Source organism: Pseudomonas sp. UBA4617, assembly GCF_002386445.1.
Lineage (GTDB): Bacteria > Pseudomonadota > Gammaproteobacteria > Pseudomonadales > Pseudomonadaceae > Aquipseudomonas.
In genome coordinates, this window is record NZ_DGIR01000010.1 from 406 (window position 1) to 55321 (window position 54916).

The 54916-nt window shown below is 64.0% G+C and carries 57 protein-coding genes (1 of these 57 cut by a window edge); 30 read left to right on the forward strand and 27 right to left on the reverse strand.

Annotated elements, in window-relative coordinates; translation table 11 throughout:
• A partial coding sequence (locus tag B4L76_RS03345) for an acetyl-CoA C-acyltransferase (RefSeq protein WP_296230504.1) occupies window positions 1-721 on the reverse strand: 721 nt, incomplete at its 3' end.
• Between the two features lie 171 nt (window positions 722-892).
• Here B4L76_RS03345 and B4L76_RS03350 point away from each other — a divergent pair.
• From B4L76_RS03350 to B4L76_RS03365, 4 genes are all read left to right on the forward strand, one after another.
• Window positions 893-1162, forward strand: a complete 270-nt coding sequence (locus tag B4L76_RS03350; RefSeq protein WP_296230506.1) for a PepSY domain-containing protein — start codon at window positions 893-895, stop codon at window positions 1160-1162.
• A complete protein-coding gene (locus B4L76_RS03355; RefSeq protein WP_296230507.1) occupies window positions 1162-1695 on the forward strand; it encodes a cytochrome b/b6 domain-containing protein in 534 nt (177 codons plus the stop codon). The genes B4L76_RS03350 and B4L76_RS03355 overlap by 1 nt, the downstream gene beginning before the upstream one ends.
• Window positions 1696-1940: 245 nt before the next feature.
• Window positions 1941-3152 carry an enoyl-ACP reductase FabV gene (fabV, locus tag B4L76_RS03360; protein ID WP_296230509.1) on the forward strand — a complete coding sequence of 404 codons (1212 nt, stop codon included), beginning with the start codon at window positions 1941-1943 and terminating at the stop codon, window positions 3150-3152.
• A 129-nt stretch (window positions 3153-3281) separates the two neighbouring features.
• Entirely contained in the window at window positions 3282-4190 is a 909-nt protein-coding gene (locus B4L76_RS03365) for an alpha/beta fold hydrolase (protein ID WP_296230511.1), read from the forward strand.
• A gap of 41 nt (window positions 4191-4231) precedes the next feature.
• Here the strand turns inward: B4L76_RS03365 and B4L76_RS03370 are convergent, their stop codons facing one another.
• The 4 genes from B4L76_RS03370 to B4L76_RS03385 form a co-directional block, all read right to left on the reverse strand.
• On the reverse strand, window positions 4232-4573 hold the full coding sequence (locus B4L76_RS03370; protein WP_296230512.1) for a HopJ type III effector protein: 342 nt from the start codon (window positions 4571-4573) through the stop codon (window positions 4232-4234).
• Window positions 4566-4862, reverse strand: coding sequence for a DUF1244 domain-containing protein (locus tag B4L76_RS03375; RefSeq protein WP_225779241.1), 297 nt, complete (start codon window positions 4860-4862; stop codon window positions 4566-4568). The genes B4L76_RS03370 and B4L76_RS03375 overlap by 8 nt, the downstream gene beginning before the upstream one ends.
• Window positions 4863-4871: 9 nt before the next feature.
• Window positions 4872-5564 carry a dihydromonapterin reductase gene (folM, locus tag B4L76_RS03380; RefSeq protein ID WP_296230513.1) on the reverse strand — a complete coding sequence of 231 codons (693 nt, stop codon included), beginning with the start codon at window positions 5562-5564 and terminating at the stop codon, window positions 4872-4874.
• A 76-nt stretch (window positions 5565-5640) separates the two neighbouring features.
• Window positions 5641-6201, reverse strand: a complete 561-nt coding sequence (locus B4L76_RS03385) for an antibiotic biosynthesis monooxygenase (protein WP_296230514.1) — start codon at window positions 6199-6201, stop codon at window positions 5641-5643.
• A 214-nt stretch (window positions 6202-6415) separates the two neighbouring features.
• On the opposite strand from B4L76_RS03385, the gene B4L76_RS03390 reads away from it, so the two are divergent.
• Window positions 6416-7351 (forward strand): MerR family transcriptional regulator, encoded by a 936-nt coding sequence (locus B4L76_RS03390; protein ID WP_296230594.1) that lies wholly within the window; start codon window positions 6416-6418, stop codon window positions 7349-7351.
• On the opposite strand, the gene B4L76_RS03395 is transcribed toward B4L76_RS03390, so the two are convergent.
• On the reverse strand, window positions 7336-7953 hold the full coding sequence (locus B4L76_RS03395; RefSeq protein WP_296230515.1) for a hypothetical protein: 618 nt from the start codon (window positions 7951-7953) through the stop codon (window positions 7336-7338). The genes B4L76_RS03390 and B4L76_RS03395 overlap by 16 nt on opposite strands.
• A gap of 59 nt (window positions 7954-8012) precedes the next feature.
• On the reverse strand, window positions 8013-8441 hold the full coding sequence (locus B4L76_RS03400; protein ID WP_296230516.1) for a PAS domain S-box protein: 429 nt from the start codon (window positions 8439-8441) through the stop codon (window positions 8013-8015).
• 116 nt (window positions 8442-8557) lie between these two features.
• On the opposite strand from B4L76_RS03400, the gene B4L76_RS03405 reads away from it, so the two are divergent.
• A complete protein-coding gene (locus B4L76_RS03405) occupies window positions 8558-9013 on the forward strand; it encodes a flavodoxin (RefSeq protein WP_296230517.1) in 456 nt (151 codons plus the stop codon).
• A gap of 64 nt (window positions 9014-9077) precedes the next feature.
• Here the strand turns inward: B4L76_RS03405 and B4L76_RS03410 are convergent, their stop codons facing one another.
• Window positions 9078-9974: a LysR family transcriptional regulator gene (locus tag B4L76_RS03410; RefSeq protein ID WP_296230518.1), complete on the reverse strand. Its 897-nt coding sequence runs from the start codon at window positions 9972-9974 to the stop codon at window positions 9078-9080.
• A 96-nt stretch (window positions 9975-10070) separates the two neighbouring features.
• Here B4L76_RS03410 and B4L76_RS03415 point away from each other — a divergent pair, with 96 nt between their 5' ends.
• The 4 genes from B4L76_RS03415 (at window position 10071) to B4L76_RS03430 (ending at window position 13250) form a co-directional block, all read left to right on the forward strand.
• Window positions 10071-10457, forward strand: a complete 387-nt coding sequence (locus B4L76_RS03415) for a CidA/LrgA family protein (RefSeq protein ID WP_296230519.1) — start codon at window positions 10071-10073, stop codon at window positions 10455-10457.
• Window positions 10447-11133, forward strand: a complete 687-nt coding sequence (locus tag B4L76_RS03420) for an LrgB family protein (protein ID WP_296230520.1) — start codon at window positions 10447-10449, stop codon at window positions 11131-11133. Before B4L76_RS03415 ends, B4L76_RS03420 begins: the two co-directional genes overlap by 11 nt.
• A gap of 176 nt (window positions 11134-11309) precedes the next feature.
• Window positions 11310-12215, forward strand: coding sequence for an alpha/beta fold hydrolase (locus B4L76_RS03425; RefSeq protein WP_296230521.1), 906 nt, complete (start codon window positions 11310-11312; stop codon window positions 12213-12215).
• Between the two features lie 120 nt (window positions 12216-12335).
• Window positions 12336-13250, forward strand: coding sequence for an SDR family oxidoreductase (locus B4L76_RS03430; protein ID WP_296230522.1), 915 nt, complete (start codon window positions 12336-12338; stop codon window positions 13248-13250).
• A 217-nt stretch (window positions 13251-13467) separates the two neighbouring features.
• Here the strand turns inward: B4L76_RS03430 and B4L76_RS03435 are convergent, their stop codons facing one another.
• Window positions 13468-14265: an IclR family transcriptional regulator gene (locus tag B4L76_RS03435; protein ID WP_296230523.1), complete on the reverse strand. Its 798-nt coding sequence runs from the start codon at window positions 14263-14265 to the stop codon at window positions 13468-13470.
• Window positions 14266-14439: 174 nt separating this feature from the next.
• Between B4L76_RS03435 and hmgA the strand changes: the two genes are divergently transcribed.
• From hmgA to maiA, 3 genes are read left to right on the forward strand one after another with little or no spacing between them, the layout of a single operon-like run.
• A complete protein-coding gene (gene hmgA / locus B4L76_RS03440) occupies window positions 14440-15741 on the forward strand; it encodes a homogentisate 1,2-dioxygenase (RefSeq protein ID WP_296230525.1) in 1302 nt (433 codons plus the stop codon).
• 2 nt (window positions 15742-15743) lie between these two features.
• A complete protein-coding gene (gene fahA / locus B4L76_RS03445; RefSeq protein WP_296230526.1) occupies window positions 15744-17036 on the forward strand; it encodes a fumarylacetoacetase in 1293 nt (430 codons plus the stop codon).
• Window positions 17037-17048: 12 nt separating this feature from the next.
• The gene (maiA, locus tag B4L76_RS03450) at window positions 17049-17681 is read left to right on the forward strand and encodes a maleylacetoacetate isomerase (RefSeq protein ID WP_296230528.1); all 633 of its coding nucleotides are present in this window, start codon (window positions 17049-17051) and stop codon (window positions 17679-17681) included.
• On the opposite strand, the gene B4L76_RS03455 is transcribed toward maiA, so the two are convergent.
• Window positions 17675-18481 carry a SirB1 family protein gene (locus B4L76_RS03455; RefSeq protein WP_296230529.1) on the reverse strand — a complete coding sequence of 269 codons (807 nt, stop codon included), beginning with the start codon at window positions 18479-18481 and terminating at the stop codon, window positions 17675-17677. The genes maiA and B4L76_RS03455 overlap by 7 nt on opposite strands.
• A 124-nt stretch (window positions 18482-18605) precedes the next feature.
• On the opposite strand from B4L76_RS03455, the gene B4L76_RS03460 reads away from it, so the two are divergent.
• Window positions 18606-19625: a Leu/Phe/Val dehydrogenase gene (locus B4L76_RS03460; RefSeq protein ID WP_296230531.1), complete on the forward strand. Its 1020-nt coding sequence runs from the start codon at window positions 18606-18608 to the stop codon at window positions 19623-19625.
• 30 nt (window positions 19626-19655) lie between these two features.
• On the opposite strand, the gene B4L76_RS03465 is transcribed toward B4L76_RS03460, so the two are convergent.
• Window positions 19656-19919: a YebG family protein gene (locus tag B4L76_RS03465; protein WP_063913370.1), complete on the reverse strand. Its 264-nt coding sequence runs from the start codon at window positions 19917-19919 to the stop codon at window positions 19656-19658.
• A gap of 222 nt (window positions 19920-20141) precedes the next feature.
• On the opposite strand from B4L76_RS03465, the gene B4L76_RS03470 reads away from it, so the two are divergent.
• Entirely contained in the window at window positions 20142-20612 is a 471-nt protein-coding gene (locus B4L76_RS03470; protein ID WP_225779224.1) for a phosphate-starvation-inducible protein PsiE, read from the forward strand.
• Window positions 20613-20615: 3 nt separating this feature from the next.
• Here the strand turns inward: B4L76_RS03470 and B4L76_RS03475 are convergent, their stop codons facing one another.
• Complete coding sequence (locus tag B4L76_RS03475; RefSeq protein WP_225779223.1) at window positions 20616-20906, reverse strand: DUF3509 domain-containing protein; 291 nt, start codon at window positions 20904-20906, stop codon at window positions 20616-20618.
• A 123-nt stretch (window positions 20907-21029) separates the two neighbouring features.
• Entirely contained in the window at window positions 21030-21377 is a 348-nt protein-coding gene (locus tag B4L76_RS03480) for an HPF/RaiA family ribosome-associated protein (protein WP_170032556.1), read from the reverse strand.
• Window positions 21378-21612: 235 nt separating this feature from the next.
• On the opposite strand from B4L76_RS03480, the gene B4L76_RS03485 reads away from it, so the two are divergent.
• From B4L76_RS03485 to B4L76_RS03510, 6 genes are all read left to right on the forward strand, one after another.
• Complete coding sequence (locus B4L76_RS03485) at window positions 21613-21918, forward strand: DUF3649 domain-containing protein (protein ID WP_296230536.1); 306 nt, start codon at window positions 21613-21615, stop codon at window positions 21916-21918.
• Complete coding sequence (locus B4L76_RS03490) at window positions 21915-23492, forward strand: PepSY-associated TM helix domain-containing protein (protein WP_296230537.1); 1578 nt, start codon at window positions 21915-21917, stop codon at window positions 23490-23492. The genes B4L76_RS03485 and B4L76_RS03490 overlap by 4 nt, the downstream gene beginning before the upstream one ends.
• Window positions 23492-23818, forward strand: a complete 327-nt coding sequence (locus tag B4L76_RS03495; RefSeq protein ID WP_296230538.1) for a DUF3325 domain-containing protein — start codon at window positions 23492-23494, stop codon at window positions 23816-23818. The genes B4L76_RS03490 and B4L76_RS03495 overlap by 1 nt, the downstream gene beginning before the upstream one ends.
• 4 nt (window positions 23819-23822) lie before the next feature.
• Window positions 23823-24389 (forward strand): RNA polymerase sigma factor, encoded by a 567-nt coding sequence (locus B4L76_RS03500; RefSeq protein ID WP_296230539.1) that lies wholly within the window; start codon window positions 23823-23825, stop codon window positions 24387-24389.
• Window positions 24386-25363, forward strand: coding sequence for a FecR family protein (locus tag B4L76_RS03505; RefSeq protein ID WP_296230540.1), 978 nt, complete (start codon window positions 24386-24388; stop codon window positions 25361-25363). Before B4L76_RS03500 ends, B4L76_RS03505 begins: the two co-directional genes overlap by 4 nt.
• 136 nt (window positions 25364-25499) lie before the next feature.
• On the forward strand, window positions 25500-27890 hold the full coding sequence (locus B4L76_RS03510) for a TonB-dependent siderophore receptor (protein WP_296230541.1): 2391 nt from the start codon (window positions 25500-25502) through the stop codon (window positions 27888-27890).
• Window positions 27891-27918: 28 nt separating this feature from the next.
• Here B4L76_RS03510 and B4L76_RS03515 read toward each other — a convergent pair whose 3' ends face one another.
• Window positions 27919-28794, reverse strand: a complete 876-nt coding sequence (locus B4L76_RS03515) for a helix-turn-helix domain-containing protein (RefSeq protein WP_296230542.1) — start codon at window positions 28792-28794, stop codon at window positions 27919-27921.
• Between the two features lie 263 nt (window positions 28795-29057).
• Here B4L76_RS03515 and B4L76_RS03520 point away from each other — a divergent pair, with 263 nt between their 5' ends.
• Complete coding sequence (locus B4L76_RS03520) at window positions 29058-29960, forward strand: DMT family transporter (RefSeq protein WP_296230543.1); 903 nt, start codon at window positions 29058-29060, stop codon at window positions 29958-29960.
• A 24-nt stretch (window positions 29961-29984) separates the two neighbouring features.
• Here B4L76_RS03520 and B4L76_RS03525 read toward each other — a convergent pair whose 3' ends face one another.
• Both B4L76_RS03525 and B4L76_RS03530 read right to left on the reverse strand, forming a co-directional pair.
• The gene (locus B4L76_RS03525) at window positions 29985-30959 is read right to left on the reverse strand and encodes a 2-hydroxyacid dehydrogenase (protein ID WP_296230544.1); all 975 of its coding nucleotides are present in this window, start codon (window positions 30957-30959) and stop codon (window positions 29985-29987) included.
• Window positions 30960-31137: 178 nt separating this feature from the next.
• Entirely contained in the window at window positions 31138-32085 is a 948-nt protein-coding gene (locus B4L76_RS03530; protein WP_296230545.1) for a LysR family transcriptional regulator, read from the reverse strand.
• A 191-nt stretch (window positions 32086-32276) separates the two neighbouring features.
• On the opposite strand from B4L76_RS03530, the gene B4L76_RS03535 reads away from it, so the two are divergent.
• The 4 genes from B4L76_RS03535 to B4L76_RS03550 are packed head-to-tail and all read left to right on the forward strand — an operon-like array spanning window position 32277 to window position 37056.
• A complete protein-coding gene (locus B4L76_RS03535) occupies window positions 32277-33806 on the forward strand; it encodes an efflux transporter outer membrane subunit (RefSeq protein ID WP_296230546.1) in 1530 nt (509 codons plus the stop codon).
• Complete coding sequence (locus B4L76_RS03540) at window positions 33803-35980, forward strand: FUSC family protein (protein ID WP_296230547.1); 2178 nt, start codon at window positions 33803-33805, stop codon at window positions 35978-35980. Before B4L76_RS03535 ends, B4L76_RS03540 begins: the two co-directional genes overlap by 4 nt.
• Before the next feature lie 4 nt (window positions 35981-35984).
• A complete protein-coding gene (locus B4L76_RS03545; protein WP_008097766.1) occupies window positions 35985-36185 on the forward strand; it encodes a DUF1656 domain-containing protein in 201 nt (66 codons plus the stop codon).
• Window positions 36186-36195: 10 nt separating this feature from the next.
• Entirely contained in the window at window positions 36196-37056 is an 861-nt protein-coding gene (locus tag B4L76_RS03550; RefSeq protein WP_296230548.1) for an HlyD family secretion protein, read from the forward strand.
• Window positions 37057-37127: 71 nt separating this feature from the next.
• On the opposite strand, the gene B4L76_RS03555 is transcribed toward B4L76_RS03550, so the two are convergent.
• Window positions 37128-37580, reverse strand: a complete 453-nt coding sequence (locus B4L76_RS03555; RefSeq protein ID WP_296230549.1) for a universal stress protein — start codon at window positions 37578-37580, stop codon at window positions 37128-37130.
• 274 nt (window positions 37581-37854) lie between these two features.
• On the opposite strand from B4L76_RS03555, the gene B4L76_RS03560 reads away from it, so the two are divergent.
• The 4 genes from B4L76_RS03560 (at window position 37855) to B4L76_RS03575 (ending at window position 43002) form a co-directional block, all read left to right on the forward strand.
• A complete protein-coding gene (locus B4L76_RS03560) occupies window positions 37855-38763 on the forward strand; it encodes a LysR family transcriptional regulator (protein WP_296230550.1) in 909 nt (302 codons plus the stop codon).
• A 163-nt stretch (window positions 38764-38926) separates the two neighbouring features.
• Window positions 38927-40465, forward strand: coding sequence for an MFS transporter (locus B4L76_RS03565; protein ID WP_296230552.1), 1539 nt, complete (start codon window positions 38927-38929; stop codon window positions 40463-40465).
• 27 nt (window positions 40466-40492) lie between these two features.
• Complete coding sequence (locus B4L76_RS03570; RefSeq protein ID WP_296230553.1) at window positions 40493-41554, forward strand: HlyD family secretion protein; 1062 nt, start codon at window positions 40493-40495, stop codon at window positions 41552-41554.
• The gene (locus tag B4L76_RS03575; RefSeq protein ID WP_296230554.1) at window positions 41551-43002 is read left to right on the forward strand and encodes an efflux transporter outer membrane subunit; all 1452 of its coding nucleotides are present in this window, start codon (window positions 41551-41553) and stop codon (window positions 43000-43002) included. The genes B4L76_RS03570 and B4L76_RS03575 overlap by 4 nt, the downstream gene beginning before the upstream one ends.
• A 47-nt stretch (window positions 43003-43049) precedes the next feature.
• Here B4L76_RS03575 and B4L76_RS03580 read toward each other — a convergent pair whose 3' ends face one another.
• The 10 genes from B4L76_RS03580 to B4L76_RS03625 form a co-directional block, all read right to left on the reverse strand.
• Window positions 43050-43862: an SDR family oxidoreductase gene (locus B4L76_RS03580; protein WP_296230555.1), complete on the reverse strand. Its 813-nt coding sequence runs from the start codon at window positions 43860-43862 to the stop codon at window positions 43050-43052.
• A 26-nt stretch (window positions 43863-43888) separates the two neighbouring features.
• On the reverse strand, window positions 43889-44353 hold the full coding sequence (locus B4L76_RS03585; RefSeq protein WP_296230557.1) for a multidrug transporter: 465 nt from the start codon (window positions 44351-44353) through the stop codon (window positions 43889-43891).
• Window positions 44354-44494: 141 nt separating this feature from the next.
• Entirely contained in the window at window positions 44495-45949 is a 1455-nt protein-coding gene (locus B4L76_RS03590; RefSeq protein ID WP_296230599.1) for a mannose-1-phosphate guanylyltransferase/mannose-6-phosphate isomerase, read from the reverse strand.
• A gap of 35 nt (window positions 45950-45984) precedes the next feature.
• Window positions 45985-46632 carry an alginate O-acetyltransferase AlgF gene (locus B4L76_RS03595; RefSeq protein WP_296230558.1) on the reverse strand — a complete coding sequence of 216 codons (648 nt, stop codon included), beginning with the start codon at window positions 46630-46632 and terminating at the stop codon, window positions 45985-45987.
• A 17-nt stretch (window positions 46633-46649) separates the two neighbouring features.
• Window positions 46650-47807: an alginate O-acetyltransferase gene (locus B4L76_RS03600; protein WP_296230559.1), complete on the reverse strand. Its 1158-nt coding sequence runs from the start codon at window positions 47805-47807 to the stop codon at window positions 46650-46652.
• Between the two features lie 10 nt (window positions 47808-47817).
• Window positions 47818-49275, reverse strand: coding sequence for an MBOAT family O-acyltransferase (locus tag B4L76_RS03605; RefSeq protein WP_225779196.1), 1458 nt, complete (start codon window positions 49273-49275; stop codon window positions 47818-47820).
• A gap of 121 nt (window positions 49276-49396) precedes the next feature.
• On the reverse strand, window positions 49397-50500 hold the full coding sequence (locus B4L76_RS03610; protein WP_296230562.1) for a mannuronate-specific alginate lyase: 1104 nt from the start codon (window positions 50498-50500) through the stop codon (window positions 49397-49399).
• Window positions 50501-50507: 7 nt separating this feature from the next.
• Window positions 50508-51950, reverse strand: coding sequence for an alginate O-acetyltransferase (locus B4L76_RS03615; protein ID WP_225779194.1), 1443 nt, complete (start codon window positions 51948-51950; stop codon window positions 50508-50510).
• Between the two features lie 13 nt (window positions 51951-51963).
• Window positions 51964-53523: a mannuronan 5-epimerase AlgG gene (gene algG / locus B4L76_RS03620; RefSeq protein WP_296230564.1), complete on the reverse strand. Its 1560-nt coding sequence runs from the start codon at window positions 53521-53523 to the stop codon at window positions 51964-51966.
• Between the two features lie 22 nt (window positions 53524-53545).
• A protein-coding gene (locus tag B4L76_RS03625; RefSeq protein ID WP_296230566.1) for an alginate export family protein crosses the window boundary here: on the reverse strand, window positions 53546-54916 show its 3' portion. Its footprint extends 108 nt past the window's final position; the window shows 1371 of its 1479 coding nt (coding positions 109-1479); its start codon lies beyond the right edge, outside the window — the gene reads right to left on this strand; its stop codon occupies window positions 53546-53548.

The window sequence follows — 54916 nt, forward strand, 5'->3', positions numbered from 1 at the left end:
TGCCGTCCTTCTTGAACGCCGGGCGCAGTTTGCCCAGGGACTCGACGGTAGTGTCCTGGCGTGGTTGTTCGTCCCGCGCGAACACTTTGGGCTCACCCTTTTTCTGTGGCATCACGATCGGCGTGATCTCGTCAGCGAAGCGCCCGGCCTCGATTGCCGCCACTGCCTTGCGCTGAGACTCGGCGGCAAAGGCGTCCTGCTGTTCACGGCTGAGGCCGTATTTGTCCACCAGGTTTTCTGCGGTGATACCCATGTGATAGTCGTTGAACGCATCCCACAGGCCGTCGCTGATCATGCTGTCGATCAGTTGGCCATGGCCCATGCGCTGGCCGGTACGGGCCGAGGGCATCACGTAGGGGGCGAGGCTCATGTTCTCCTGGCCACCGGCGATGACCACTTCGGCGTCACCACAACGGATCGCCTGGGCCGCCAGGTGCAGGGCCTTGAGGCCCGAGCCGCAGACCTTGTTCAGGGTCAGCGCCGGTACGCTGTAGGGCAGGCCGGCGTTGATCGCCGCCTGGCGTGCCGGGTTCTGCCCGGCGCCTGCGGTCAGCACCTGGCCGAGGATGACCTCATCGACCTGCGCCGGCTCCAGCCCGGTCTGCTCCAGCAGGCGCCTGATCACGGCGGCACCGAGGTCTACCGCAGGTACGGTGGCGAGGGCGCCCTGGAAGCTGCCGATGGCGGTGCGGGTTGCGGCGACGATGACCACGTCGTTCATGTTGTTGTTCTCCGTGCGGTGGACGTAATGCTGCAAGCATCGGTGGCTTTGGCTCATTTGTTAAGTTTGTTTTTCTTTGCGATTGATCCGGAAAGCCAATGAATGGGCGCAAAGCACCCTGCAGATCTAGACTTGATGAGTCGTACTTCAATTTCGATGGAGGTAATGCTCATGCGCACGCGCGTACTGATAGCCTTGTCCCTGCTGCTCGGCAGCAGCACTGTCTTCGCTGCCCCCGAATGCACCACCGCCGACAAGAGCACCTGGCAAGACCAGGAAAAGTTCCAGGCCCAGCTCAAGGAGCAGGGCTACAAGATCAACAAGTTCAAGGTCACCAAGGGCAACTGCTACGAAATCTACGGTTTCGACAAGGATGGCAAGAAGGTCGAGATCTACCATGACCCCGTGACGGGCAAGGCAGTCAAGACCGAGTACCACTAATGGGCAGTGACGGCACGATACAGCTGTGGGACCCTCTGCTGCGCCTGTGCCACTTGTCGATCGCCGTGGTGTTCTTCGCCAACTATTTCTTCAACGAGGAGGGTGACGACTGGCACCAGTGGCTGGGCTACTACGCCCTGGCCGTTGTCGTGGTGCGTATGGTCTGGGGCTTTGTCGGGCCACGCAGTGCGCGCTGGGCCGACTTCTGGCCAACTCCGGCAAGCCTGGTCGAGCATGCCCGGGCACTGCTGCATGGGGAGCTTGACCATCACATGGGGCATTCGCCGATAGGTGCCCTGGTGATGGTACTGATGCTCACCGGCATCGCCGGCCTGGGCCTGACCGGGTGGGCCTCGCAGGAAGTGGATGCGCTGTTTGGTGTCGACTGGCCTATAGACCTGCACAGCTGGCTGGCCAACGCGGTGCTGGTGCTGGTTTGCGTGCATGTGCTGGGCGCCATCTACGAGAGCGTGCGCCTACGCGAAAACCTGCCGTGGTCGATGATCACCGGCCGCCGTCGGCGTCGCGACTGACTGTGCCGGTCTCTTCGCGGGCTTGCCCGCTCCCACAGGTATTGCGCAGCCGTCAGGATTTGCGCTGTCGCTGGGGGGCGGGTTCACCCGCGAAGCTGGCCGGAACAGGCCAACCACCGTTTTGCATCCCTATGTTCACCCCGTAATATGTGTCGGATAACCTGCGAGGGTAGTCTCACCCTCTGATCAATCGGAATCGCCCATGACGGCGCTTCCTCCGGCATAAACCTGACGAGGTACAGACATTGGCCATCATTCATCCTAAGGTTCGCGGTTTCATCTGCACCACGACTCATCCGAAGGGCTGCGAGCTCAACGTCCGTGACCAGATCGAAGCCACCCGCAAGCTGGGCGTGCGCGAGGATGGCCCGAAGAAGGTCCTGGTCATCGGCGCTTCCAGCGGCTACGGCCTGGCGGCCCGTATCACCGCGGCGTTCGGCTTCAAGGCCGATACACTGGGTGTGTTCTTCGAAAAGCCTGGCACCGAGACCAAGGCCGGTACCGCCGGCTGGTACAACGCTGCCGCCTTCGACAAGTTTGCCAAGGCCGAGGGCCTGTACAGCAAGTCGATCAACGGTGACGCCTTCTCCGACGAAGCCCGCGCCAAGGTCATCGAGCTGATCAGGAACGAAATGGGTGGCAAGGTCGATCTGGTCATCTACTCGCTGGCCTCGCCTGTGCGCAAGCTGCCGCAGACCGGTGAACTGGTGCGTTCGGCGCTGAAACCGATCGGCCAGCCCTACAAGTCGACTGCCATCGACACCAACAAGGACACCATCATCGAGGCCAGCATCGAGCCGGCCACCGAGCAGGAAATCAAGGATACCGTCACCGTCATGGGTGGCCAGGACTGGCAGCTGTGGATCGACGCCCTGGCCGGCGCCAACGTGCTGGCCGAAGGCGCCCGCACCGTGGCCTTCAGCTACATCGGCACCGAAATCACCTGGCCGATCTACTGGCACGGTGCGCTGGGCCAGGCCAAGCAGGATCTCGACGAAACCGCCCTGCGCCTGGACAAGAAACTGGCTGGTGAAATCAAGGGCGGCGCCAACGTGGCGGTACTCAAGTCGGTGGTTACCCAGGCCAGCTCGGCCATTCCGGTGATGCCGCTGTACCTGTCGATGGTGTTCAAGATCATGCAGGAGAAGGGTGTTCACGAAGGTACCCAGGACCAGCTGGACCGCATGTTCCGCGAGCGCATGTACCGCGCCGACGGCGCGCCGGCCGAGGTCGACGAAAAGGGCCGCCTGCGCCTGGACGACTGGGAGCTGCGTGACGACGTGCAGGACGCCTGCAAGGCCATGTGGCCACAGGTAACCACCGAGAACCTGTTCGAGCTGACCGACTATGCCGGTTACAAGAAACAGTTCCTCAACCTGTTCGGCTTCGAGCGCGCTGACGTCAATTACGACGAAGACGTGGCGACCGATGTGAAGTTCGACTGCATCGAGCTGTAATCGCTGCTGACTGGTACCGGCCCGCTTCTGCGGGCCCTCACCGCCTGCAGGAATGGGTTTACCTGCGAAGAGGCCGGTACAGGCTATGAATCTTTGCTAGCTTTGGCGCACGACAACAGGGAATGTGCCATGAGCAGCCTTGACCAACCTGCCACCGCCTTTCGCCACACCGCAGCCGACGGCTACAGCCTCGGCGGCTTTCGCTGGCGCCACGCCCAACCTGACACCCAGCGCCCGCTGGTGATCATCAATGCTGCCACTTCGGTACGCTGCCGCTACTACTCGAGGTTCGCCGACTACCTGTTTGCCCAAGGCTGTGATGTGCTGACCTATGATTACCGCGGTATCGGCGAGTCCCGCCCGTCATCGCTGCGCGGCTTCCAGGCCACCTGGAGCGACTGGGGCCGGCTGGATTTCGAAGCCATGCTTGCATACGCCGCAGAACACTTCCCAGGCCAGCCGGTGGATGTGGTGGGGCACAGCTTCGGCGGCTGTGCGGTGGGTTTGGCGCCGTCTGCGGGTCAGGTACGCCGGCTGGTAATGGTGGGGGCGCAATTCGCCTACTGGCGCGATTACGCGGCCAACCAGCGCTGGCAACTGTTCGGCAAGTGGCACCTGGTGATGCCATTGCTCACGCGGGCGTTCGGTTATTTCCCCGGCAAGCGCCTGGGCTGGCTGGAGGATACGCCATCCGGCGTGGTGCATGACTGGGCCACATGTACGCCGCGTTATGAGCAGCGCCCCAGCGGCCGGGCACTGGCGATGCTACCGTTCGCCCAGGTACAGGCGGCGACGCTGGCGGTCAGCCTGAGCGATGACCCCTTTGGTACCGTGGCGGCGACAGAGCGTCTGCTGGGCTACCTGCAGAAGGCTGAGCGCTGTCATTTGCGCATCGCGCCTGAGGATATCTCGGTAGGGGAAATCGGCCATTTCGCGTTCTTTCATGATCGGTTCCGCGACAATTTGTGGCCGTTGGCGGTGCAGTGGTTGCAGCGGGGCGGGTTGGCAGCTGGTGTGCCGGGGACAATCATCAGTTGAAGTAATACAGATTTCGGGGCCGCAAAGCAGCCCCGGCAATCTCACGCCTTGCGCGAAAGTGGCTGCCCGGCAAACTTCACACCGGCCAGGCCATGCTTGATCAGCGCGCGGATGTTGCCATGGTCGCTGCCGTCCGGCGTAGCCAGCACATCCCGGTAGTGCTCGCCAAAGGCCTGCAGCGCTTCCTGGTCGCTCAGACCTTCCAGCAGCGCCAGGCCCAGGGTCTTGCATGAGCCTTCGTTCTGCCCGGCCGCATTCGCCAGGCCGCCGTTGTCGAAGGCCTGTGGCTGGTAGCTGTAATGGTCGGCAACGAACGCCAGGGTGTCGGCAAAGACATGTTTGCCGCTGGCGAGGCTGGCGCGCAGGGTGTCGAGGTCAGTCACGAGGTTTTCCTTTTTCGAACGCCGCTTGTTGCTCGGCGCTGGCTTCTTTCTGGTATTGGGCTTTCCACTCGGCGTACGGCATGCCGTACACCGCTTCGCGGGCATCGTCCAGGCTTACGTCGAGCTGGCGCTCGTCGGCCGCCGCCTTGTACCACTTGGACAGGCAGTTGCGGCAAAAGCCGGACAGGTTCATCAGGTCGATGTTCTGCACGTCGCTGCGCTTTTGCAGGTGTTCGACCAGGCGCCGGAACGCGGCGGCCTCGAGTTCGAGCTGTTGCTGTGGGGTCATGGGCTTCTCTCAGGTCATGCGATTCTTCAGGTGGCGGCCACCGTTGATGACCACCTGGCTGCCGGTGCTGTACTGGCTGGCGAGCAGGTACTTGACCGTCTCGATCAACGGGCCGGCGCCGGGTTCGAACTCCAGCAAGGCCTTTTTCAGGGTCTGCTGGCGATAGGCTTCGTCAGCGCCTTCCTTGAGGATCAGCAGCCCGGGCAGGATACCGTTCACACGCACCTTGGGCGCATATTTTTCAGCGAACGACAGCACCATGTTCTGCAACGCGGCCTTGGTTGCGGCATAACCGATATGGCTCTTGCTGCCGCGCGAAGAGGTTTCGTCGCAAATATGGATGATGTCGGCCTTGTCCACCCGCGCCAGCAGCTCGCCCAGCGCCAGGTTGAGATGGTAGGGCGCTTCGACGTGCAGGCGGAACATGGTCTCGAGGTTGTCGAGACCGTCGTCGAGCCACAGCGAAGCGTTATGGATGATCGCGCGCAGGCCGTCGTAATGGCCATGCAGGTAGTCGATCAGGGCCTGGCGGTCGGCCGCCTGGCACAGGTCGGCCTGGAACTGCACGATGTTCGGGTGGGCCGCCTGTGGCTGGGCGCTGCGGCTGGCACTGACCACCTTATGGCCGGCCTGGGCAAGTTCAAGGGCCAGAGCCAGCCCGACGCGCTGGCTGGCTCCGGTAACGAGAATTGGGCTGTTCATGTTCGGGGCGGTCAACTGTCTGTCCTTGGGTTGCCGCCCAGCATACCCGAACTGTTCAATGCGTGTACCGCTGGCCTCAGCGGCTGCGCAGGGCACCCGTGGCGGGTGGTGATGTGTGCAGCCAGCCGGCCAGCAGGCGGGTGGACAACGGGATGAACAGGTAGACCATCATGGGCGTCAGGGCCAGGGTGCTGAGCAGCACCCTGGGCAACAGTTCCAGCGCCGCCAGCCAATGGCCGAACACCAGGTTGAACACCAGCGAGACCGGGAAGAAGGCCAGCCAGATGGCCACGGCCTGTTTCCAGCGCGGTGGTTTTTGCACCATGTGGGTGCCGAACCAGTCATCAATGCCGCTTACGCGCGCCTCCCTGGGGCGTTCGAACAGGCCATTGCCGCGTTGCAACCAGGCCCGACGCGAAGCGGAGTGCTCCCAGGCATGCAAGGTGGGTTCGTCGCTGAAGCGGAAGATGATCTGGAACTCATCGCCATCGCGGGGTGGGGCGAGAATGCCCGAACCGAGGTAGCCGGGGAAATCGGTGGCCAACTGCTCGCCTTCATGCAGCCAGGCCAGCAGGTCCTGGTAGCGGCCATGGGCGGCGCGGCGCGACACCATCAGGGTGACGGGTGGGGTAGACATCGTGTATCTCCTGGCGACAGGGCTGGCGGGTAGCTGGCCCTTCTGGCTGAGTCGCCCGGGGTGGTGGGCGACGCAGGCGTGCATGCAAGAATCGGGCGCGGATTATCGCGTATCGGCATTCTTCGGCAAATGGCATCCGGCAAACGGTCAATCCCTGTGCCCGTTACGGTCGTAGTAGACTATTGCTCGACCTACCACAGGGTAACCCGTGCACATGAACGAACAGGGGCGTAAGCCAGTGATCGACGCCGGTCTGATGCAGCAGGACCTGTTTCCGATCCGCGAAGTTTCCCGCCTGACCGGCGTCAATGCCGTGACCTTGCGCGCCTGGGAGCGCCGCTATGGTCTGATCCAGCCAACCCGCACCGACAGTGGTCACCGCCTCTACTCGCAGGCCGATATCGATGACGTGCGCCGCATCCTTGGCTGGCTGGAGCGCGGTGTGGCGGTGAGCAAGGTCGGCAGCATCCTAGCGCGCGACCATGCCCTGGCCGGGCAGGCAGGCGGGGCGATGGATGCCTGGGCACGTTGGCAGCAGCAGATTCGCCAGGCAGTGCAACGTTTTGATGCGGCAAGCCTGGACCGCCTGTTCGACGAGGTGTTTGCGGCAAGCGCAGTGGACCAGGTATTCAGTGAAGTGTTCATGCCGGTTTGGCATGACCTTGCCGTCGGGCACGGCGGTTATGGGCAGACCAGCGAGTGGCTGTTCCTGGACCAGTTCCTGCGTGGCCGGGTGTTCGCCCGCTTGCGGCTTGCCCGTGCGCCGCGCGGGCGCACGGTAGTGCTGGCGCCACTTCCGGGGCATTGCCATGAGCTGGAATTGCTGGTTGCCAGCCTGGCTCTGGGCAGCGACGAAGTGGGCGTGACCCTGTTGGCGAACGGGCAGCCGCTGGCGGAACTGGCGCTGGTTTGCGAGCGCCTGAAACCGGATGCCTTGGTGCTGTTCTCCCACCAGTCCCCCACCGTCGAAATCAACCGGCGCCTGGCACGCCTGGTGGCCGGGTTGGAGTGCCCGTTGCTACTGGCCGGTGAGGCGGCGGAACTGGCACAAGAGAGCCTGGCTGGCAGCCCGATTGCCTGCCTGGGTGCTCAGGGTAGTGTGATGCGTCAGCGTTTGCGGCAGTTTCTGGCCGGTCAGCTCGATACCTGAGTGTGCAGTTCAGGGTGGGCCCGGCGATGGGCCTGAAGAATGTAATCGCGCAGGCGTTCGGTTTCTTCGGCCGAGCTTTGGCTGAGGTCGTAGGCGGCCAGGTCCGGGCCGATGCGTCGGCTCAACACGCCATGCAGTTTGATGGGATTGATGCCGCCAGGCGCGAAGCGCAGCTCGAAGCGCGCTGGCGCTGCCGGCAGGCCACGGACTTCAACTAGCGTACCCTTGAACGAAATATCACGAACCCGCAGGCCGCTGTCCTGCCCATCGGCATCGAGCAACGCGCTCGGCTGCTCCATCGACAGGCGCCAGGGGCGCAGCATGGGACCGTCTTCGTAGATCTCTGGCGAGCCCAGTTGCAAGTGCAGGGCGTGGAATTCGTCTTCCACCAGTTGCAGCGGGAAGCTGATCTGCTGGTTGTTGAACTGGGCCTGCAAGGTGACTTGCTCATTGGCCACCAGACGGGTAAGCAAGCTCTGGATTCGACGGTCGCCATTGACCAGCAGGCTCGACATGGGGTCGGCCAGGTTCAGTTGCGGCGAATGCTGCATGTTCTGTATGAAGTCCAGTTCGTCCTGGGTGAGGAGCGCTTCTGCTTGCATGATCGAACTCAAGGGTGGCGTTTTCTTCAACGGGATTGACCGTCACCGGTGTACTTGGTTCAGGTGCGTTCGTCGGGTTTCGGACGAGCGTGCAGCTCCGCCAGCTCGCGTTCCAGTTCGACCTGGCGGCTAACGTCTTTCTGGATCCCGATGAAGTAGGTGCGTTGTTCGGCATCGTGCCTGACCGGGGTGATCGACAGCTCGTTCCAGAAAGCGCTGCCATCCTTGCGATAGTTGCGCAGCACTTCGCGGCACGGGCGGCCTTCGGCCAGCGCCTTGCGAATGCGCGCACGGCCAAGCTGGTCACGGTCGCTGGCCTGCAGGAAGCGACAATCCTGATAGAGGATCTCGTCACGGCTATAGCCGGTCAGGCGTTCGAAGGCGGCATTCACATAAATCAGGATGGTGTCGTCGCCTTCCTGTTCGGCGACCACGATCCCGTCGTTGGATGCGTCGACCATGGATTGCAGCAATTGGGCGTTGATCATGTTCGGGCCATTGAACGAAGAAGGGCTGAAGATGGCGACTTTGATAGAGGGGGCCTTTTGCCAGCGCTGGGTGGTAGTATCCTACGATTTCACTCAGTTTCGGAATCCTCTACTTGATGAAAGTCGCCATTATTTCCGGATCGGTCTACGGCACCGCCGAAGAAGTCGCCCGTCACGCTGAAACGCTGCTCAAGGCAGCGGGCCTGGAAGCCTGGCATGCGGCGCGCGCCACCTTGCAGGACCTTGAAGGTTTTGCCCCTGATGCCCTGCTGGCCGTCACCTCTACCACCGGCATGGGCGAGCTGCCGGACAGCCTCATGCCGCTGTACAGCAGTATCCGCGATACGCTGCCTGCGGCCTGGCGTGGCCTGCCGGGCGCGGTGATCGGGCTGGGCGATTCCAGCTATGGCGACACCTACTGCGGTGGGGGCGAGCAACTGCGCGAGCTGTTTGCCGAACTGGGCGTGCGGGAAGTGCAGCCGATGCTGCGCCTGGATGCCAGTGAGACGGTAACCCCGGAAGCAGATGCCGAGCCTTGGCTGGTCGAGTTGGCTGCAGCATTGAAAGCCTGACGAGCTGTGTCGCCAGCACCGGCCTTTTCGCGGTTCAACCCGCGAAAAGGCCAGCAAGGGCCACTCATGCCTTGCTGTCGGGCACTGACCGCTCGCTCACCAACGCCAACCAGGCCTGCGCGGCTCGTGACAGATACGCCCCGCGCCGCCAGATGAAGGCGATGTCCCAACGCAGGTCCTCCGGCGAGCGCAGCGGCAAACGCACTACCCCGGGGCGTTCCAGTGCCCTTGCCACCACACGGGGCAGCAACACCACGCCCTGGCCCGCCGCCACCAGCGCCGCGAGAAAGTCGGCCTGGCCACTGCGCCCGCCTTCCTTCGGGGTAAAGCCTTTCTGCTGGCATGCCTTCAGTAGCCGGTCATTGAGCACGAAGCTGCGCTGGTAAAGCAGAAACGGGGTATCGGCCAGCTGCTGCAGATCCACCCCGTCCTGGCCCGCCAGCCTGTGGCCGGCCGGTAACAGGGCATCCAGTGGCTCGTTGCAGAATGGCTGATAGGCGAAAGCTTCGTCAGTGGGTGTCAGGCTGCCGCCCAGCTCCAGTTCGCCACTTCTTACTGCCTGTTCTACGCTGCGGCTGCCACCTTCGAGCAATTGCACGGTAATGTTCGGGTGGCGCCGCCGGTACTCGGCGAACAACCCGGCGAACAGCGCGTCGCTGCCCAGCATCGGCAAACCCAGACGCAACTCGCCGCGGCCCATCTGGCTGAGGTCGTCCAGTTCACTCAGCAGCGCCTGGCGCTGGCGCAGCAGGGCTTCGCCACGCTCCAGCACGATGCGCCCGGCCGCGGTCAGGTGCAGCTGTGAAGCCTGGCGTTCCAGTAGCGGCTGGCCCACATCTTGCTCCAGCTGGGCGACCTGTTTGCTCACGGCCGACTGGCTGACGTGCAGGGTTTGTGCCGCCTGGGTGAAGCCACCGCGGTGAACCACTTCGATAAAGCTGCGCAGTTGTTTGAATTCCATGAGTGCAATTCCATTCTGGAATGGTGTGCAGTCTAACAATTCGCTTCTGGCCTAGGCAGCCGAAACTTAAAATGAGGGCCTGTTCGAGGAACCCCCATGAAACCCGCGTTACTGAAAAAAGCCCTGCGCCTGCTGGCCGAGCTGGCAACCCTCTGTGCCCTGTTCCTGCTTGGCGGTCAGCTTGCTGTCTGGCTGGGCTGGCCGATTCCGGGTGGGGTGATGGGCTTGGCCATGCTGCTGTTGCTGTTCGCTGCAGGTGTGCTCAAGCCGGCCATGCTGCAACTGGGGGCAGGCTGGCTGATGGCCGAGATGCTGCTGTTCTTCATTCCGGCGTTGATGAGCCTGCTCGATTATGGCGCCCTGATCCGTGACGAAGGCTGGCGCATCTTGTTGGTGATTGCCGTGAGCACCTTGATGGTGATGGTGGTGACCGCATTGACCGTTGAACTGGTGTGTCGCTGGAGCTTGCGCCATGAGCCTTGAACCGATGCCGCTGTTCTGGCTCGCCCTGACGCTGCTGGCCTATCTGGGCAGCCGCTGGTTGTACCGACGCAGTGGGCGCTACCTGCTGTCGCCGCTGATCCTGGTGCCGGTCTTGTTGCTGGCGGTGGCAGTACCGCTGCACACCGCCTATGCCGAGTACGCCCGCAATACCCACTGGCTGATGAGTGTGCTCGGCCCGGTGACCGTGGCATTCGCGGTGCCGATCTGGCAGCAGCGGGCCATGCTCGCACGCCATTGGCCGGCGCTGATGGTGGGCATGGTGGCCGGCAGCAGTGCCTCGATTGCCAGTTCCTGGGGGCTGGCCCATCTGTTCGCATTGGACAGTGCGACCAGCCTGTCGCTGGTGCCACGTTCGATCACTACCCCCTTTGCCATGCCGCTGGCGCATGACCTGGGGGGTGTACCGGAGCTGACTGCGGTATTCGTGATGTTCACCGGGGTACTTGGGGCCATGTTCGGCGGCGTGCTGCTGCGCTGGCTGCCGTTGCGTACGCCGCTGGCACGCGGTGCGCTGTTTGGCGTCGGTGCCCATGGCGCGGGGGTCAGCCGGGCACAGGAGGTGGGCCGCGAGGAAGGATCGGTGGCGGGCCTGGTGATGGTCCTGACCGGGCTGCTGAACCTGTTCGCGGCACCGCTGCTGACCATGCTGCTCTGACCGTTCGTGCCACTGACTCGCTCAGTCATCAAGCTGGCTGGCAACGCAAGTTCAAGGCCCCGGGCTGCTGGCTAGACTCAGCCTCGACTCAGAGAGCACATGTAAGTGCCGAGGTGACATGCAATGAGCGCAGCCTTGCCCTGTTCAACCAATACCACTTCACCGGGACCCTGCTGATGCCTCTGGCCGAAATTCCATTGTGCGTCTGGCGTACCCGTGGACAGAATTTCAACTTCCGGGGCCAGAGCATCCGTTACTGGATTGCAGGGCAAGGAGAGCCCCTGCTGCTGTTGCACGGTTTTCCCACGGCCAGCTGGGATTGGCACTACCTGTGGGGGCCTTTGGCCCAGCGCTTCCGGGTAATCGCCTGCGACATGCTCGGCTTTGGCGATTCCGCCAAACCGGTCGATCATGCCTACAGTCTGATGGAGCAGGCCGATCTGCAGCAGGCCTTGCTCGCCGAACTGCAGGTCGGGCAGCCGGTGCACCTGCTGGCCCACGACTACGGTGGCAGCGTGGCCCAGGAACTGCTGGCGCGGCATCACGAACAGCGCGCCAGCATCGGCAGCTGCGTGTTCCTCAACAGCGGGTTGTTTCCGGAAAGTTGTCGCTTGCTGCTGATCCAGAAACTGCTGCTCAGCCGTGTGGGCTGGCTGATAGGGCGCTCGTTCGGGCGCGACGACCTGGTGCGCAACGTGACCCAGGTCTACGGGCCTTGCACCCATCCCAGTGAAAGCGCACTGGATGACCTCTGGAGCCTGATCACCGCCAACAACGGCACCCGCGTGTTGCACAAGCTGGTTGGCTACATGCCGGAGCGCAGGCTGCACCGTGACCGCTGGGTTGGCGCCATGCAGCGTGAAGGCGTGCCGTTGCGCCTGATCAACGGCATGGTCGACCCGCTGTCGGGTGCGCACATGGTCGAGCGCTACCTGCAACTGGTGCCGGCACCGGACACGGTACAACTGCAAGGTATCGGCCACTATCCGCATACCGAAGCGCCGGTTCAGGTATTACGCCATTACCTGGCCTTTCGCGAGCGGCCGCTGAGCTATCTGCCACAGAAGATGGCGTGGTCCTGACCAGGCTTGCCGACCATCGCGTTGTGTTATTGCCAGGCATTCAGCCAGCAGGCGCTTGATTGTCCATTCGCCTTCGACGGCAGACACTCGGCAGACCTGAACCTGCCTGGAGCCCTGTACATGAGCGAGCCTGTCCGTCTGCAAGATCGCGTGGTGATCGTCACCGGAGCCGGCGGTGGCCTGGGCCGTGCCCATGCGTTGCTGTTCGCTGCGCGTGGCGCCCGGGTGGTGGTCAACGACCTCGGTGGCTCCACCCATGGCGAGGGTGCCAGCGCTTCGGCCGCTGACCGGGTTGTCGAGGAGATTCGCGCCGCAGGTGGCAACGCCATCGCCAGCCATGATTCGGTCAGCCATGGCGCGCGCATCGTCGAACAGGCCCTGGACAGCTTCGGCCGGGTCGATGTGCTGGTGAACAACGCCGGCATCCTGCGTGACAAGAGCTTCCACAAGATGGAGGACAGCGACTGGGAGCAGGTCTACCGGGTACATGTCGAAGGGGCCTACAAGGTCACCCGCGCCGCCTGGCCGCACCTGCGCGAGCGGAACTGGGGGCGGGTAATTTTCACCGCATCCACGTCGGGCATCTACGGTAACTTTGGCCAGGCCAACTACGGCATGGCCAAGTTGGGCCTGTATGGCTTGACCCGCACCCTGGCGATCGAGGGGCGCAAGCATGGCATCCTGGTCAACGCCATCGCCCCGACCGGCGGGACACGCATGACCGAAGGGCTGATCCCGCCCCAGGTGTTCGAGCGGCTCAAGCCCGAACTGGTCAGCCCGCTGGTGGTGTACCTGGGCAGCGAGCAGTGCGAGGCCAGCGGGGAGCTGTTCGAAGTGGGCGGCGGCTGGGTGGGCAAGGTGCGTTGGGAGCGTAGCCTGGGCGTGGGTTTCGATCCGCGTGAGGGCTTTACCCCAGAGCAGGTGGCTGAGAACTGGGCGCGCATCGATGACTTCGAAGGGGCGGTGCACCCGCAGGACAGCCTGCAGGCCTTGCAGCAGATGATGGCGAACCTGCAGAAGTACCCGTTGGGCTGAAACCTTTGCCGCACAGGCGAAGATTATCTGCAGTGCAGATAAAAAAGGCCGCTGCAAACCGCAGCGGCCAATCGAGACGTCAGATCAAGGAGCTTCAAAATCTACGTCGGTGAACCTCGCAGGCCTGAAAGGCGGGGGGGAGCCCTTCATGCCGGCCAGTGAGTTAAGAATAAGCGCTTGATCCTGTAGGAAAAATAGCGGCTTATGACATTCACCTTTACGCCTCGGGCAATAGTGCCGCAGGTGTATAGCCCATCCGCCAGCTGGTTTCCCGTGCTGCCGCCAGCAGCCGTCGCGCCGCCGGGCCATGCTCGTCGGCGTGGAAGATCGATGTTGGCCCGACCACGGTCATCACCGCAGCGATCTGCCCCATGGCATTGAACACCGGAGCCGACAGCGCATCCACGCCGGGCATCAGCAGCCCGTGAACATGGTGCAGGCCACGTTCACGGATGCCGGCCAGTACTGCCTGGTAATCGGCAGCACTGTGCTGCAGGGCCGCCAGTTCCCGGTCACGCAACTCCACGGTCTCGCGTTCGGGCAGGTAGGCGGCGAACACCAGCCCGGTGGATGAACTGAGCAGCGGCAGTACCGAACCGATCTGGGTGACCACGGTGACTGCGCGGACTGCCGGCTCGATGCTGACCACAGTCGCGCCCTGGTTACCCCAGACGGCAATGAAGCAGCTCTCGTTCAGTTCATCGCGCAGCTGCGACAACGGCAGCGCAGCGATTTTCAGCACATCGATGCTGCCCAGCGCCGCCAACCCTACCCGCAGGGCCTCGCGCCCCAGGCCGTAATGGTTGGTGGCGGCGTCCTGTTCGGCAAAGCCGCTGGCGATCAACGCCTGCAAATAACGGTGCACCTTGCTCGCCGGCATCTGCACATGCTCAGCCAGGCGCGACAGCGAGGTGGAGGGGGAAAGTTCCGCAAGGGCCTTGAGGATATCGGTGCCAACCTCTGCCGAGCGGACTTTCTGCTTGCCGTTGTCGGCGGGGGAGCTGGCTTTGGTCATGGACATCTGTTTCCGGAATTTTCGCGTCGCGCCTTTATAGCTTGACGCATTGCCCGGAGCAAATTACGTTATTCGTAATCTGATTACGATAAAAACAACGCAGACGCGCTGCCAACCCGATCGGGATCGGTAGCCAGCTGCCAGCAACGGCTCGGCCAGAGCCCGGAGGCATCGATGAATCGCGATACGACACCCGACCTTCACTACCTCAGCGGCTTTGGCAACGAATTTGCCAGCGAAGCCCTGCCGGGTGCCCTGCCGGTCGGGCAGAACTCGCCGCAAAAGGCGCCGTACGGGCTGTATGCCGAGCTGCTCTCGGGCACGGCGTTCACCATGGCCCGCAGCGAGCTGCGCCGTACCTGGCTGTATCGTATTCGCCCGTCCGCGCTGCACCCACGTTTCGAGCGTCTGGCGCGCCAGCCACTGACCGCCCCGCTGGGCGCCATTACCCCAAACCGCCTGCGCTGGAGCCCCCAGCCGATCCCCAGCGAACCGACCGACTTCGTCGAAGGCTGGCTACCCATGGTGGCCAATTCGGCAGCAGACAAACCGGCTGGCGTCAGCATCTACATCTACCGCGCCAACCGTTCGATGGAACGGGTGTTCTTCAACGCCGACGGTGAGCTGCTGCTGGTGCCGGAACAAGGCCGCCTGCGCATCGCCACCGAGCTGGGGGTCATGCAGGTTGAGCCGCTGGAAATCGCAGTGATCCCGCGCGGCATGAAGTTCCGCGTCGAGCTGCTCGACGGCCAGGCGCGTGGCTACATTGCCGAAAACCACGGCGCACCGCTGCGTCTCCCCGACCTGGGCCCGATCGGCAGCAACGGCCTGGCCAACCCGCGTGACTTCCTCACCCCGGTGGCGCATTACGAGGAGGCCGCAGGCCCGGTGCAGCTGGTGCAGAAGTTCCTTGGCGAACACTGGGCCTGCGAATTGCAGCACTCGCCGCTGGACGTGGTCGCCTGGCACGGCAGCAACGTACCGTACAAGTACGACCTGCGGCGCTTCAACACCATCGGCACGGTCAGCTTCGACCACCCGGACCCGTCGATCTTCACGGTATTGACTTCGCCGACCAGTGTGCATGGCATGGCCAACATGGACTTCGTGATCTTCCCGCCTCGCTGGATGGTGGCCGAGAACACCTTCCGTCCACCATGGTTCCACCGCAACCTGATGAACGAGTTCATGGGCCTGATCAACGGTGCCTACGACGCCAAGGCCGAAGGTTTCCTGCCCGGCGGTGCCTCGCTGCACGGCGTTATGAGCGCACACGGTCCCGATGCCGAAACCTGCGAGAAGGCCATTGCCGCCGACCTGGCGCCGCACAAGATCGACAACACCATGGCCTTCATGTTCGAGACCAGCCAGGTGCTGCGCCCGAGCCAGCAGGCCCTCGAATGCCCGCAATTGCAGGCCGACTACGATAGTTGCTGGGCCACCTTGCCGAGCACCTTCAACCCGAACCGGAGATAACCATGAACCAGACCGCCATTGCCCGTAGCTGGGTGGAGCACGCCAACGGGCACAGCGACTTCCCACTGCAGAACCTGCCGTTGGGCATTTTCAGCCGGCCCGGGGAAGCCAGGCGCTGTGGCGTGGCCATCGGCGACGCGATCCTCGATCTCGAGGCAGTGCTGGCCGCCGGCCTGTTCGACGGCGCCGCCAAGGCCGCTGTGGAAGCCACCCGCGGTGGCGCTCTGAACGCATTCTTTGCCCTCGGTCGCGGCGCCCGCGTGGCTTTGCGCGAACGTCTGCTGGTGTTGCTGGGCGAGCATAGCGAGCACCAGGCGGCGCTGCAGCCGGCGTTGTATCCGGCCAGCACCTGCCAGCTGCATGTCCCGGCGCAGATCGGTGACTACACCGATTTCTACGTAGGCATCGAACACGCCAGGAACGTCGGCAAACTGTTCCGCCCCGACAACCCGCTGCTGCCCAACTACAAGTACGTGCCGATCGGTTATCACGGCCGCGCCTCGACCATTCGCCCGTCCGGCACCGACGTGCGCCGCCCCAAGGGCCAGACCCTGCCGGCCGGGCACAGCGAGCCAAGCTTCGGCCCCTGTGCGCGCCTGGACTACGAGCTGGAACTGGGTATCTGGATCGGCCAGGGTAATGAAATCGGCCAGGCGATCCCGATCGGCGATGCCGCCGAACACGTGGCCGGCCTGTGCCTGCTCAACGACTGGTCGGCACGAGACATCCAGGCCTGGGAATACCAGCCACTGGGCCCGTTCCTGTCGAAGAGTTTCGTTACCACCATCTCGCCATGGGTCGTCACTGCCGAAGCGCTGGAGCCGTTCCGTTGCGCCCAGCCGCCACGCCCGCAAGGCGATCCGCAGCCACTGTCGTACCTGCTGGACAAGCGCGACCAGGCCGCCGGTGCGTTCGATATCGAACTCGAGGTGCTGCTGCTGACCGAGCGCATGCGCGAGCAGGGCATGGCCCCGCACCGCCTGACCTTGAGCAGCACCCGCAGCATGTACTGGACCGTGGCGCAGCTGGTGACCCACCACAGTGTCAATGGCTGCCAGTTGCAGCCGGGCGACCTGTTCGGTTCGGGCACGCTGTCGGGTGCCACGCCTGGTTCGTTCGGCAGTCTGCTCGAGATCACCGAAGGCGGGAAACACCCGGTGGAGCTGGCCAGTGGCGAGGTACGCAAGTTTCTCGAGGACGGCGACGAGATCATCCTGCGTGGCCGCTGCGTGCGTGAAGGCGTGGCCAGCATCGGCTTCGGCGAATGCCGTGGTACGGTCATCGCGGCCAACTGAGGAGGCAGGGGCATGGAGCTGTACACCTATTACCGTTCCACCTCGTCCTATCGGGTGCGCATCGCCTTGGCGCTGAAGGGGCTGGCCTACCAGTCCCTGCCGGTCAACCTGCTGCAGGGTGAGCAACGCAGTGCAGGCTACGTCGCCGTCAACCCGCAGGGCCGTGTGCCGGCCTTGCGCACTGACGGCGCTGAGCTGCTGGTGCAGTCACCGGCTATCATCGAGTACCTGGAAGAGGTTTATCCACAACCCGCGTTGCTGCCTGCCACTGCGGAGGCGCGTGCCAAGGTGCGCGGTGTGGCTGCGATCATCGGCTGCGATATCCACCCCTTGCACAATGTCAGTGTGCTCAACCGGCTGCGCCAGGCCGGGCATGATGAGACCCAGGTCAACCAGTGGATCGGCCACTGGATCAGTCAGGGGCTGGCGGCGGTGGAACAACTGATCGGCGACCACGGCTTCTGTTTTGGCGACAAGCCAGGCCTGGCGGACGTCTACCTGATACCGCAGTTGTATGCAGCCGAACGTTTCAACATCGACCTCGACGGCTTCCCGCGCATCCAGCGGGTTGCCGCCCTGGCGGCCGGGCATCCGGCGTTCGCCAAGGCACACCCCGCCCAACAGCCGGACTGCCCGGCTCAGTGAATGGAACGGTTCGCCGCCGGAAGCTTGCCGATACGCTCGGACAGCTTCAGGCGCTGGACCGGGTCTTCCGTCAGCAGCAAGGCATGCTCCAGGTCGAAGCGCTCGGCCTGCGGGCAATCCAGATGCTGGTAGAGCGAGGCGCGGGTCACATAGTCGCTGACTTGTACCGGCCCCAGTTGCATGACCCGTTCGGCATCGATCAGTGCCGCCAGGTGGTTGTCGTTGCTGATGTGCAACTGGCGCAGGTTGCGTGACAGACGTTGCAGGATCTGCGCGGGGCTGGCACTGCGCATGTGCTCGGCGGTCAGCGCGACCTGCGGGCCGAACTGGCGCGCCAGCAGTTCGCGACAGTCGTTGGGGTACAGGCGTCGGCCGCCGCAGGGGTCGAGGAGGTGGTCGGCACCCGGCACGCGCAGCAGGAAATGGCCAGGAAAGCCCACGCCCTCCAGGGGGATGGACAGGCGTCGGGCCAGCTCCAGGGCGAGGATGGCCAGGGCCAACGGCTGGCCACGGCGGCGCTGCAGCACCTTGTCCATCATCGCGGCATGCGGGCGCAGGGGGTGATACTCATCCTGCTGGAAACCCAGGGCATTGAGCTGGCGCAACAGTGGCTGGGCCAGTTCGCATAGCGGCAGCAGCGGCAGGCTGGCACTGATCTCGCGTTGCAGGTCATGCAGCGTGGCCAGGCTGGCCGCGGGCTCGATGCTGCGGTCATGCTCGGCGGCAATCCACAATGCGGCTTCCAGCAGGGCGACGGGCTCGCGTTCCAGGCAGGCCAGGCAGGCTTGACGTGGCTTCATGGGGCTTCTCCACACACGCTTGAGTATTAGCCTCGCTACACGGTTTCGTCCAGTGGTCCGGCGGCGGCTTAGGCCCAAGGGCCAAGCCTATACTGGAATGAGCACCTCTCAGGGGAGCCTGTCGATGTTCGCACTGATGCAAAGCACCCGTACCCAGTCGCTGCACCTGTTCACCGACCCGCCCACCGGCCTCAAGGCCGTGGTGGCGATTCACAGTGAACAGTTGGGGCCGGCCATGGGCGGTTGTCGCTACCTGCCGTATGCCGACGACGAAAGCGCCATGACCGACGCCATTCGCCTGGCCCAGGGCATGAGCTACAAGGCAGCGCTGGCCGGCCTGCCATTGGGTGGCGGCAAGGCAGTGATCATGCGCAACCCGCATGTGGAAAACCGTGCCGCGCTGTTCGAGGCCTTTGGCCGCTTCATCGATACCTTGCAGGGGCGCTTCATCATTGCCGTGGACAGCGGCACCTCTACCCTGGATATGGATTGCATTGCCCAGAGTACTCCGCATGTGACCAGCACCACGGCCTGCGGCGATCCTTCACCGCACGCGGCGATGGGGGTTTTTGCCGGCATATGTGCAACCACTTCGTTCCGGCTTGGCAGTGATGACCTGCAGGGGCTGCGGGTTGCGGTGCAAGGGCTGGGCAATGTCGGTTATGCGCTGGCCGAGCAACTGCATGCGGCGGGGGCGGACTTGCTGGTGAGCGACCTGGACCCCGGGCGGGTGCGGCTGGCAGTGGAGCAGTTCGATGCCAAGCCGGTCACCAACGATGCATTGCTCAGCACCCCTTGCGACATCTTCGCGCCTTGTGGCGTGGGGCCGGTGCTGAACGGGCAGAGCGTGATGCAGTTACGTTGCGCGGCGGTGGCGGGGGCGGCGAACAACCAGTTGACCACCTTGCAGGTGGCCGACCAGCTGGAATCGCGCGGGATTCTGTATGCGCCGGACTACGTGATCAATGCCGGTGGGCTGATCTACGTGGCGCTTACCCACCGTGGCGAGGACCTGGGTACCATCACCGCGCACCTGGCGCGGATACCTTCGCGGCTGACCGAAGTGTTCGGCCATGCGCAGGCCCAGAAACGCTCGCCGGCGCGGGTGGCACAGATGCTGGCGGAGCGGCTGCTCTACGGTTGACGGCTGCTCCTGCAAAGGCCAGCGCAGGTATTACTCGGCTGCTGGCGCCTCGAGCAACTCGGCCAACGCATCCGGCTGGCTCTTGAATGCGCGGGCGAACACATCGCGGTTCCTGGCCATGTAGATGCCGGCTTCCTCAACCTGCTGCTCGGTCAGCGAGGGCACGGCCTTGTGCAGCACTTCGGCCAGGCGCTCGGCCAGTTCGAGCATCTTGTCGTGACGGTCTGCTTCGGCCTTATCCATGAACAAGCGCTCCGGATCGCGGCTGCTGCGGTATACCACTTCGACGGCCATTCATCACCTCTATGCCTTTTGCTGGTTAGGTTACGATCTACTGTATCCATATACAGTAATGGCATTTGCTACTGCCACGCAAGCCGATTCTTCAGCCCGTGGGCGCGTGCCTTGCGGCAATCGGTCGCCTTCCAAGGCAAGGGCCTGGCCCTTTAACTGCATGGCACAAGCGTCACACCGGTGGCGCATCATCCTTCAAGACGTATCGGGGAATGGAACATCGTGAACATCAAATGGGCAGAAAAGCTGCGCAAGGGCCTGCACGGCTCGGCCGACTCGCTGGGCAACCTGTGTGTCGAGGCATTCCATTACCTGGCGCTGTTCGGCATTGGCGCGATTACCGCCTATGCCGCGGTGATGACCTTCCTGGACATGCTCGGCAAGGGCGGAGTCAGCGTCGATGACATTCTGCTGCTGTTCATCTACCTGGAGTTGGGGGCGATGGTGGGGATCTACTTCAAGACCAACCACATGCCGATCCGCTTCCTGCTGTACGTCGCCATCACTGCACTGACCCGCCTGCTGATCGGCGATGTCTCGCACCACAAGGCGCCGGACGCCGGGCTGCTGTACCTGTGCGGTGGCATCCTGCTGCTGGCGTTCTCGATCCTGGTGGTGCGCTACGCCTCGTACCGCTACCCCTCGACCAAGGTGCTGGATGCCAATGGCAAGGAAGTGGAGGAGGGCAAGTAGCCCTCAGTTGGCCATGAAATGGCGTGGCTCGCGCTGAGCGTCGCGGGTCAGTGCGGCCAGTACTTGCAAGGGGTTCTGGTTGTGTTCGATGGCCAGGCCCAGGCGGATGCTGTCGATCACCCGTTGCAGGCGCACCGGGTCATTGCGCTGGGCCTGGGTGATGAGACGCTTGGCGACTACGCCGCTGTCGTCGGACAGGGTCAGCATGATGCTGCCGTCAAGGTTGGCGATGCTCAGGTTGACCCGGTATTCGTGGGCGAATGCAGCACTGATTCGTTCGAATGGGTTGTTCATGGTGGTGCTTCTGCAATGAATGACTGCAGGGGTTGACCGACGCCTTCGGCAGTTGGTTCAGCGCCGTTGATCGACACCAACGAAAACGCCCGGCACGAGGCCGGGCGTTGCTTGCGTTACCGATCAGGCGTCCGGGTCATTCAGTTCCAGGGCGCCGCGCTTGCTGCGCAGCTTGCCGTAGAAGTGTTCCAGCGCGTGGTTCAGCTTGGTCGCGGCACCATCGACTGCCTGGTCCAGCGAAGTTGCAGTGTGGGTCACCGAGATCGGTTGATGGCCTTTGGGGCGAGCCTCCATCTGGCAGCGTTTGTCATGCGGTCCGGGCTTGGCGCCGTTCTCGTCGCGCAGGTGCACCTCGATGCGGGTGAGGTCGTCTTCGTAACGTTCCAGTGAATTCTGCAGGGTACTGCGGACCCACTGGTCGAGCCGGGCGTTGCCTTCGAAATGGTTGCTGCTGTTGACCTGGATTTGCATGATTCAATCCTTATTCAGCTTGCTCGCATGGAGACGCGCCTAGGCCTTTGAGACCCTTGGAATTTCTGCGTCTCTTGACTCTAAGGTCAGGCAACGGCGAAACGAATTCAAGCCTTTTTTGAAAATAAATTTCTTGTTGCATATGGGGCCACAGTTGACCACGCAGCGCTTAGGCTTTGCTTATGAGAATTGAAATCATTATTATTGAACGCCCGATAACGCCCAACCGTTCGCCATGACGCGTAAAACCGCCAGCCTCCCGATCAGCTATCGCCTGGCCGTGACTTCACGCAGCCTGGCCGCCCTGCTGGGCGGCTACCTGCTGGCGTCGATGGCCAGCGTCTGCATTGCTCTGGTGGCGCCGTTGCCGCAGGTCGATGCCACACTCACAGGCCTGTTGCTGTCATTCGTCTTCTACCTGCTGGCGTTCATCTGGTGCTTCGCCTGCCGTAGCGCTTTGCGCGCCTGGCTGGGTGTGCTGGCGCCAACTGTACTGCTGGGCGTGATCAGCGGGTTGGCCTACTGGATGACAAGCGCATGAAAGAAGGCTTCCGTCAGGCCATGGCCTGGCTGCACACCTGGACCGGCCTGATCTTCGGCTGGCTGTTGTTTGCCATATTCCTCACCGGCACGCTGTCGTACTTCAAGGAAGAGATCACCCACTGGTCCAGGCCGGAAGTGCGTAGTCAGACACTGGATCCGACCCATGCCCTGGAGGTGGCCCAGCGTTACCTGCTGGACCACGCAGGTCATTCGGGAACGTGGTTCATCCGCATGCCCAATGCACGTGAGGCGGGCTTGAATGTGGGCTATCGCGACACCAATGGCGGGCCGCGTGGCTTTGTCAGCCAGACCCTCGATACCCAGACCGGTGAGCCGCTGCAGGCCCGTGACAGCCGCGGTGGCGAATTCTTCTACCGCTTCCATTTCCAGTTGCAGATGCCGCACCCCTATGGCCGCTGGCTGTCGACGTTCTGTGCATTCATCATGTTGCTGGGGCTGGTGACCGGCATCATCACCCACAAGAAGTTCTTCAAGGAGTTCTTCACCTTCCGCCCCGGCAAGGGCCAGCGCTCCTGGCTGGATGGGCACAACGCCATCGGCGTGTTGGTGCTGCCGTTCCACCTGATGATCAGCTACAGCAGCCTGGTGCTGTTCATGTACATGGTCATGCCGGCGGGCATCATGGCCAGCTACGGCAATGACACCGGCAAGTACTTCAACGATCTGTTCGGCCGCAACGAAGCGCCTGCGCCAGCCCATGTCGCCGCACCGCTGGTGCCGTTGGCAGGCCTGTACGCCAGGGTGCAGGCGCTGCAGCCGGGCGCGCGTATCGGCGATATCCAGGTGCAGAATCCGGGCGACCGCAATGCCCGCGTAACTTTCACTCAATCCTCGGCCGACCACGTCGCCTACCGGCGCAGCGCCAACTGGACATTCGATGGCTCCACGGGTGCCCTGCTGAGCCAGGGCAAGCCGGAGAGTGGGGTGATGATGACCGCGTTCAGTTTTGCCGGCCTGCACATGGGCAATTTCGCAGGGCCCTGGTTGCGCTGGCTGTATTTCTTGTTTGGCCTGGCGGGTACCGCGGTGATCGGCACCGGGCTGGTGATGTGGCTGGGCAAGCGTCAGCTAAAGCATGCCGGGACCGAACGCCTGCCGGGCGAGCTGCGCCTGATCGAGGTACTCAACATCGCCAGCATGAGCGGGCTGCTGCTGGCCGTTGCCGGTTTCTTCTGGGCCAACCGCCTGATCCCGCTGGGGGTGCAAGGCCGGGCCGACTGGGAGGTCGATACCTTCTTCATCACCTGGGGGGGGACGCTGGTGCATGCCATGCTGCGCAGTGGGTACCGGGCCTGGGCCGAGCAACTGGCACTGGGCGCGCTGGCTTTTGCCCTGCTGCCGCTGCTCAACGCCCTGACCACCGGCCAAGGCCTGAACCATTCGCTGCCGGCAGGCGACTGGGCCATGGCCGGCTTCGACCTGACGGCGCTGGCGACCGGCCTGTTCCTCGCCTGGCTTGCCGGCAAGCTGTCGCGCAAGCCCGGGGTGGCTGCCAGACGCGCCCGGCACGCAGCCAGAACGCCACCTGCCGAAACGGCGGGGGCAAGCTGATGGCGGGCATTGCGCTGATCACATTCGCAGGCTTGGTTGCCCTGTGCCTGGCCATGCAAAAACATTTCGCCGACTTGTTCGGGCGCAAGCCGCGCCCAGGCCAGCTGCGCCTGTTGCGTAGCGCCGGCTGGTTGCTGTTGCTGGCTGCACTGGTACTGAGCGTGCACCTGCGTGGCTGGGCCCATGGCCTGGTGCAATGGGTCGCGGTGCTGATGGCCGGGGCGACCGTGTGGGTATTCGGCCTGCCATACCTGCCCCGGCTGCTGCTGGGCCTGGCCGCCGCCAGCATGGTGCTGGGGCCGTTGCTTGTCGTGTACGCCGGGTGACCTGATGAGTGAACAGGGCAACATGTTCGAGCCGGACACCGACAACGGCGGTGGGCGTGCGCGTTTCGTCGAGGTGTTCCAGGCCCAGCGCGCGCGTATGGAGGCATTGGTCAGTCGTCGGGTCGGTTGCCGGGCCACGGCATCGGACCTGGTCCAGGAGCTGTTTCTGCGTTTCTGGCGCCGCCCGGTGGTCAAGGTCGAGGCACTGGATACCTATCTGCTGCGTTGCGCCGGCAACCTGGCCATCGACCACTTGCGCAGTGAGGGCAGCCGCGAACGTGTCGTCGAAGCTGCGTTGCCGGTAGATGAAGCCCAGGCGCCGGAGCAGGCCGTGCAGGTCGACCATGACCTGCAGCGCATCGAAGCCGCCTTGCGCGCCTTGCCCGAGCGCACCCGGCAGATCTTCTTGCTCAATCGCATTCACGGGTGCAAGTACGGCGAGATCGCCAAGGCCATGCAACTGTCCCAGAGTGCAGTGGAAAAGCATATGATGCGCGCCCTCGAGGCGTGCAAGGCGAGTGTGGCCGAGCCCGCGTCCATTCCACGCCGGCCAGGGAGCGCCCGTCGATGAGCCATCTACCGCCGATTACCGAGGCGCAGTCCAAGGCTGCACTGCAATGGCTCAGCCGCATCAACGAGCAGCCCGCCCACGCCGATGGGGCCGCGTTCAAACGCTGGCTGCTGAGCCACCCCGCGCACCGTGCAGCCTTCGCCCAGGCGCAGGCGCTGTGGCAGGCCAGCGGCACCGCTGCGGCGCGCCTGGCTGACGAAGAACAGCAAGGCCTGCAGCGCTATCTGGATGCAATGGCCCGGCCAGTGGCCAGGTCGCCGTGGCGGCAGCGCCTCGCCGCACTGGCGGCCTGCCTGGTGCTGGCCGTGGGCATTGCCGGGGGTTGGCAGCCTGGCCTGTGGTTGCAGGACCTGCAGGCTGACTACAGCAGCGCCGGGCAGGTGCGGCAGGTAATGCTGGCTGACCAGTCGCAAGTGACGCTGGATGCGCAGAGCGCAATTGCAGTCGATTTTGTCCGAGGTGAGCGCCGCGTGCGCTTGTTGTATGGCGCGGCATTCTTCCAGGTCACGCATACCGGTGAGCCATTCCTGGTCGAAGCAGCGGGGGGCGAGGTGCGGGTACTCGGTACGCAGTTCGAAGTGCGTGAGCAGGGCGAAGGCGCCCAGGTCACGGTGCGTAGCGGGCGGGTGGCAGTAAGCCCGGCACCGGGAGCCGCGAAGCGCGAACTGACGGCCAACCAGCAGGTGACCTACGCTACAGGCCGGCTGGGTGACCTTGTGACAGTGGATAGCGACACCCGCCTGGCCTGGCGCCAGGGTTGGCTGAATTACTACCAGGTCCCGCTGGCGCAGGTGGTCGAAGACCTGGGGCGCTATTACCCGGGGCGCATCCTGCTGCTCGACGGCGAACTGGGGCAGCGCAAGGTCAGTGGCAGTTTTCCCGCGGCAGAACCGTTGCCGGCGCTGGATTCGCTGGGCAAGGTGATGGGCTTTTCGCGGCAGACTGTGCTGGGACGGTTGACGGTCATCCGATAATCGCCTGTGCCGGCCTCTTCGCGGGAACAGGTAAAAATATTTTCAAATAGCAGGTGAGGTAACAGGTCGTGACATCCGTGTAATGAGTGGAAGTGCGATTCATTCGCAGTCATAACCCTCTCACAGGTCAGCGTCCATGAAGTTCACCCCGCGTTGCGTCCCTCTCTGGCTCAGCCTGTCCGCGCTGCCGGCCCTCGTTTTCGCTCCCCTGGCCTGTGCTGCCGAGCTACAGCAGACGTACGCCTTCGCCCAGCCCGCGCAACCCTTGGCACAAGCGCTCAATGCGTTCAGTCGCACCACTGGCCAGGGCGTGGTCTACACCTTGGAGCTGCCCGGCGGGCAGGCCCCGGCGCTGAACGGCCGGTACAGCGCCGAGCAGGCCCTGCAGCAACTGCTGGGCAGCAGTGGGTTGGCCTGGCGTCGCGTCGACGCGCGCACCTTTACCCTGGAAACGCTGGATACCTCTGGCGCCCTCAGCCTGCAGGCCACCACGGTCACCTCGGAACTGGACGACTACAGCTACCAGCCTCCGGCCAGCGCCTCGATCATGCGCGGGCAGGGTCCGAGCCAGGACATTCCCCAGGCGATCAACGTGGTGCCGGCCCAAGTCATTCGCGACCAGGCCCCGCGCAACCTCGACGACGCCCTGGCCAACGTCAGCGGCATCACCCAGGGCAACAACTTTGGCGGCACCGCCGACACGGTGATGAAGCGTGGTTTCGGTGATAACCGGGATGGATCGATCATGCGCGACGGCATGCCGGTGGTACAGGGCCGCAACCTCAATGCCAGCACCGAGCGGGTCGAAGTGCTCAAGGGCCCGGCGTCGCTGCTGTACGGCATCCAGGACCCGGGCGGGGTAATCAACGTGGTCAGCAAGCGGCCGCAGCTGCAGCAGTACAACGCCCTCAACGTGCGCGGCTCGACCTACGGCAGTGGCAAGAACGGCAGCGGCGGCGGCTTCGACAGTACCGGCGCGCTGGGCGACAGCAACTTTGCCTACCGCCTGATCGTCGACCACGAGGACGAGGACTACTGGCGCAACTACGGCGTGCACCGCGAATCGCTGGTGGCGCCGTCGCTGGCTTGGCTGGGTGAGGACACCCAGGTGGTACTGGCCTACGAGCACCGCGAGTTTCTCTCACCGTTCGATCGGGGCACTGCATTTGGCAACAACGGCCACCCGCTGGACATCCCGGCCACGCGGCGCCTGGATGAGCCATTCAACGACATGGAGGGGCGTTCCGACCTGTACCGGCTGGAGCTCGACCACCAGCTGGCCGATCACTGGAAGCTGCATTTCGGCTACAGCTTCAACCGCGAGACCTACGATGCCAGTCAGGTGCGGGTGACCAAAGTCAATGAAACAAGCGGCACGCTGGCGCGCAGCATCGACGGCACGCATGACGCCATGAGCCGTGACCAGTTCGCCACCCTGAGCCTGGCCGGCAACGTGCAACTGGCAGGCATGCAGAACGACCTGCTGTTCGGCATCGACCATGAGGACCGCAAGATCTTCCGCGGTGACCTGATCCGGCAGAAAGCCCAATCGACCTTCAGCTATGTCAATCCGGTCTATGGCCAGGAAGTGGAGGGCACTACGGTCGGTGCCAAGGAAAGCGACCAGACCGACAAGCTGCGCACCGATGCGCTGTTCGTACAGGACGCGCTGCACCTGGATGAGCACTGGATCCTGGTGGCCGGTGCGCGCTTTCAGCAATACGACCAGTACGCCGGTCGCGGGCGCCCGTTCCAGGTCAACACCGACAGCAACGGCCAGACCTGGGTACCGCACGCGGGTGTGGTGTACAAGGTCGATGAGCAGCTGTCGTTCTATGCCAGCTACAGCGAATCGTTCAAGCCCAACTCGACTATCGCACCGCTGGTCGGCAACGTGGTGCTGGACGGCTCGGTGGCGCCGGAGGAGGGCAAGTCCTGGGAATTGGGGGCCAAGCTCGATATGCCGGGGCGCCTCACCGGCACCCTCGCGCTGTTCGACATCACCAAGCGCAACGTGCTGGTTTCCAGCCTCGACCAAGGCACGGGCGAGACGGTGTACAGCAATGCCGGTGAAGTGGGTTCGCGGGGTATCGAACTGGACCTGACCGGCCAGCTCAGCGAGCGCTGGAGCCTGATCGGCAGCTACGCGTTCACCGATGCTGAAGTGACCAAGGACCCGGAACTCAAGGGCAACCGCCTGCAGAACGTGGCCCGGCACAGTGGTTCGCTGTCGGCGGTGTACGATTACGGCAGCCTGTTTGGCGGCGACCGCTTGCGCCTGGGTGCCGGGGCGCGGTATGTGGGCGAGCGGGCGGGTGACTCGACCAATACCTTCGATCTGCCTTCCTATACAGTGGCCGATGCCTTTGCCAGCTATGAAACCCGGCTCGACGAGCACAAGGTGCTCGTGCAATTGAATGTGAAGAACCTGTTCGACAAGGTGTACTACAGCTCGGCAGTGAACCAGTATTTCGTGGCTATCGGCGATCCGCGGCAGGTAAGCCTGTCCAGCACCTTCGAGTTCTAGACCAGCCTGTGCCGGCGTCTTCGTGGCTTTAGCCGCGAATGGCCGAACGGTATTCACCGGGTGTCGCACCGATCGCCTGGCGGAAGCGGTTGCTGAAATGGCTGGCACTGGCAAACCCGCATAGCAAGGCAATTTCGCCCAGCGGCATCATTCCCAGCCGCAGCAGCTGGCAGGCCCGGTGCAGGCGCCGGGCCAGCAGGTACTGGTGCGGCGGCAGCCCGAAGCTGGCGCGGAACATGCGCGCAAAATGGTATTCGGACAGGTTGCAGCGCACGGCCAGTTCACCCAGGGTAATGGGCTGGTCAAGGTGTGCTTCGATGTAATCGATCATCTGCCGGCGCAGGTTCGGCGCCAGCCCGCCTTTCATGCGCAGGCCATGGCGCAGCCCGACCTGGTTGAGCAGCGCATGGTCGACGATTTCGTGCGCCAGGCTGCTGGCCAGCAAGCGCTCGCCAGGTTCGTCCCAGTCCAGGGTGGTCAGCTGGCGAAAGCGCGCGGCCTGCTGCGGGTCGTCGAGAAAGGTCGCTTCCTGCAGTTGCAGCTCACGCGGTTCGCGGTCGAGCAGGCGCACGCAGCCCAGGGCGAACTGCGTCTCGCTGATGTACAGGTGGGCCAAACGGATAGCGCCATTGACCACCCAGTTCGATTCCTGCCCGGCCGGCATCACGCACAGCTTGTTCGGCGCCCCCTTGTCGGCCGGGCGCTGGCGGCGGAAGGTGCCGGTGCCGTCGGCGATGTAGCACGACAGGGTGTGGTGGCTGGGTGCCTGGTAGTCGCGGGCATCGTCACGGTTGCTCCACAACGCCGCCGCCAGCCCGTCGCCCAGCTGTGCGCTCAGCTCCAGCCGGGCGTTGGGCGAGGCGTGCATGGCGTTGAACACTTGCAGTTGGCTGAATGGCGTCATGGGTTGTTCCTCTTGCAGCCATCCTACTGCGCCTTGGGCAGGCTTACAGCTACCCGTGGGACAAATGCGCAAGTTTGTGCAAGCGCGTGGGTGTTCGACAGGAGAACACTGGAAATGCCTCGGCGAGGGCTGCGCCCTCGATTCGCGGGTGAACCCGCTCCCACAGGGACCGCGCCAGCCTCGAGAGCAGCACGGTCCCTGCGGGAGCGGCTTTAGCCGCGAAGCGCCGGGCACCGATCTTGAAGGCCCAAGGAACCGCCGCCATGAACTTGTCGCTCTATCTGCTTACCGTGCTGATCTGGGGTACTACCTGGATCGCCCTCAAACTTCAGCTGGGCGTGGTCGCCATCCCGGTTTCGATCGTCTACCGCTTCGCCTTGGCCGGGCTGATCCTGTTCGCCTTCCTTTTGCTCACCCGCCGCCTGCAGCCGATGAACCGGCGTGGTCACCAGATCTGCCTGGCCCAGGGCCTGTGCCTTTTTTGCGTCAACTTCATCTGCTTCCTCAGTGCCAGCCAGTGGATCGCCAGCGGCTTGATTGCCGTGGTGTTTTCCACCGCCACGTTGTGGAACGCACTCAACGCACGGATCTTCTTTGCCCAGAAGATTGCCAGCAATGTGCTTGCCGGCGGCGCCTTGGGCTTGTTCGGCCTGGGCCTGTTGTTCTGGCCGGAGCTGTCCCACCACACGGCCAGCCGCGAGACCCTGTATGGTCTTGGCCTGGCTTTGCTCGGCACCTTGTGTTTCTCGGCGGGCAACATGCTCTCGAGCATGCAGCAGAAGGCTGGGCTCAAGCCGCTGACCACCAATGCCTGGGGCATGGTCTACGGCGCAGCGATGCTGGCGCTGTTCTGTGTGATCAGCGGCGTGCCGTTCAGCATGGAGTGGAATGCGCGCTATATCGGCTCGTTGCTGTACCTGGTAATCCCCGGTTCGGTGATCGCCTTCACCGCCTACCTGACCCTGGTCGGGCGCATGGGCCCGGAGCGGGCGGCGTACTGCACGGTGCTGTTCCCGCTGGTGGCGTTGAACGTGTCGGCGGTGGCCGAGGGGTATCAGTGGACGGCGCCTGCCTTGTTGGGGCTGGTGGCGGTGATGGCGGGGAATGTACTGGTGTTTCGCAAGCCCAGGGCCAAGTTCGCCTCTGGGCTGTCGAGAACTGTGTAGGAGCGGCGCCGTGTCAGGCAGGCATCAGCCTTTCCACACCTGCGGGTTCACCAGGTCTCGCGGCCGTTCACCCAGCAGCGCCGCGCGCAGGTTGTCGATTGCCCGGTTGGCCATGGCCTCGCGGGTTTCGGCAGTGGCCGAACCGATGTGCGGCAAGGTCAGTGCATTGGGCTGCTTGAACAGCGGCGAATCGCTCAGCGGCTCTTTCTCATACACGTCCAGGCCCGCACCGCGAATCGTGCCGCTCTGCAGCGCCTCGATCAGCGCCGCCTCGTCCACCACCGGCCCGCGGGCGATGTTGATCAGGAACGCGCTGGGCTTCATCAGTTGCAGCTCGCGGGCACCGATCAGCTTGTGCGTGGCATCGGACAGCGGCACCACGATGCACACGAAGTCTGCTTCGGCCAGCAGTTGCTCCAGGCTGCGGAACTGTGCGTCCAGCTCTTGTTCCAGCGCGGCCTTGCGGCGGTTGCCGCTGTACAGGATCGGCATGTTGAAACCGAAGTGGCCCCGGCGCGCCACGGCTGCGCCGATGTTGCCCAGGCCGACGATGCCCAGGGTCTTGCCATGCACGTCGCTGCCGAAGTACGCCGGGCCCACGGTGGCCTGCCAGTTGCCGGCCTTGGTCCAGGCATCCAGTTCGGCCGTGCGGCGGGCGCAGCCCATGATCAGCGAGAAGCCCAGGTCGGCGGTGCTTTCGGTCAGCACATCCGGGGTGTTGGTCAGGGCGATGCCGCGTTCGTTGAGGTAGTCCAGGTCATAGTTGTCGTAGCCGACCGAAACGCTGGACACCACTTCCAGCCTGGCCGCGCCTTCAAGCTGTGCCCGCCCCAGCTTGCGGCCGACACCGATCAGGCCGTGGGCCTCGGGCAGGGCCTCGTTGAACTGGGCGTTGATGTCGCCCAGCTTGGGGTTGGGCAGGATCACGTTGAAATCTTGCTGCAGGCGCTCGGCCATGGCCGGGGTAATACGGCTGAAGGCCAGGACGGTCTTTTTCATCGGGCAACTTCTCTGCAAGGCGGTGGGGCGGTGGTGGTTTCTTCGCGGGTGGACGCTCCCACCAGGTATTGCACAGGCCTGGAAGGCGGTGGTGTACCTGTGGGAGCGGGTTTACCCGCGAAGAGGCCAGGAATGGTTAGCAACCTACCATTGTCCACCCCTGCAATGCAGCAGCTTTTTAATTGGCGATCAGCACCTGATGCGTTTTCAGGTCGGCCTCGTGCGCCGCGAGGATTTCTGGCAGCGAATTGCGCAGGTACTCGACCCAGGTCTTGATCTTGGCGTCCAGGTACTGCCGTGACGGGTAGATCGCGTACAGGTTCAGCTCCTGCAGGCGGTACTCGGGCAGCACCCGTACCAGGCTGCCATCACGCAGGCCCTCGATGGCCGAATAGATCGGCAGTACGCCCACACCCATGCCGCTGCGAATCGCGGTTTTCATGGCATCGGCGGTATTGACCATGAACGGCGAGCTGGTGATGTTGACCATCTCTTGGCCTTCCGGGCCGTCGAACAGCCACTTTTCCAGCGGGATCACCGGGCTGACCATGCGCAGGCAGGCATGCTTGAGCAGGTCGGCGGGCTTGTGCGGTATGCCGTGGCGGGCAATGTAGGTGGGCGAGGCGCAGACGATGCTGTAGGTGATGCCCAGGCGCTGCGACACGAACCCTGAGTCGGGCAGTTCGGTGGCCAGCACGATGGACACGTCATAGCCCTCGTCGAGCAGGTCGGGCACGCGGTTGGCCATGGTCAGGTCGAAGGTCACGTCCGGATGCGATTCGCGGTAGCGGGCGATGGCATCGACCACGAAGTGCTGGCCGACCCCGGTCATCGAGTGCACCTTCAGTTGCCCGGCGGGGCGCGCATGAGCGTCACTGGCCTCGGCCTCGGCTTCTTCCACGTAGGTAAGAATCTGTTCGCAACGCATCAGGTAGCGCTTGCCGGCTTCGGTCAGCGCAATGCGACGGGTCGTACGGTTTAGCAGCCTGGTTTGCAGATGGGCTTCCAGGTTGGAAACCGCCCGCGACACGTTCGCGGTGGTCGTATCCAGCTGCCCGGCGGCAGCGGTAAAGCTGCCCAGTTGGGCGACGCAACTGAAAGCACGCATGTTTTGCAGGGTGTCCATGGGTCACTCTCGATGTAGAGGACAAAATTGTGTCACGAAGTAACGAAAAAAAGATGAAAAGTTGCCTTCGACCAAAGGCGGATTATCGCTGTTTCGGTAACAAAGATTCGCAGGAATCCACGCTTATCGCCAGTGCTGCCGCCCCCTAGAATTGCCCGGCCCTATCACCTCTTCCTCGGGAATTCGCAGCTGTGCCGCGTCGCATCATCAGAACGCTCAGTGCGTTCAGTGCCTGTGCCCTTGCCCTCACCTTGAGCGGCTGTATCGGAACCTGGGGCATAGCCCCGCAAAGCAAGACGCTGCAAGCCAATACCCTGACCACCGACGCGGCCATACGCGAAGCCGCGAGCGACGCCCACTGGCCCGACCAGCAATGGTGGCAGGCCTATGGCGACCCTCAATTGGACCGCTGGATTGACTTGGCCGTGGCCGGCAGCCCGAGCCTGGCCATGGCGGCGGCGCGGGTGCGGGAAGCCAAGGCCATGGCCGGCGTGGTCGAGTCGGCCGAGAAGCTCCAGGCCAATGGCCAGGCCACGCTCAAGCGCCACAACTGGCCTGAGGACCAGTTCTATGGCCCTGGCGCGCTGTCCGGCGCCAACACCTGGGACAACAACGCTGCCATTGGCTTCAGCTACGCCCTCGACCTATGGGGCCGCGAACGCAATGCCAGCGAGCAGGCCGTGGACCAGGCGCACGTGAGCGTGGCCGAAGCCCGCCAGGCGCAGCTGGAGTTGCAGAGCAACGTGGTACGCGCCTATATCCAGCTGAGCCTGCACTTCGCCGAGCGCGATATCGTCAAGGCCGAACTGCAACAGCAGGAGCAGATTCTGGCCCTGGCCAAGCGCCGCCTGGATGCTGGCATCGGCACCCATTTCGAAGTCAGCCAGGCCGAAGCGCCACTGCCGGAAACCCACCGCCAGCTCGACAGCCTCAATGAACAGATTGCCCTGACCCGTAACCAGCTGGCCGCCCTGGCCGGCAAGGGCCCGGGGGAGGGTGCGCAATTGCAGCGCCCGACCCTGGCCTTGGCGGCGCCGCTGAAACTGCCGTCGAACCTGCCGGCCGAGCTGGTCGGCCAGCGTCCCGATGTGGTCGCCAGCCGCTGGCAGGTGGCCGCCCAGGCGCGTGGCATCGATGTCGCCCACGCCGGCTTCTTCCCCAACGTCGATCTGGTCGGCAGCCTGGGCTTCATGGCCACAGGCGGTGGTCCGCTGGAGTTCCTCACCGGGCGCAAATTCAACTACAACGTCGGCCCGGCCATCAGCCTGCCGATCTTCGACGGTGGCCGCCTGCGCTCGCAGCTGGGTGTGGCCTCGGCAGGCTACGACGTGGCTGTGGCGCGCTATAACCAGACCGTGGTCGGTGCGCTGAAAGACATCTCCGACCAGCTGATCCGCCGCGAGTCGATGCAGCAGCAGTCGCACTTTGCCGCCGAGTCGGTCGCGGCTGCGCAAAAGACCTACGACATTGCCATGGTCGCCTTCCAGCGCGGGCTCACCGACTACCTCAACGTGCTCAACGCGCAAACCTTGCTGTTCCGCCAGCAGCAGGTGCAGCAGCAGGTGCAGGCCGCGCGCCTGATTGCCCATGCCGGGCTGGTCACCGCCCTGGGTGGTGGCTTGCAGGCTGGCCATGACGTGCCCCCGGAGCAGCGCCAGGCGGCACCGAAAACCCCGGCCAGCCTGGCCATTTTCGACAAGCAGCCGGACAGCGCCGAATGAGCACCTTCAGTTTGCCCATGCGCTGGCTGCAGAGCCTGGAATGGCGCCGGGGCTTCTTTGCCTGGGCGCGCACCGACGGTGTGACCTGGGTGTACATCTTCAAGGTGCTGACCGCTGCGTTCATCACCCTGTGGCTGGCCATGCGTCTGGAACTGCCACAACCGCGCACGGCGATGATCACCGTGTTCATCGTGATGCAGCCGCAAAGCGGGCATGTGTTCGCCAAGAGCTTCTACCGGGTACTGGGCACCTTGGCCGGCTCGGCGATGATGGTGGCGCTGATCGCCATCTTTCCGCAGAACACCGAGCTGTTCCTGCCCAGCCTGGCCGTGTGGGTAGGCCTGTGCTCGGCCGGTGCCATGCGCTACCGCACCTTCCGCGCCTATGGCTTCGTGCTGGCCGGCTACACCGCAGCGATGATCGGCCTGCCGGTGCTGCAACACCCTGACCAGGCATTCATGGCAGCAGTGTGGCGGGTGTTGGAAATCGCCCTGGGCATCCTGGTGTCGACTTTCGTCAGCGCGGCGATCCTGCCGCAGTCCGCCAGTGCCGCCATGCGCAACGCCCTGTACCAGCGTTTTGGCGTATTCGCCGGGGTAGTGGTCGAGGCCTTGCGCGGCGACAGCCAGCGCGACCGCTTCGAGAGCAGCAACGTGCGTTTCGTAGCCGAGGCAGTGGGCCTTGAGAGCCTGCGCAACGTCACTGCGTTCGAAGACCCGCACATGCGCCGACGTTCTGGCCGGCTGGTGCGCATGAACAGCGAGTTCATGGCCATCACCACCCGCTTCAATGCCCTGCACCGGTTGCTGGAGCGCCTGCGTGCGCGGGGTCCACAGCAGATCGTCAGCGCCATCGAGCCGGGCCTGAACACCCTGGTGGAGTTGCTGCAACCCTATGTCGGCCGGGCGCTGACCGATGCCGACGCGTTGCGCCTGACGCTGGAACTGGCGGCCTACAAGGAAGGCCTGCAGGCGCAGGTGCGCAGCTTGCGCGCCGACTACCTGGCGACCGAGCCGAGCGAGGCCGACCTGCTCGATTTCCACACGGCCTTCGAGCTGCTCTACCGCTTCGTCGACGAGATGTACAGCTACGCCGAGACGCACGCCTCGCTGGCTGCGCACCAGCACGAACGTGAACAGTGGGACGAGCCCTATGTGGCGCAGACCAGCTGGCTGGTATCGCTGGCCGCCGGCCTGCGTGCCTCGGCGGTGCTATTGCTGCTGGGCAGTTACTGGCTGCTCAGCGACTGGCCCAGCGGCGCCATGATGACCCTGATCGCCACGGTTACCGTCGGCCTGTCGGCGGCTTCGCCCAACCCCAAGCGCATGTCGTTCCAGATGGCCTGCGGTACGGCGATTGGCGCCTTCGTCGGCTTCTTCGAAACCTTCTTCGTGTTCCCCTGGATCGACGGTTTCCCGCTGTTGTGCATGGTGCTGGCGCCGGTATTGGTGCTGGGCGCCTTCCTTTCGTCACGCCCGGCCTATGCCGGCTATGGCATCGGCCTGCTGGTGTTCTTCGCCATCGGCTCGGTGCCGAACAACCTGACCGTGTATGACCCGTACAGCTTCATCAACGACTACATCGGCATGGTCATCGGCATGTTCGTCTGTGCTGCGGCCGGGGCAATCATCCTGCCGCCCAACAGCCGCTGGCTGTGGAGCCGCCTGGAGCAGGAATTGCGCGAGCAGGTGCTGTTCGCCATCAGCGGTCGCCTGCGCGGCCTGGGCTCGGCCTTCGAAAGCCGCACCCGCGACCTGCTGCACCAGGCTTATGGCCTGGCTGCTGGCAAGCCGCAGGTACAGAGCCAACTGATGGGCTGGATGTTCACGGTGCTGGAGATCGGCCACGCAGTCATCGAGCTGCGCAAGGAGCAGGCCCGTGCGCCGGTGCACCCGGCCTACGCCGAGTCGCAGCCCTGGCGCCAGGCCATCCGCGTCATGGGCCGCGCCCTGGCTCGGCTGTTCCTGCAGCCCAGCGCCAGCAACCACGAACGCGCCCTGGTAGCGGTGGACCACGCCATTGCCCGCGTACAGGCCACCGACGAGCCGTTCGCCCGGCACTTCGACACCTCGGTACTGCGCCGCGCGCAAAGCTACCTGCACTTCATCCGTTCATCCCTGCTCGACCCACAGTCGCCATTGGCACCGGCGAAAGGACTGCACCGTGCTCCGTGAAATCATGCCCCGCGAAATCGCCTTCCATGGCGTGTACATGCCGACCATGACCTTGATGTTCCTGTTCGCCCTGGGCCTGGCCTGGGGCCTGGACCGGTTCATCGCCAGCCATGATGGCTACCGCTTCTTCTGGCACCCGGCGCTGCTGCGCCTGAGCCTGTTCGTCTGCCTGTTCGGCGCCTTGGCGCTGTCGCTCTACTGGTGAGAATCCTTCGATGAAAAAGTTCTTCAGCCTGATCGCCACCCTGCTGGTGCTGACCGCTGCCGTGGTGATCGGTCGCCAGTTGTGGCTGCACTACATGACCACGCCATGGACCCGTGACGGCCGCGTGCGCGCCGATATCATCAATGTCGCCGCCGACGTGCCCGGCTATGTGGTGAACGTGCCGGTCAAGGACAACCAGCGGGTGAGGAAGGGCGACCTGCTGATCCAGATCGACCCTGAGCACTACCAGCTCGCGGTCGACCAGGCCAAGGCCCTGGTCGCTTCGCGCAAGGCCACCTGGGAAATGCGCAAGGTCAACGCCAAGCGCCGTGCCGACATGGACAACCTGGTAATTTCCAAAGAGAACCGCGACGACGCCAGCAATATCGCCAATGCGGCCCAGGCCGATTACCAGCAAGCCCTTGCCGAGCTGGCGGCGGCCGAGCTGAACCTGAAGCGCACGCAGATCGTGGCCACGGTTGACGGCTACGTGACCAACCTGAATATCCACAAAGGTGACTACGCGCGCACCGGTGAAGCGGTGATGGCGGTGGTCGACGAGCACTCGTTCTGGGTATACGGGTTCTTCGAAGAGACCAAGCTGCCGCATGTGAAGGTGGGTGACCAGGCCGAACTGCAGATGATGAGCGGCGAACGTATCAAGGGCCATGTGGAGAGCATCGCCCGTGGCATCTACGACCGCGACAACCCGCAAAGCCGCGAACTGATCGCCGATGTGAACCCGACTTTCAACTGGGTGCGCCTGGCGCAACGGGTGCCGGTGCGTATTCACATCGATGAAGTGCCGGACGGTTTTCTGCTGGCGGCGGGGACGACCTGTACGGTGGTGGTGAAGCCGGGGTCGCCTTGAGTGGTGTGGCGCCTGTGGGATCGATCAGCGCCCGCGCGGCGCTCGATCCCACAAGCGATGAACCTCTCAAGTCATCCACCCGCAGCCCCGACCAATACCGGTACCTCAACCCGGTCAATCACCTTCGCGCTGACCGACGGATCCAGCAGCCGCCCCAGCCGCGACAGGTGGCGGTGGCCCATGATGATCAGCTCGCAGTTCAGTTCCTGTGCCTTGCTGACAATTGCCTCGGCCGGCTGACCGGCAACCATGCAGCCCTGGCTGTCGAAACCGGCCTGCTGCAATAGCTCCACCGCTTCGGCCACGGCGCGGTCACCCAGGCGTTGTTCCTCGCAGGCGGCGGGGTATTCCTCCAGCTCCTCGGTGGTGTAAGGCGCGGGTTTGTCGTGCACGGCGAAGGTCGAGTCGATGGCCAGCAGCACGTGCAATTCATGATCGCCGGGGTGGCAATAGCGACGGGCAAGGGTGAGCAGGGCGGCGGAAGCGGGGGAGGCATCGATGGCGATCAGGACGGGGCTGGGCATGCGGAATCCTAAGTTGAGGCTGGCTGATGTGCTTGCAGGCTCGGCCCTTTCGCGGGGCCTGCCCGCTCCCACAGGAATCCCACAATACTCGAGTAATGTGCAGTACCTGTGGGAGCGGGCTTGCCCCGCGAAAGGGCCGGGCCTGCCAATGCCTCATTTATGGCCGAACACGGCCGGTGGATAAATGCCCCGCCGCGTACGAGCGCATTGCGTCTGGTGCAATCCGCCAACCTGCTACCATCGCCAGATTCCACAGTTGTCACGGAAAACGGCCATGCAACTCCCCGACATGAACCTGCTCGTCGCCCTCGATGTCCTGCTCGACGAAGGCAGTGTGGTTGGCGCAGCACAGCGCATGAACCTGAGCCCGGCGGCGATGAGCCGGACCCTGGGACGGATCCGCGATGCCCTGGGCGATCCGATCCTGGTGCGCGCCGGCCGCGGCCTGGTGCCGACGCCACGAGCGTTGGCCCTGCGTGAGCAGGTGGCTGCGCTGGTGGAGCAGGCCGGTGAGGTGTTCCGCAGTGCCGGTGAGGTCGACCTGCCCAAGCTCGACCGGGCTTTCAACATCCGCACCAACGACCTGTTCATTGCCCTGTACGGCGCCCAGCTGTTGAGACGCATGCACGTGCAGGCGCCACGCACGGTGCTGCGTTTCGTGCCGGAAAGCCCTGGCGGTGATGATGACAGCGTGCTGCGTGACGGGCGTACGGACCTGATCATCAGCTCGACCATGGAGCTGGGCCCGGAGATCAAGGTGCAGAGCCTGTTCCAGACTTATTACGTAGGCCTGGCCAGGCGCGACCACCCGATCTTCGAACAGCCGATCACGCCTGCCAGTTTCGCCAGTTATCCACAGATCAGCGTGTCACGCCGTGGGCGGGCCAACGGCCCGATCGATGTCGAGCTGGCCAACTGCAAGGTACAGCGGCGGGTGGCGCTGATTACTCCGAGCTTTCATTCGGCGCTGTTCTCGCTGCCGGATTCCGACCTGATCCTGCCGATGCCGGCGAATATTCTCAACAGCGTGCACAAGCTAGGGCTGCCGCTGCGCTCGTTCGAAATCCCGGTGCCGCTGGAGCGGGTGACCGTTCTGCAGGCATGGCACCCACGCTTGCACAATGATCCGGCGCATCGCTGGTTGCGGCAGATCTTGAAGGCTTGCTGCAGTGTCGACCCTTGATACCAGGTTGGTTACGCCGCTGCATGTCCGCGAGCAGGCAGCCCCGGTTTTGACATGGATTGCGTCTGACGCAACATAAACTTACCGATAAGTCAGTTTTCGTCAGTATTCGACCTTCTTAGACTTGCTCCGGTCGCAAATTTGTTGCTGGAGATGTCCACCCATGAGTTCCCTGTCCGCCCCGTCTGCCGCGCTTGCCGCCCCTGCGCCGGCTGCGTCTGCGCAGACGGCGTTCGGCCTGCAGGTCGTGGTCGGGCTGTTCGGTGTATTGCTGGCGGTGCTATGCGCGGGGCTCAACGAATCGGTGACCAAGATTTCCCTGGCCGACATCCGTGGCGCCATGGGCATCGGTGCTGACGAAGGCGCGTGGCTGCTGGCGGTATATAGCGCGGCCTCGGTCTCGGCCATGGCGTTCGCGCCCTGGCTGGCCACCACCTTTTCATTGCGGCGCTTCACCCTGTGCGCCATCGGCTTGTTCGCGCTGTTCGGCCTGCTGCAACCGTTCGCCCCCAACCTGCACAGCCTGATGCTGCTGCGCGTGCTCCAGGGCTTCGCCTCGGGCGCGCTGCCGCCCATGCTGATGAGCGTGGCCCTGCGCTTTCTGCCACCGGGCATCAAGGTCTATGGCCTGGCCTGCTACGCGCTCACCGCCACCTTCGGGCCCAACCTCGGCACCCCGCTGGCGGGGCTGTGGACCGAATACGTCGGCTGGCGCTGGGCGTTCTGGCAGATCATCCTGCCCTCGGCCCTGGCCATGGTCTGTGTCGGCTGGGGCCTGCCGCAGGACCCGCTACGCCTGGAGCGTTTCAGGCAGTTCGACTGGCGGGGCGTGCTGCTCGGCCTGCCTGCCATCAGCTGTATCGTGCTGGGCCTGTCGCTCGGCGACCGCTGGGGCTGGTTCGATTCGCCGCTGATCTGCTGGCTGCTTGGCGGTGGCCTGCTGTTGCTGGTGCTGTTCATGTACAACGAATGGTCCGAGCCGCTGCCGTTCTTCCAGTTGCGTATGCTGTCGCGGCGCAACCTTAGCTTTGCCCTGGTTACCCTGGCCGGGGTGCTGGTCGTGCTCTCCGGTGTGGGCAGCATCCCCTCGGCCTACCTCGCACAGCTGCAGGGCTATCGGCCGGCGCAGACCAGCCCGCTGATGCTGCTGGTGGCGATGCCACAGTTGATTGCCCTGCCATTGACAGCGGCGCTGTGCAACATCCGCGCTGTGGACTGCCGCTGGGTGCTGGGCGTCGGCCTGGCGTTGCTGGCGGTGTCCTGCCTCGGCAGCAGCCTGCTGACCGCCGAATGGATCCGTGGCGACTTCTATCCGTTCTACCTGCTGCAGGTATTCGGCCAACCGATGGCCGTGCTGCCGCTGCTGATGTTGTCCACCAACGGCATGACCCCGCAGGAAGGCCCGTTCGCTTCCAGCTGGTTCAACACCGTGAAAGGCCTGGCAGCGGTGATTGCCGGTGGCCTGCTGGACGCCCTTGGCACCGTGCGCCGGCACTTTCACTCCAACCACCTGGTGGACAGCCTGGGCAACGCACCGCTGGTCGACGACAACGCCGTGGGCCTGGCCAGGCGTATCCACGAGCAGGCGCTGGTGCTGACCTCGGCCGACCTCTACCTGGTCATGGCCGGCATTGCCGTAGTCCTGATCTGCCTGATTCCTTTCGTGCCGACCCGGGTCTACCCGCCACGCGCAGTAGCCTGACCCCGGATGAATTCGAGAACCGCTGAAATGACCAACAACCGCAAAACCCTGTTCATCGGCTCGGTGCTTGCCGTGGCCGTCCTGGCCGGCATCGTCGGCCCCTGGCTGTTCGGCAGCGACCACCGCCAGAGCACCAATGATGCCTATGTGGTCGCCGACTACACCGTGGTCGCACCGAAGGTCGCCGGGTTCATCAAGGAGGTGCTGGTGGAAGACAACCAGCAGGTCAAGGCCGGCCAGTTGCTGGCGACCATCGATGCCCGCGACTACCAGGCCGCACTGGATGCCGCACAGGCGCAACTGCTGGTGGCCAAGGCGCAGAGCGCCGACGCCAGGGCCACTCTGGAGCGCCAGGCCGCACTGATTGCCCAGGCCGAGGCCGAGGTGAAAGCGGCCCAGGCCGAAGCCGCATTCGCCGACCATGAAGTGAACCGCTACAGCCGCCTGGCCGAGCAGGGCGCCGGTACCGTGCAGAATGCCCAGCAGGCGCGCAGCAGGGTCGACCAGGCGCGCGCACGCCTGGCCAATGCCCAGGCGGCGTTGGTGGCGGCGCGCAAACAGGTGGATATCCTCAGCGCCCAGGTGGCCAGTGCCGATGGCCAGCTCAAGCGTGCCGAGGCGGGGCTGGAGAAGGCCCAGCTCGACCTGTCCTACACCCGTATCACCGCGCCGGTGGACGGCATGGTCGGCGAGCGCGCCCTGCGCGTCGGCGCCTACGTCAACCCGGGCGCCCGCCTGCTGTCGGTAGTGCCGTTGCAGCAGGCCTACGTGGTCGGCAACTTCCAGGAAACCCAGCTGACTCACGTGCAGCCTGGCCAGGCGGTGAGCATCAGTGTCGACACCTTTGCTGGCGAAGAGCTGCACGGCCATGTGGCAAGCATCGCCCCGGCCACCGGGGTGACGTTCGCCGCAGTCAAGCCGGACAACGCCACCGGCAACTTCACCAAGGTGGTGCAGCGCATTCCAGTGAAGATCGTCTTCGATGACGGCCAGCCGCTGCTTGCCCGCCTGCGCGTGGGCATGTCGGTGGAGGCGACCATCGATACCCGTGGCGACACGCTGCAAAGCAAACAGGTGAGTGCGCGATGAAACCGGTATTACGCTTGAGCCCGTTACTGCTGGCGGTGTGGTTGACCGGCTGCACGTTGGGCCCCGACTTCCAGCGCCCCGACAGTCAGGCACCGCAACAGTGGGCGCCGCTGCGAGGCGAGGCGGCGGCCAGCCAGCCACAGGCCGAACCGCTGGAACTGCGCTGGTGGGAAAGCTTTCACGACGCCCGGCTGAGTGCCTTGATCCAGCGCGTTGCCGAGCGCAACCTGGACCTGCAGATGGCCAGCGCGCGTCTGCTGCAAAGCCGTGCCCTGCGCAGCAGCGTGGCTGCCGATGAGGTGCCGTCGGTGGATGTGAACGCCGGCTACAGCCGCGCGCGCAACAGTGCCGATGGCCTGAGCGACCCGTCCGGCAAGGCGGGCAAGGCAGCCTTCAACCTCTGGCAGGGCGACCTGGTGGCCGGCTGGGAGCTGGACCTGTGGGGCCGTGTGCGGCGTCAGGTCGAAGCGGCCGATGCTACCGTCGAAGTGGCCGAAAACGACCGTCGTGGCGTGCTCCTGGCACTGCTTGCGGAAACCGCCGGCAACTACATCCAGTTGCGCGCCGTGCAGCACACCATAGATGTGACCCAGGACAACCTCAAGGTTGCCCGGCACAGCCTGAAATTGTCTGAGGACCGCCAGGCCGAAGGCGTTGCCACCCGGCTTGACGTGGCCCAGGCCAGTGCCCAGGTTGCTTCGATCGAGTCGCGCTTGCCAAGCCTGGAGGCCCGCCGCGACGACTTGGTCAACGCCCTCAGCCTGCTCGCCGCCGAACCGCCGCGCAGCTTGCAGGCCGAACTGCTCAAGGGTGGCAAACTGCCTACGCCGCAGCAGAAGTTTGCCATCGGCCTGCCGTCCGAACTGGCCGAGCGCCGTCCGGACATTCGCCAGGCCGAAGCTCGCCTGCATGCTGCGACTGCCAGCATTGGCGTGGCCAAGGCCGACTTCTACCCGAGTATCCGGTTGTCGGGCAGCGTCGGTTTCCAGGCCATGCAGCTGTCCGACCTGGGTGGTTGGGACTCACGACGCTTCGCCTTCGGCCCTCAACTGTCGTTGCCGATCTTCGAGGGTGGCCGGCTCAAGGGCACCTTGGAACTGCGCGAGGCACAGCAACAGGAAGCGGCGCTGAACTATCGCAAGGTGGTACTGGGCGCCTGGCATGAAATCGACGATGTGCTACGCCTGTACAACGCCAGCCAGTTGCGCCGCGACCACCTGGCAGAGGCGGTGCGGCAGAACCGCATCGCCCTGGAAACTGCCCAGCGCCAGTATGTGGAAGGGGCGGTTGACTTTCTCAATGTACTGACGGTGCAGGGCGCATTGCTGGCCAGTGAGGAGCAGTGGATCGACAGCTCGGCGGCGGTGTCGCAGGCGCTGGTGGGGCTGTACAAGGCTTTGGGTGGTGGCTGGCAGGCATTCGACGAACAACCGCTGAAGAAAGCATGAAAGCCGGGCCGCTGTGCGGCCCATCGCCGGCACAGGTGGCCGAACACTCAGAGCGGGCGCAACAGGCCAAAGCGCTTGCGCAGCGCCCAGTCCAGCAACCGCCGCGGCAGCAGCCGGGCCATCAGCGGCAAGGCCGTGCTGCCATTGCCCAGGCGCACCATTGCTGGCACCGGCGACTTGCCGACTGCTGCCAATACGCCTTGGGCAAACACCGCCGCCGAAGTCGGTTTGTCCTGCGACGCACGTGCCCGAGCCTGCACCTGCTCACGCAACGGCCACCACGCTGAATCCGCCGCCAGCACCTGCTCGGCCTGGCGCTGGGCATTGCTGGCGAACTGCGAGGCAATCGCCCCCGGCTGCACTTCCATCACCCGCACGCCGAACGGTGCCAGCTCCAGGCGCAAGGCATCGCTCAGCGCATGCACAGCGGCTTTCGAGGCGCAGTAGGCACCGGCGAAGGGGGTGACCAGTACGCCGGAAACGCTGCCGATATTCACCACCAGTCCACGCGTACGGCGCAGCAACGGGAACAGCGCGCGGGTAACGCCCACCACGGCGAAGACGTTGGTTTCGAACTGCTGGCGCAGGGCGTCCACGCCGCCATCGAGCAACGGGCCCATGGCCCCGTAACCGGCGTTGTTGATGAGGATGTCGAGGCTTTCCAGTTCCTCGGCCAGGCGGGCCAGGGCTATGCTGTCGTTGACGTCCAGTTGCCGGGCAGTAAAACCGGCGGCGTGCAGTTGCTCAACATCTTCCGCCTTGCGCGCGGTGGCCCAGACATGGTGGCCGGCATCGCGGAAGGCGTCGGCCAAGGCGCGGCCGATGCCGCTGGAACAACCGGTGATCAGTACGGTGGGCATGGTTGGGACCTGTATTCCGGAGGCGATCAATTGGCGAATGTACCTTGCAGGCGCTCTGCCCGAAACTCCAGGGTCTGCGGCCGGTACCCGGAACGCAGTGGTGGCAGCGGCAGGCAGTCTTGCCATTCGGTCCCCGGTTGCAGCTCGCCCGGCCCGCGATAGCGCGGGGCGTTGTAGGTGTTCTCGGCCAGGTTCACGGTATCGCCCGGTGCATATGCTGCCACCCGCCAGCGCAGTTCGGTCAGCGGCACGTCGTTGCCGTTCTTCATGCGCACCTGCAGGGGACGGTCGGCCGGGCAGTGTTCGGGGGCGTAGGCCAGGCGCAGGTCCAGGCGGGCCAGCCGCGAGGTTTCGCGAGCGTCCTGCCAGACGACGAACAAGGCCACCAGGCCCAGGCCGCACACGGCCGCCAGCGAGATCGGCAGGGCCTTGGCCGGGTAGCGCAACAGCAGCACCAGCCAGGTAAGAATGAGAAAGGCACCGATGATCATGATGGGCTGATTCCGAGCAGAGACTCGGACATCTTGGAGCGCCATGCGGCAAGCTGCAAGGCACAAGAAAAAAGCGGGGCGGTGGTGAACCCGCGCTTGCAGATTCACCTCCGTCCCGCTTTTTTCCTGCAGCTGGCAGTTTTACTGCGCGATGGTCTTCACCGAAACACCACGCTCGATCGGCGTGGAAGTACGGCCATACACGTCCTCGAAGCGCTCGATGTCGTCCTCGCCCAGGTAGCTGCCGGATTGCACCTCGATGATCTCCAGCGGGATCTTGCCCGGGTTGCGCAGGCGGTGCACCGAGGCGATCGGGATGTAGGTCGACTGGTTCTCGGTCAGCAGGAACACGTTCTCGTCACAGGTCACCTCGGCGGTGCCGGATACCACGATCCAGTGTTCGGCACGGTGGTGGTGCATCTGCAGCGACAGGCTGGCGCCCGGCTTGACGGTAATGTGCTTGACCTGGAAGCGGCCGCCCATGTCCACCGAGTCGTACGAACCCCATGGGCGGTACACTTCCAGGTGGTTCTGGGTTTCGCTGCGGCCCTGCTCGTCGAGGGTCTTGACCATCTGCTTGACGCCCTGGACCTTGTCCTTGTGGGCAATCATCATGGCGTCCTTGGTCTCGACCACCACGATGTTTTCCAGGCCGATCACCGACACCAGCTTGCCGTTGCCATGGATCATGCAGTTGCGGCTGTCCTGCACCACCACGTCGCCCTTGGTGACGTTGCCGTTGTCGTCCTTCTCGTGCACTTCCCACAGCGACGACCAGCAGCCCACGTCGCTCCAGCCGGCCGACATCGGCACCACGCAGGCGCGCTGGGTCTTTTCCATCACCGCGTAGTCGATGGAGTTGTCGGGGCAGCAGGCGAAGGTGGCTTCGTCGATGGTCAGTACATCGCCGTCTTCACGGCTACGCTCCAGGGCCAGCACGCAGGTATCGTAGATGTCGCCGTCGTGCTTTTTCAGCTCTTCGAGGAAGCGGCTGGCACGGAACAGGAACATACCGCTGTTCCAGAAGTAGCCACCGGCCTGGACGAATTCGGCGGCGCGTTTCTCGTCGGGCTTTTCGACGAACTGGGCAACACGGGCCACGCCTTCAGGCAGCAGGGCGTCCTGGCTGGAGCGAATGTAGCCATAGCCGGTTTCCGGTTTGGTCGCCGGTACGCCGAACAGCACCATCTCGCCACGCTCGGCGGCCACGGTGGCCAGGGCCAGGGCACGTTGCAGGGCCTTCTGGTCGTCGATCACATGGTCGGCCGGCAGCACCAGCATCAGCTCGTCGCGGCCTTCGTTGACCAGTTTCATCGCCGCCATGGCCACCGCCGGGGCGGTATTGCGACCGAACGGCTCCATCAGGATGCCCTGGGTTTCCAGCTTCAGCGCGGCCAGTTGTTCCTGGACGATGAACTTGTGGTCCTTGTTGCAGACCACGATCGGCGTGTCCATGCCTTCGAAGACCAGGCGTTCCAAGGTTTGCTGGAACAGGGTGTGTTCACCGGTCAGGGCCAGGAACTGCTTGGGGAACTGCTTGCGCGACAGAGGCCACAGACGGGAACCGCTACCACCAGAAAGAATTACCGGGATCATCATGTTTCTCCAATAGTCGTTGAGAGGCAGTGGAATCAGTTGCTAGCCACGGGGCGAGTTACCCACACCGGCGACAAGGCGTTGCCGGAACCCGTTACATACAGCACTGCGGCTTCGCCGCGCTCCAGGGCGACCGGTTTCAGGTCACCCACTTTCTTGTCTCCTTGGTACAGTGCCAGGTTGACCTTGACCGGGTTGATCTCACGCTCGCCACGACCATTGGCGGCAACCGGCTTGACCACTTCGGTCTTGCCGTCGGCAGTCTTCAGGGTCAATTGCTGGTCGCTCAGGTTCTGCACGCGAACCAGGGCTTTCTGCTTGTTCTTGAACGGTGGCTCTTCGATCAGCTTCGGGTTGCCATTGGCGCTGTTGACCAGGGTGTAGTACTTGTCCGAGGCCAGCTTGACCGGCACGCTCTTGCCGCCGACCTGGGCGGTGTAGTCACCGCCTGGCAGGAAGCTGAAATCGCTGCTGGCCTGGGCGCCAACCTGCTTGATCTGGGTGTTGCCGACCGAGGCTGCGGTCGGGGTGCTGGTAGCGTTGTACAGGCGCACGAAGGTCGAACCTTTCGGTGCACTCGGGCCGTACAGCGCGGCGTCGGCACCGGCGAATGCCTGCATCGAGGCCAGGGACAGGCCGGCCGCGAGGGTGAGGGCTTTGGCAATGGAAGTTTTGGTAGTCATTGGCGTGTTCCTCTCTATCAGTGGTTCGTCCGGGTGGACGACAAGGCCAGGTTTTCTTCGGATTTACGGGAGTTCTTCAGCTGCGCGATCCACTGCGGGTCGAAGCTGCTGAGGTCGTTCTTCATTGGCAGATAACGTTCGGGGAATTCCCACACCACCACTTGCGGTGCAGCGCTCTTGAAGGCATCGCTTTGCAGGTACTTGAGCATTGGCAGCAGCGGGCCGTGGCCGTCTTCGGCGTAGTTGGCCACGTCGCTGCGCAGGGCCTGCTGCAGCGCGCCGAGGAAATTCCAGTGCGGGTTGGCGCTGTAGCTGGTGCCTACCAGGGCAACCGGGATCTGCTTGTCGGCGAACAGTGCGTCACCGGCTTCACCCTCGGCCTCGACCGGGCGGGTGGTGCGCTTCTGCAGGTTGTCCGGAGCCGGCAACAGGTTGCTGAACAGTGGGTCCAGTGGCAGGAAGTTGGTCAGGTCGCCCTTGTACGGCGTGGTGCTGCCGGCTTCGGTGACGAACGTCTGTGGCTCGCCGTTGAGCAGGCTTTGCCGGCTGACCGCTTCGGCCAGTGCCTGCGCTGCCACTTCGGCGCCCATCGGCGTCCAGTGGGTGTCGGTGCGCAGGAACACCTGGCCGCGGGCCTTGGCCTGTTCAAGCGGGGCCATCAGGTCTGGGGCGAACACGTTGGCCTGGCGGGCCTGGGCGTGGAACTGGTTGTACAGGTCGCCATGCAGGCTGGTCGGCAGTTCCTTGCCCAGGTATTCGGCGTATACCCTTGCCTTGGCCGGCACGATCGCCAGCACCAGCTGGCTGCCGTGCTGCTGCAAGGTGTCGCGTACGCCACGGATCAGCGCCAGGTTTTCCGCCATCAGCTGCTCGGCCCCGGGGGTGGGCTTGAATTCTTCGTCGCTGAACAGCCACTGGTCGCGGCCCAGTACCACACCGGGGCGGCCTTCATTGAACAGCTTGAAATCCATCGCCGCCCACAAGTTGGTGCCCAGGCGCTTGATCGGGAAGTGTTCGTCGTAGTGGGTCTCGGCGGCCTTGGCCAGCTTGCCGTTGAGCAGGGTCATCTGCTCGGTGCGCTGGAAGCTTTGCAGGCCACCGGTCGACCACACGCCCATGCCTACCAGCAGGCCGAGGAACGACAGTGAATAGGTGATGCGTAAGGTGCGGGTCATGTCATCCACCTCAGAACTGGAAGTAGAGGAACGGCGAGTAGCTCTGCGCCGAAAGCTTGAGGATCGAGGCCACGAACAGCAGCAGCACCAGGGCGCGGGTCATCACGCGGGTCCAGTCAAGGCCGATCGAACCGTCGGCGTTGACCGCCACCGGGGTGGCCTTGGGCGTCGGCCTGGCATTGCGATAGAAGTCACGCAGGCCGAAGAACGCCAGGGTGATGTAGGCGACCACCAAGGTGGCGACCTGCAGGCCGGTCAGCTGGGCGCGGTTGAGTTCCGACAGCTGCCAGTCGCCGAAGCTGAACATGGCGCCGTACATGCGGCCGGCCACTTCGAGGTTTTCGGCGCGGAAGATCACCCAGCCGACCACCACCAGCAGGAAGGTGAAGGCCCACTTCACCGGGTTGAAGCGCTGCGGGTTGGTGTCGATGCCCAGTGCGCGCTCGATGGCCAGCCACATGCCGTGCCATGCACCCCAGATGATGTAGGTGAAGTTGGCGCCATGCCACAGGCCGCCCAGCAACATGGTCAGGAACAGGTTGCGGTAGGTGTTGAAGGTGCCTTTGCGGTTACCGCCCAGGGTGATGTACAGGTAGTCGCGTAGCCAGGTCGACAGGCTGATGTGCCAGCGCCGCCAGAACTCGGTGATCGACTGGCTGATGTATGGCTGCTTGAAGTTCTCCATGAAGCGGAAGCCCATCATCAGGCCCAGGCCGATGGCCATGTCGCTGTAACCGCTGAAGTCGAAATACAGCTGCGCGGTGTAGGCCAGGGCACCTAGCCAGGCATCGCCGGTAGTCGGGTTCTGCAGGGCGAAGCAGTGGTCGGCGACGACGGCCAGGGTGTCGGCGATGAACACTTTCTTGATGAAGCCCTGCATGAAGCGGGTGCAGCCTTCGGAGAACTTGTCCAGGGTGTGGGTGCGGTTGTTGAACTGGTCGACCAGGTCCTTGAAGCGCAGCACGGGGCCGGCGATCAGGTGCGGGAAGATCGCCACGAACGCGGCGAAGTCGATCAGGTTGCGCGTGGCCGGGGTGTCGCCGCGGTACACGTCGATGATGTAGCTGATCGACTCGAAGATGTAGAACGAGATACCGATCGGCAGCAGCACGTGGGTGAGGATGAACGGCTCCAGGCCGAACGAGGTGATGATCGCGTTCAGGCTGTCGACGCCGAAGTTGGCGTACTTGAAGTAGCCGAGGATCGCCAGGTCGACACCCACGCCGAGCAGCAGCCAGCGCTGGGCGGGCTTGGTGCGGACACCGGCGGCGCCGACTTTCAGGCCGATCCAGTAGTTCCACAGGGTGACCCCGGCGAACAATGCCAGGAAGTCCACTCGCCACCAGGCGTAGAAGATGTAGCTGGCGACCAGCAGCAACAGGTTGCGATAACGTTGCCCGCTCAGGTAGTACAAGCCGAGGAAGATCGGCAAGAACAGGAACAGGAACACGTTGGACGAGAAGACCATCCCGGTTCTCCTTTTTGTTCACAGCATCCGGGGCAAAGCGCCCCCCAAACCCCCCACACCAATGTGGGAGATACCTAGTCCCCCTGTAGTCGCGGATAAATCCGCGCCTACAGGAATTGCGTTACTTTCTGGCTTCCGCGCTCGGGTCGTAGACCCGGGTCAGGTCGCCGCCCAGCCGGAAGCTGTTGAATGGCTGCATCCCGCGCTTGCGTTGCAGGGTGTCGGCGCTGCACGCATACAGGCTGCAATAGGGCTCCATCCACGAGTACTTGCTGTCGATCTTCAGGTCTTGCATGTCCTGCTTCTCGCCATTGCGCGCCTTGAATGTGCTCGGGTCCTTGACGCCGGCCAGCACCCGCTGCGCCAGGCGCTGCAGGGCGTTGTCGTTCTCGCTGCGCACATCCACGCCGTTGACCTGGGCAAAACTGGCAATCATCGCCAGCGGCGGCAGGGCGTAGTTGTGGTAGGCCAGGGCACGTTGCTTGCGCTTCAGCTCGTTGGGCAGGAAACCCTGCGCATCGACCTGGTTGGCGCCAATCCGGTATTCCTTCACGGCCCAGTCAAAGAGGTCGCGCCGGTCGGTGGCCACGGCGGTGGCCATCACTGCCCAGGCTGCCCAGTAGCTGTGGTTGTTGATCTTCTCCAGCGGCAGGTCGCTCCAGTCGCGCACGGTCTGCTCGGCGAGGCGGGCGAACCATTTCTCGATCAGCTCGGCCTCGGCCTGGTGCGCGGCCAGCGGCTGCGAGTTGGAGAACTTCAGGCGCAGCCACGAACCGCTCATGCTGCCCAGCGCCCATTTGCGCATCGACTTGCCGGTGTGGTTGTAGTCGGTAGACATCAACGCATCGGCACGTGCCCAGCTGCCCAGCCAGGCCAGGGCGCACTCGAGTTGCGCCGGGCGACCGTCACGCATGTACTGGCCGATCATCTTGCTCACGCCTTTCTCAAGCGTGGTGATGTCTTCGGTGGACTTGCGAAAGGCCTTTTCCGAGCTGGCGTTCAGGGTGGCCCGCGCCTTGTCCGAACCTTCGTACTTGCTGCGAAACTGCAGGGCCCCGGTGTACGGCTGGGGCACAGCCTCACAGCGGAAGTTACCGTCGCCGGTCTTGAGCTTTTCGATCCCTTCGTAGTACCCCTGCGGCGGTACCAGTGCGGCGTGCGCGGCACTGCCGCACAAGGCCAGGCCGAGCAGGGCAGGGCGGAAAATTCGCTTGAATGCAGTCATGGTCGCCTCACTGGCCGGCCTGCGCGGTCTGCGCGGGCACGGCGAAGTTGTTGCGTTTGCAGAGCTTGGCCTCGACCTTCTGAGTACCGCTTTCCGGGCCCTGTACCTCGAAGGCCAGCAGGCTCTGGCTGGCCCAGTCCTCGTCTTCGCGCATCTGGAAGACGAAGCGGCCATCGGTCTCGGCGGTTTCCGGTTTTTCCAGCTTGATGTCCTCGTGGCGGCCGTTGAGGTACCACAGGGTGGCCTGCAGGACTTTCACCGACGGGTCCTCGAACTTCACGTCCATCTGGATGTTGCGGTTGACCAGGTCCTTGATCACGCCGCCCTTGCCGTTCACCATCAACTCGTTCTTGCCGGGCTTGAGGGTGGTGCTGGCACTCATCAGCGCCGGGCGGTTATCGCAGCCGTCATCGAGCAGGCCGAGGATCTGCCGCCAGATGGTCTCCTGGTCCAGGCGGTACAACGGGGAGAATTCCCAGATCAGGATCTTCGGCGGGTTCTTCTTGAACTCTTCGCTGCCCAGGTACTGGATCATCGACCCTTCCAGGCCACCGCCGGGGAAGGCGACGTTGAGCACATCGGCACCGATGTACTGTTGCAGGAAGCCGGCGAAGTTGTAGTTCTTGCCACTATGGCTGGTACCGACCAAGGTGATCTGGGCGTTGCCGGCGTCACCGAACAGGTCGTCACCGCCACCGTCGGAGCCCTTCGGCTCGGTGGCGAACTGGTCCATGTACTGCACTGCATAGCTGGTGCCGCAAAGCTGGCCGGCAACGTTATGCAGGGTGCCGGTCTTGCCCATGCGGCCGGACTTCTTCGTCTCGAATTCCTTGCGCGGGATGCCTTCGAAAGCTGGCATCTTGTGCACGGTTTCGGCCACGATCTTCGCCGCGCGCTCGGCGCCGTACGGCGTCCAGTGCTGGTCGCCACGGAAGTAGAAGTCCTTGCCCTGGTCGGCGGCGGCCAGCTGTTCGTTGGTCAGCGGCGACAGGTCGGGCACGTTGTAGCCCATGCTGGCGAAGCGCTTGAGCATGGCCTGGTAGTTGCCCAGCGCCTTCTGGTAGTCGAAGGCGGCTTTTTCCGCCGGGTTGAGCATGTTGCGGTTCACCAGGCCACGGGTCGGCTGGTACACCACCACCAGTTCCACGCCGCGCTTCTTGAACGCGTCATGCACCTGCTGCAGGCGCTTGTAGCCAGCCGGGGTGGTGGTGAACTCGGTGCGCAGGTCTTCGCGGGTACGGAACAGCCAGTCACCCTGGGCCTGCACCAGCGTGGTGAAGTTCTGCTGATAGCGGGTGGTGTAGCGGCTGGGGTCGTGCGCTTCCGGGCACAGCTGGCAGCAAGGCTCGGCGGTGAAGGTCGGGGCCTTCACTTCGTCGGCGCTCACGCCCTGGCTGATGGCCAGGAGGGCAGTGGACAGGCCCAGCAGTTTCATCAGGTGTGGAGTCATGGTCTGGGCTTCCTTATTCGATCATTTCGGTCTGGCGTTCGACCGGGTCGATCAGCACAGCCTTTTTCTGGCGGACCAGCAGGTCGAGGATTTCGTCCTGGCGCTCACCCAGCACGCCGTTGAGGCTGATGCCGCTGGCCTTGCGCGGGGCGAGCATGGACACCTTGTACAGCTCGACCGACAGCGGCGAGTCGATCGACAGCGGGCCGGAGCCGTTGGCAGCCAGTTCGCCACCGACCAGGATCAGCGACACCTTGGTGTCGAACGGGTCGAGGGCAATGTCACGGTCGGTGTCGGACAGGTCCTTGATGTGGCCGTACACACCCACCAGGCCGTTGGCCATGGCGATGTTCTCGTACAGGCGGATGTTCACGCTGTTACGCACACGGATGCCGTGGCGGCGGTTGTTGACCAGCTTGTTGCCCCAGATCAGGTTGTCGCCGCTTTCGTACAGGGTGATGCCGTCGGTGTGGTTGCGGTAGATCTCGTTGTAGGCAATCAGGTTGTTGACGCTGTTACGGTCGATCACCACGCCGGAGAGCTTGTTGTCGTAGCTCTTGTTGTTGATGATCCAGCTGTCGTTGACCTCACGCGAAATGATGATGCCGTGCTTCTTCTTGGTGCCGTACACGGTGTTGCCGGCGATGATCAGGCGGTGCGAGCGGTCGTGCGGGTCGATGCCGTAGACGATGTTGTCGCGGTAGGTGTTGTCCTTGATCACGAAGTCCTGGGTCTCGTAGCAGTAGAAGCCGTACCACATGTCGCTGAATTCCGAGCCGATGATCCAGCCGGTGGGTTCCGGGCGGCCCATGCGCTTGGCCATGTTCGGCGTGTACTGCGAGATACTCACGCCGTACGACTTGGACTTGGCATAGCCGAAGCTGGCCATCTTGCTGTTGACGATGTAGGTCTCGGTGCCACCCCACGACAGCAGGAACGGGCGGAATTCCGTGGGCGAGCGGAAGGTCGCCGGGCCGTTGTCCTTTTCGCGCCAGCCAGTCACCTGGGTGTCGGTGACGAACAGCTTGCCGTCGTTGACCAGGAACGAACCGCCCTCCTGGGACAGGCGCAGTTGCTTGACCTTGCCGTCGATCTCGAGGATGCCCTTCTGCCCGACCACGATCGGCAGGCGCGCCAGGTAAATGCCCGGCTCGACTTCGCTGAGATACTGCCTGGGTACCTTCTTGCTCAGCTCGACCAGGTCGACATGCCCGTCATCGACGAAGATCGCCTGCGGAATGCCATGCTGGCGCTGGACCCACTCGGCCGCCTTGTTGTCGCCACCGACGAACTCCTTGAGGGTGTTCTCCTGGAACATGCGGCGCAGGCTGACCTTGCCCTTGTGACGGCGGTCGATCTTCTTCTGTACCGCCTCGGCGGTGTAGCCGGTCAGGTCGGGCAGCTTTGGCGGGTCCATGTGCAGTGGTTCGACCGGGGCACTGGAAACCGTGTAGGTCTTGGCCTGCTGCAAGCCTTTGGCCGTCGTCGTCGGCTCGCTGGCGACGGCCAGGCCTGCGGCCAGCAGCAAGGCACTGGCCAGCAGGCTGTGACGTAGGTGCGGGTGAAGGTTCATAACGGTAAGTCCCCTACCGGCCTCAGAAGCGCCAGATCACGTCGACAAAGGCGCGGTGCATGTACGAGTCCGCTTCCTTGCCGTAGGCGTCGCCCGGCTTGAACACGCCGGCACGCAGGCGCACCAGGGCGGATGGTTCGTCGATGGCCTGGCTCATCGAAGCCGGCAGCAGGCCTTGCTTGAAGTACTTGGTCACGACCACGTCCATTTCCTGGCCCAGGTCTTTTTCGCCATCGACCAGCGGGCGATTCACGCCGTTGTCGTTGACCACCGCATTGATGCCGCTGGAGCCGATGTTCTGGCTGTCATCGACACGCCAGAACTTGTGGTAGATGAAGCTGGCGTCGTAGTCATCGCGCAGCTGCCAGGAGGCGAACAGGGTGGCCGCCTGCAGGTTGCCCAGCTCGCCACGGAAGGCTTCACCGAAGCGGTGCACGCGCGAACGGGTACCGGTGTAGTTGGAGCGGTTGCTCTCCAGGCCGGTCTGCTCGTAGTTGCTCGAACCGTCGTCGCCGCCGCCGCCGCTGCCGCGGGCGTAGGCCGCACCGACCTGCCACTGCGGGTCGAGGCGCACGCGGATGCCGAGGTCGGTGGCCCAGGCGTTGACGTCGCCGCTCTGCTTGCCGGTGGCCACGCTCTGGTCGCCCACCACCTGGCTGCTGAGGGTGTCGCGGTCACCGGTCAGCCAGGTGACACTGCCCCAGTAGTTGACGGTGTGGTCGTTGCGCCAGTTGTAGGCATCGCTGTTGGCTTCCAGGCCCAGCCAGGTCAGGTCGCCGGTGCGGGTCTTGTCCAGCGCATCGACGGTTTCGCCCGGGTTCTTCAGGCTGCCGCCGTCATGGGTGTGGTGGGCACGTACGCCGACCCAGTGGCCAGGGGTCCATTGCGTGGCGACGTTGCCATAGACGTGCGTGCGGTCCTTGTCTTCCGGAGCCAGCTCGGTGAGGTCGGTACGGTATTCGCTGAAGCGCTGGGCCACGCCCAGGTCGGCCTTGAGCAGGGTGGTGTCGAAGGTCCAGTTCAGCGCCTCGATATTGGTGTCACGCCACATGCCGTCGTCGCTGCGCAGGCGCTGGCGACCGAAGCGCAGCTGCTCGCCGGGGTAGGCGGTGAGGCCGCTGTAGCCGACCCAGAATTCGCGCATGGCCAGGTAGCTCTTGTCCTGCTCGCGGCCGTCGGCGGCGGTGTCGGTGGTGGTGCCGTCGTCGTTCTGGCGCAGGGTATCGGTTTCGATGGTGTCGGTGGCAGTGACGGCCTGGCCCATGGCATAGGCGCTCCAGTTGCCGCGCTCGCCGTATACCCAAGGGCGCAGGTCGAGGCCCAGGCCACTGACGTCGCCGTCAGAGCGGGTACCCAGGTCGCGGTCGTCTTCCGACTGGCCGGTGATTTTCAC

Coding starts and splice junctions, on each gene's coding strand:
- B4L76_RS03405 (WP_296230517.1), top strand. CDS start 8,558: ATGAAAGTCGCCATTATTTCCGGATCGGTCTACGGCACCGCCGAAGAA.
- B4L76_RS03595 (WP_296230558.1), bottom strand. CDS start 46,632: ATGACTACCAAAACTTCCATTGCCAAAGCCCTCACCCTCGCGGCCGGC.
- B4L76_RS03390 (WP_296230594.1), top strand. CDS start 6,416: ATGAACGAACAGGGGCGTAAGCCAGTGATCGACGCCGGTCTGATGCAG.
- B4L76_RS03455 (WP_296230529.1), bottom strand. CDS start 18,481: ATGAAGCCACGTCAAGCCTGCCTGGCCTGCCTGGAACGCGAGCCCGTC.
- B4L76_RS03605 (WP_225779196.1), bottom strand. CDS start 49,275: ATGGTCTTCTCGTCCAACGTGTTCCTGTTCCTGTTCTTGCCGATCTTC.
- B4L76_RS03560 (WP_296230550.1), top strand. CDS start 37,855: ATGCAACTCCCCGACATGAACCTGCTCGTCGCCCTCGATGTCCTGCTC.
- B4L76_RS03365 (WP_296230511.1), top strand. CDS start 3,282: ATGAGCAGCCTTGACCAACCTGCCACCGCCTTTCGCCACACCGCAGCC.
- folM (WP_296230513.1), bottom strand. CDS start 5,564: ATGAACAGCCCAATTCTCGTTACCGGAGCCAGCCAGCGCGTCGGGCTG.
- B4L76_RS03425 (WP_296230521.1), top strand. CDS start 11,310: ATGCCTCTGGCCGAAATTCCATTGTGCGTCTGGCGTACCCGTGGACAG.
- B4L76_RS03500 (WP_296230539.1), top strand. CDS start 23,823: ATGAGTGAACAGGGCAACATGTTCGAGCCGGACACCGACAACGGCGGT.
- B4L76_RS03420 (WP_296230520.1), top strand. CDS start 10,447: ATGAGCCTTGAACCGATGCCGCTGTTCTGGCTCGCCCTGACGCTGCTG.
- B4L76_RS03375 (WP_225779241.1), bottom strand. CDS start 4,862: ATGACCCCACAGCAACAGCTCGAACTCGAGGCCGCCGCGTTCCGGCGC.
- B4L76_RS03575 (WP_296230554.1), top strand. CDS start 41,551: ATGAAACCGGTATTACGCTTGAGCCCGTTACTGCTGGCGGTGTGGTTG.
- B4L76_RS03570 (WP_296230553.1), top strand. CDS start 40,493: ATGACCAACAACCGCAAAACCCTGTTCATCGGCTCGGTGCTTGCCGTG.
- B4L76_RS03545 (WP_008097766.1), top strand. CDS start 35,985: ATGCCCCGCGAAATCGCCTTCCATGGCGTGTACATGCCGACCATGACC.
- B4L76_RS03600 (WP_296230559.1), bottom strand. CDS start 47,807: ATGACCCGCACCTTACGCATCACCTATTCACTGTCGTTCCTCGGCCTG.
- B4L76_RS03615 (WP_225779194.1), bottom strand. CDS start 51,950: ATGACTCCACACCTGATGAAACTGCTGGGCCTGTCCACTGCCCTCCTG.
- B4L76_RS03350 (WP_296230506.1), top strand. CDS start 893: ATGCGCACGCGCGTACTGATAGCCTTGTCCCTGCTGCTCGGCAGCAGC.
- B4L76_RS03585 (WP_296230557.1), bottom strand. CDS start 44,353: ATGATCATCGGTGCCTTTCTCATTCTTACCTGGCTGGTGCTGCTGTTG.
- B4L76_RS03410 (WP_296230518.1), bottom strand. CDS start 9,974: ATGGAATTCAAACAACTGCGCAGCTTTATCGAAGTGGTTCACCGCGGT.
- B4L76_RS03475 (WP_225779223.1), bottom strand. CDS start 20,906: ATGAACAACCCATTCGAACGAATCAGTGCTGCATTCGCCCACGAATAC.
- B4L76_RS03505 (WP_296230540.1), top strand. CDS start 24,386: ATGAGCCATCTACCGCCGATTACCGAGGCGCAGTCCAAGGCTGCACTG.
- B4L76_RS03385 (WP_296230514.1), bottom strand. CDS start 6,201: ATGTCTACCCCACCCGTCACCCTGATGGTGTCGCGCCGCGCCGCCCAT.
- maiA (WP_296230528.1), top strand. CDS start 17,049: ATGGAGCTGTACACCTATTACCGTTCCACCTCGTCCTATCGGGTGCGC.
- B4L76_RS03610 (WP_296230562.1), bottom strand. CDS start 50,500: ATGACTGCATTCAAGCGAATTTTCCGCCCTGCCCTGCTCGGCCTGGCC.
- B4L76_RS03490 (WP_296230537.1), top strand. CDS start 21,915: ATGAAAGAAGGCTTCCGTCAGGCCATGGCCTGGCTGCACACCTGGACC.
- B4L76_RS03525 (WP_296230544.1), bottom strand. CDS start 30,959: ATGAAAAAGACCGTCCTGGCCTTCAGCCGTATTACCCCGGCCATGGCC.
- fahA (WP_296230526.1), top strand. CDS start 15,744: ATGAACCAGACCGCCATTGCCCGTAGCTGGGTGGAGCACGCCAACGGG.
- B4L76_RS03465 (WP_063913370.1), bottom strand. CDS start 19,919: ATGGCCGTCGAAGTGGTATACCGCAGCAGCCGCGATCCGGAGCGCTTG.
- B4L76_RS03495 (WP_296230538.1), top strand. CDS start 23,492: ATGGCGGGCATTGCGCTGATCACATTCGCAGGCTTGGTTGCCCTGTGC.
- algG (WP_296230564.1), bottom strand. CDS start 53,523: ATGAACCTTCACCCGCACCTACGTCACAGCCTGCTGGCCAGTGCCTTG.
- B4L76_RS03590 (WP_296230599.1), bottom strand. CDS start 45,949: ATGATCCCGGTAATTCTTTCTGGTGGTAGCGGTTCCCGTCTGTGGCCT.
- B4L76_RS03460 (WP_296230531.1), top strand. CDS start 18,606: ATGTTCGCACTGATGCAAAGCACCCGTACCCAGTCGCTGCACCTGTTC.
- B4L76_RS03395 (WP_296230515.1), bottom strand. CDS start 7,953: ATGCAAGCAGAAGCGCTCCTCACCCAGGACGAACTGGACTTCATACAG.
- B4L76_RS03435 (WP_296230523.1), bottom strand. CDS start 14,265: ATGACCAAAGCCAGCTCCCCCGCCGACAACGGCAAGCAGAAAGTCCGC.
- B4L76_RS03485 (WP_296230536.1), top strand. CDS start 21,613: ATGACGCGTAAAACCGCCAGCCTCCCGATCAGCTATCGCCTGGCCGTG.
- B4L76_RS03510 (WP_296230541.1), top strand. CDS start 25,500: ATGAAGTTCACCCCGCGTTGCGTCCCTCTCTGGCTCAGCCTGTCCGCG.
- B4L76_RS03400 (WP_296230516.1), bottom strand. CDS start 8,441: ATGATCAACGCCCAATTGCTGCAATCCATGGTCGACGCATCCAACGAC.
- B4L76_RS03520 (WP_296230543.1), top strand. CDS start 29,058: ATGAACTTGTCGCTCTATCTGCTTACCGTGCTGATCTGGGGTACTACC.
- B4L76_RS03480 (WP_170032556.1), bottom strand. CDS start 21,377: ATGCAAATCCAGGTCAACAGCAGCAACCATTTCGAAGGCAACGCCCGG.
- B4L76_RS03540 (WP_296230547.1), top strand. CDS start 33,803: ATGAGCACCTTCAGTTTGCCCATGCGCTGGCTGCAGAGCCTGGAATGG.
- B4L76_RS03550 (WP_296230548.1), top strand. CDS start 36,196: ATGAAAAAGTTCTTCAGCCTGATCGCCACCCTGCTGGTGCTGACCGCT.
- B4L76_RS03530 (WP_296230545.1), bottom strand. CDS start 32,085: ATGGACACCCTGCAAAACATGCGTGCTTTCAGTTGCGTCGCCCAACTG.
- B4L76_RS03555 (WP_296230549.1), bottom strand. CDS start 37,580: ATGCCCAGCCCCGTCCTGATCGCCATCGATGCCTCCCCCGCTTCCGCC.
- B4L76_RS03515 (WP_296230542.1), bottom strand. CDS start 28,794: ATGACGCCATTCAGCCAACTGCAAGTGTTCAACGCCATGCACGCCTCG.
- B4L76_RS03430 (WP_296230522.1), top strand. CDS start 12,336: ATGAGCGAGCCTGTCCGTCTGCAAGATCGCGTGGTGATCGTCACCGGA.
- B4L76_RS03565 (WP_296230552.1), top strand. CDS start 38,927: ATGAGTTCCCTGTCCGCCCCGTCTGCCGCGCTTGCCGCCCCTGCGCCG.
- B4L76_RS03355 (WP_296230507.1), top strand. CDS start 1,162: ATGGGCAGTGACGGCACGATACAGCTGTGGGACCCTCTGCTGCGCCTG.
- B4L76_RS03415 (WP_296230519.1), top strand. CDS start 10,071: ATGAAACCCGCGTTACTGAAAAAAGCCCTGCGCCTGCTGGCCGAGCTG.
- hmgA (WP_296230525.1), top strand. CDS start 14,440: ATGAATCGCGATACGACACCCGACCTTCACTACCTCAGCGGCTTTGGC.
- B4L76_RS03580 (WP_296230555.1), bottom strand. CDS start 43,862: ATGCCCACCGTACTGATCACCGGTTGTTCCAGCGGCATCGGCCGCGCC.